Source organism: Pseudomonas sp. GM50, assembly GCF_000282375.1.
GTDB lineage: Bacteria > Pseudomonadota > Gammaproteobacteria > Pseudomonadales > Pseudomonadaceae > Aquipseudomonas.
Genome location: NZ_AKJK01000041.1, coordinates 1 through 55,866 on the forward strand (window position 1 = coordinate 1; position 55,866 = coordinate 55,866).

Annotated in this window: 53 protein-coding genes (1 of these 53 only partly in view); 29 read left to right on the plus strand and 24 right to left on the minus strand. The window is 60.2% G+C overall.

What is annotated here, in order from left to right:
- On the plus strand, window positions 1-894 hold an 894-nt coding region (locus tag PMI30_RS22810), incomplete at its 5' end, for an alpha/beta hydrolase (RefSeq protein ID WP_008007313.1).
- Between the two features lie 120 nt (window positions 895-1,014).
- Here PMI30_RS22810 and PMI30_RS22805 read toward each other — a convergent pair.
- Window positions 1,015-1,767, minus strand: a complete 753-nt coding sequence (locus PMI30_RS22805; protein WP_008007315.1) for a DUF2059 domain-containing protein — start codon at window positions 1,765-1,767, stop codon at window positions 1,015-1,017.
- Window positions 1,768-1,900: 133 nt separating this feature from the next.
- On the opposite strand from PMI30_RS22805, the gene PMI30_RS22800 reads away from it, so the two are divergent.
- The gene (locus tag PMI30_RS22800) at window positions 1,901-2,533 is read left to right on the plus strand and encodes a 2OG-Fe(II) oxygenase (protein ID WP_008007317.1); all 633 of its coding nucleotides are present in this window, start codon (window positions 1,901-1,903) and stop codon (window positions 2,531-2,533) included.
- 2 nt (window positions 2,534-2,535) lie between these two features.
- Window positions 2,536-3,021 carry a DUF523 domain-containing protein gene (locus tag PMI30_RS22795; RefSeq protein ID WP_008007318.1) on the plus strand — a complete coding sequence of 162 codons (486 nt, stop codon included), beginning with the start codon at window positions 2,536-2,538 and terminating at the stop codon, window positions 3,019-3,021.
- A gap of 123 nt (window positions 3,022-3,144) precedes the next feature.
- Here PMI30_RS22795 and PMI30_RS22790 read toward each other — a convergent pair whose 3' ends face one another.
- Entirely contained in the window at window positions 3,145-3,732 is a 588-nt protein-coding gene (locus PMI30_RS22790) for a transporter substrate-binding domain-containing protein (protein ID WP_008007321.1), read from the minus strand.
- A 135-nt stretch (window positions 3,733-3,867) separates the two neighbouring features.
- Here PMI30_RS22790 and PMI30_RS22785 point away from each other — a divergent pair, with 135 nt between their 5' ends.
- Complete coding sequence (locus tag PMI30_RS22785) at window positions 3,868-4,293, plus strand: DUF4399 domain-containing protein (protein ID WP_008007323.1); 426 nt, start codon at window positions 3,868-3,870, stop codon at window positions 4,291-4,293.
- Window positions 4,294-4,370: 77 nt separating this feature from the next.
- On the opposite strand, the gene serA is transcribed toward PMI30_RS22785, so the two are convergent.
- A complete protein-coding gene (gene serA / locus PMI30_RS22780) occupies window positions 4,371-5,600 on the minus strand; it encodes a phosphoglycerate dehydrogenase (RefSeq protein WP_008007325.1) in 1,230 nt (409 codons plus the stop codon).
- Window positions 5,601-5,804: 204 nt separating this feature from the next.
- On the opposite strand from serA, the gene PMI30_RS22775 reads away from it, so the two are divergent.
- The 4 genes from PMI30_RS22775 to PMI30_RS22760 all read left to right on the plus strand — a co-directional run bounded on the left by PMI30_RS22775 (window position 5,805) and on the right by PMI30_RS22760 (window position 10,101).
- Window positions 5,805-7,199, plus strand: a complete 1,395-nt coding sequence (locus tag PMI30_RS22775; protein ID WP_032835036.1) for an FAD-binding oxidoreductase — start codon at window positions 5,805-5,807, stop codon at window positions 7,197-7,199.
- A gap of 37 nt (window positions 7,200-7,236) precedes the next feature.
- Window positions 7,237-7,902 carry a fumarylacetoacetate hydrolase family protein gene (locus PMI30_RS22770; protein WP_008007329.1) on the plus strand — a complete coding sequence of 222 codons (666 nt, stop codon included), beginning with the start codon at window positions 7,237-7,239 and terminating at the stop codon, window positions 7,900-7,902.
- A 255-nt stretch (window positions 7,903-8,157) separates the two neighbouring features.
- Window positions 8,158-9,087, plus strand: a complete 930-nt coding sequence (locus PMI30_RS22765) for an SdiA-regulated domain-containing protein (RefSeq protein ID WP_008007331.1) — start codon at window positions 8,158-8,160, stop codon at window positions 9,085-9,087.
- A gap of 96 nt (window positions 9,088-9,183) precedes the next feature.
- Complete coding sequence (locus tag PMI30_RS22760; RefSeq protein WP_008007333.1) at window positions 9,184-10,101, plus strand: SdiA-regulated domain-containing protein; 918 nt, start codon at window positions 9,184-9,186, stop codon at window positions 10,099-10,101.
- Between the two features lie 128 nt (window positions 10,102-10,229).
- Here PMI30_RS22760 and rpiA read toward each other — a convergent pair whose 3' ends face one another.
- Complete coding sequence (gene rpiA / locus PMI30_RS22755) at window positions 10,230-10,904, minus strand: ribose-5-phosphate isomerase RpiA (protein WP_008007335.1); 675 nt, start codon at window positions 10,902-10,904, stop codon at window positions 10,230-10,232.
- A 260-nt stretch (window positions 10,905-11,164) separates the two neighbouring features.
- Here rpiA and ilvA point away from each other — a divergent pair, with 260 nt between their 5' ends.
- Both ilvA and PMI30_RS22745 read left to right on the plus strand, forming a co-directional pair.
- Complete coding sequence (gene ilvA, locus PMI30_RS22750) at window positions 11,165-12,679, plus strand: threonine ammonia-lyase, biosynthetic (protein WP_008007337.1); 1,515 nt, start codon at window positions 11,165-11,167, stop codon at window positions 12,677-12,679.
- 39 nt (window positions 12,680-12,718) lie between these two features.
- Window positions 12,719-13,147, plus strand: coding sequence for a DUF2269 domain-containing protein (locus PMI30_RS22745; protein ID WP_008007339.1), 429 nt, complete (start codon window positions 12,719-12,721; stop codon window positions 13,145-13,147).
- A gap of 99 nt (window positions 13,148-13,246) precedes the next feature.
- Here PMI30_RS22745 and PMI30_RS22740 read toward each other — a convergent pair whose 3' ends face one another.
- The gene (locus PMI30_RS22740) at window positions 13,247-13,903 is read right to left on the minus strand and encodes an HAD family hydrolase (protein ID WP_008007341.1); all 657 of its coding nucleotides are present in this window, start codon (window positions 13,901-13,903) and stop codon (window positions 13,247-13,249) included.
- A 143-nt stretch (window positions 13,904-14,046) separates the two neighbouring features.
- Here PMI30_RS22740 and PMI30_RS22735 point away from each other — a divergent pair, with 143 nt between their 5' ends.
- A complete protein-coding gene (locus PMI30_RS22735; protein ID WP_007897732.1) occupies window positions 14,047-14,526 on the plus strand; it encodes an RNA pyrophosphohydrolase in 480 nt (159 codons plus the stop codon).
- Window positions 14,527-14,548: 22 nt separating this feature from the next.
- Window positions 14,549-16,828 (plus strand): phosphoenolpyruvate--protein phosphotransferase, encoded by a 2,280-nt coding sequence (ptsP, locus tag PMI30_RS22730; RefSeq protein WP_007897733.1) that lies wholly within the window; start codon window positions 14,549-14,551, stop codon window positions 16,826-16,828.
- 130 nt (window positions 16,829-16,958) lie between these two features.
- Here ptsP and PMI30_RS22725 read toward each other — a convergent pair whose 3' ends face one another.
- Complete coding sequence (locus PMI30_RS22725; RefSeq protein ID WP_008007343.1) at window positions 16,959-17,705, minus strand: NRDE family protein; 747 nt, start codon at window positions 17,703-17,705, stop codon at window positions 16,959-16,961.
- A 134-nt stretch (window positions 17,706-17,839) separates the two neighbouring features.
- Between PMI30_RS22725 and PMI30_RS22720 the strand changes: the two genes are divergently transcribed.
- From PMI30_RS22720 to PMI30_RS22710, 3 genes are all read left to right on the plus strand, one after another.
- Window positions 17,840-18,622 carry a sulfite exporter TauE/SafE family protein gene (locus PMI30_RS22720; protein WP_007897738.1) on the plus strand — a complete coding sequence of 261 codons (783 nt, stop codon included), beginning with the start codon at window positions 17,840-17,842 and terminating at the stop codon, window positions 18,620-18,622.
- An 82-nt stretch (window positions 18,623-18,704) separates the two neighbouring features.
- Window positions 18,705-19,511, plus strand: coding sequence for a prolipoprotein diacylglyceryl transferase (lgt, locus tag PMI30_RS22715; RefSeq protein ID WP_008007345.1), 807 nt, complete (start codon window positions 18,705-18,707; stop codon window positions 19,509-19,511).
- A gap of 64 nt (window positions 19,512-19,575) precedes the next feature.
- Window positions 19,576-20,547, plus strand: a complete 972-nt coding sequence (locus PMI30_RS22710; RefSeq protein ID WP_008007347.1) for a thymidylate synthase — start codon at window positions 19,576-19,578, stop codon at window positions 20,545-20,547.
- A 97-nt stretch (window positions 20,548-20,644) separates the two neighbouring features.
- Here the strand turns inward: PMI30_RS22710 and cadR are convergent, their stop codons facing one another.
- Window positions 20,645-21,124 carry a Cd(II)/Pb(II)-responsive transcriptional regulator gene (gene cadR, locus PMI30_RS22705; RefSeq protein WP_008007349.1) on the minus strand — a complete coding sequence of 160 codons (480 nt, stop codon included), beginning with the start codon at window positions 21,122-21,124 and terminating at the stop codon, window positions 20,645-20,647.
- An 84-nt stretch (window positions 21,125-21,208) separates the two neighbouring features.
- Between cadR and PMI30_RS22700 the strand changes: the two genes are divergently transcribed.
- The 7 genes from PMI30_RS22700 to PMI30_RS22670 all read left to right on the plus strand — a co-directional run bounded on the left by PMI30_RS22700 (window position 21,209) and on the right by PMI30_RS22670 (window position 30,262).
- On the plus strand, window positions 21,209-23,497 hold the full coding sequence (locus PMI30_RS22700) for a heavy metal translocating P-type ATPase (RefSeq protein WP_008007351.1): 2,289 nt from the start codon (window positions 21,209-21,211) through the stop codon (window positions 23,495-23,497).
- Between the two features lie 16 nt (window positions 23,498-23,513).
- Complete coding sequence (locus tag PMI30_RS22695) at window positions 23,514-24,377, plus strand: LysR family transcriptional regulator (protein WP_007897791.1); 864 nt, start codon at window positions 23,514-23,516, stop codon at window positions 24,375-24,377.
- Window positions 24,378-24,562: 185 nt separating this feature from the next.
- Entirely contained in the window at window positions 24,563-25,639 is a 1,077-nt protein-coding gene (locus PMI30_RS22690; RefSeq protein ID WP_008007352.1) for a putative 2-aminoethylphosphonate ABC transporter ATP-binding protein, read from the plus strand.
- Window positions 25,639-27,363 (plus strand): putative 2-aminoethylphosphonate ABC transporter permease subunit, encoded by a 1,725-nt coding sequence (locus PMI30_RS22685; RefSeq protein ID WP_008007354.1) that lies wholly within the window; start codon window positions 25,639-25,641, stop codon window positions 27,361-27,363. Before PMI30_RS22690 ends, PMI30_RS22685 begins: the two co-directional genes overlap by 1 nt.
- A 37-nt stretch (window positions 27,364-27,400) precedes the next feature.
- Window positions 27,401-28,426, plus strand: a complete 1,026-nt coding sequence (locus tag PMI30_RS22680; protein WP_008007356.1) for a putative 2-aminoethylphosphonate ABC transporter substrate-binding protein — start codon at window positions 27,401-27,403, stop codon at window positions 28,424-28,426.
- 145 nt (window positions 28,427-28,571) lie between these two features.
- Window positions 28,572-29,705, plus strand: a complete 1,134-nt coding sequence (locus PMI30_RS22675) for a TIGR03364 family FAD-dependent oxidoreductase (protein WP_008007357.1) — start codon at window positions 28,572-28,574, stop codon at window positions 29,703-29,705.
- Window positions 29,705-30,262 carry a phosphonate degradation HD-domain oxygenase gene (locus PMI30_RS22670; RefSeq protein ID WP_008007358.1) on the plus strand — a complete coding sequence of 186 codons (558 nt, stop codon included), beginning with the start codon at window positions 29,705-29,707 and terminating at the stop codon, window positions 30,260-30,262. Before PMI30_RS22675 ends, PMI30_RS22670 begins: the two co-directional genes overlap by 1 nt.
- 130 nt (window positions 30,263-30,392) lie before the next feature.
- On the opposite strand, the gene PMI30_RS22665 is transcribed toward PMI30_RS22670, so the two are convergent.
- Window positions 30,393-31,769 carry a GTPase/DUF3482 domain-containing protein gene (locus PMI30_RS22665; protein WP_008007359.1) on the minus strand — a complete coding sequence of 459 codons (1,377 nt, stop codon included), beginning with the start codon at window positions 31,767-31,769 and terminating at the stop codon, window positions 30,393-30,395.
- Entirely contained in the window at window positions 31,762-33,141 is a 1,380-nt protein-coding gene (locus PMI30_RS22660) for a DUF2868 domain-containing protein (RefSeq protein WP_008007360.1), read from the minus strand. Before PMI30_RS22660 ends, PMI30_RS22665 begins: the two co-directional genes overlap by 8 nt.
- A gap of 85 nt (window positions 33,142-33,226) precedes the next feature.
- Here PMI30_RS22660 and PMI30_RS22655 point away from each other — a divergent pair, with 85 nt between their 5' ends.
- Entirely contained in the window at window positions 33,227-33,739 is a 513-nt protein-coding gene (locus PMI30_RS22655; protein WP_008007361.1) for a dihydrofolate reductase, read from the plus strand.
- Between the two features lie 122 nt (window positions 33,740-33,861).
- Here the strand turns inward: PMI30_RS22655 and PMI30_RS22650 are convergent, their stop codons facing one another.
- Window positions 33,862-35,253: an L-cystine transporter gene (locus tag PMI30_RS22650; RefSeq protein WP_008007362.1), complete on the minus strand. Its 1,392-nt coding sequence runs from the start codon at window positions 35,251-35,253 to the stop codon at window positions 33,862-33,864.
- A gap of 238 nt (window positions 35,254-35,491) precedes the next feature.
- Between PMI30_RS22650 and PMI30_RS22645 the strand changes: the two genes are divergently transcribed.
- Entirely contained in the window at window positions 35,492-36,553 is a 1,062-nt protein-coding gene (locus tag PMI30_RS22645) for a phosphorylcholine phosphatase (protein ID WP_008007363.1), read from the plus strand.
- A 186-nt stretch (window positions 36,554-36,739) separates the two neighbouring features.
- Here the strand turns inward: PMI30_RS22645 and ilvD are convergent, their stop codons facing one another.
- From ilvD to PMI30_RS22620, 5 genes are all read right to left on the minus strand, one after another.
- Entirely contained in the window at window positions 36,740-38,581 is a 1,842-nt protein-coding gene (gene ilvD / locus PMI30_RS22640) for a dihydroxy-acid dehydratase (protein ID WP_008007364.1), read from the minus strand.
- Window positions 38,582-38,838: 257 nt separating this feature from the next.
- Window positions 38,839-40,059, minus strand: a complete 1,221-nt coding sequence (locus PMI30_RS22635; protein ID WP_008007365.1) for an MFS transporter — start codon at window positions 40,057-40,059, stop codon at window positions 38,839-38,841.
- A complete protein-coding gene (locus PMI30_RS22630) occupies window positions 40,052-41,029 on the minus strand; it encodes a diiron oxygenase (RefSeq protein WP_008007367.1) in 978 nt (325 codons plus the stop codon). The genes PMI30_RS22635 and PMI30_RS22630 overlap by 8 nt, the downstream gene beginning before the upstream one ends.
- Window positions 41,026-42,105: a SagB family peptide dehydrogenase gene (locus tag PMI30_RS22625; RefSeq protein ID WP_008007370.1), complete on the minus strand. Its 1,080-nt coding sequence runs from the start codon at window positions 42,103-42,105 to the stop codon at window positions 41,026-41,028. Before PMI30_RS22625 ends, PMI30_RS22630 begins: the two co-directional genes overlap by 4 nt.
- Before the next feature lie 438 nt (window positions 42,106-42,543).
- Complete coding sequence (locus tag PMI30_RS22620; RefSeq protein WP_008007372.1) at window positions 42,544-43,740, minus strand: class I SAM-dependent rRNA methyltransferase; 1,197 nt, start codon at window positions 43,738-43,740, stop codon at window positions 42,544-42,546.
- 342 nt (window positions 43,741-44,082) lie between these two features.
- Here PMI30_RS22620 and PMI30_RS22615 point away from each other — a divergent pair, with 342 nt between their 5' ends.
- From PMI30_RS22615 to PMI30_RS22605, 3 genes are read left to right on the plus strand one after another with little or no spacing between them, the layout of a single operon-like run.
- Window positions 44,083-44,895 (plus strand): HDOD domain-containing protein, encoded by an 813-nt coding sequence (locus PMI30_RS22615; protein ID WP_162130601.1) that lies wholly within the window; start codon window positions 44,083-44,085, stop codon window positions 44,893-44,895.
- A 30-nt stretch (window positions 44,896-44,925) separates the two neighbouring features.
- Window positions 44,926-45,738 carry a bifunctional DNA-formamidopyrimidine glycosylase/DNA-(apurinic or apyrimidinic site) lyase gene (gene mutM / locus PMI30_RS22610; RefSeq protein ID WP_008007376.1) on the plus strand — a complete coding sequence of 271 codons (813 nt, stop codon included), beginning with the start codon at window positions 44,926-44,928 and terminating at the stop codon, window positions 45,736-45,738.
- Between the two features lie 54 nt (window positions 45,739-45,792).
- Complete coding sequence (locus tag PMI30_RS22605) at window positions 45,793-46,116, plus strand: multidrug transporter (RefSeq protein WP_008007378.1); 324 nt, start codon at window positions 45,793-45,795, stop codon at window positions 46,114-46,116.
- A 126-nt stretch (window positions 46,117-46,242) separates the two neighbouring features.
- Here PMI30_RS22605 and PMI30_RS22600 read toward each other — a convergent pair whose 3' ends face one another.
- The 5 genes from PMI30_RS22600 to PMI30_RS22580 all read right to left on the minus strand — a co-directional run bounded on the left by PMI30_RS22600 (window position 46,243) and on the right by PMI30_RS22580 (window position 50,994).
- Window positions 46,243-46,494 (minus strand): YfhL family 4Fe-4S dicluster ferredoxin, encoded by a 252-nt coding sequence (locus PMI30_RS22600; protein ID WP_003195146.1) that lies wholly within the window; start codon window positions 46,492-46,494, stop codon window positions 46,243-46,245.
- Between the two features lie 148 nt (window positions 46,495-46,642).
- The gene (gene coaD / locus PMI30_RS22595) at window positions 46,643-47,122 is read right to left on the minus strand and encodes a pantetheine-phosphate adenylyltransferase (protein ID WP_007897855.1); all 480 of its coding nucleotides are present in this window, start codon (window positions 47,120-47,122) and stop codon (window positions 46,643-46,645) included.
- Window positions 47,123-47,237: 115 nt separating this feature from the next.
- Window positions 47,238-48,833 (minus strand): GMC family oxidoreductase, encoded by a 1,596-nt coding sequence (locus PMI30_RS22590; protein ID WP_008007379.1) that lies wholly within the window; start codon window positions 48,831-48,833, stop codon window positions 47,238-47,240.
- A gap of 156 nt (window positions 48,834-48,989) precedes the next feature.
- A complete protein-coding gene (locus tag PMI30_RS22585) occupies window positions 48,990-49,535 on the minus strand; it encodes a hypothetical protein (protein WP_008007382.1) in 546 nt (181 codons plus the stop codon).
- A 28-nt stretch (window positions 49,536-49,563) separates the two neighbouring features.
- Window positions 49,564-50,994, minus strand: coding sequence for a coniferyl aldehyde dehydrogenase (locus PMI30_RS22580; RefSeq protein ID WP_008007384.1), 1,431 nt, complete (start codon window positions 50,992-50,994; stop codon window positions 49,564-49,566).
- Window positions 50,995-51,140: 146 nt separating this feature from the next.
- Between PMI30_RS22580 and PMI30_RS22575 the strand changes: the two genes are divergently transcribed.
- Window positions 51,141-51,812, plus strand: coding sequence for a TetR/AcrR family transcriptional regulator (locus PMI30_RS22575; protein WP_008007386.1), 672 nt, complete (start codon window positions 51,141-51,143; stop codon window positions 51,810-51,812).
- 57 nt (window positions 51,813-51,869) lie between these two features.
- Window positions 51,870-52,724, plus strand: coding sequence for a sulfurtransferase (locus PMI30_RS22570; protein WP_008007387.1), 855 nt, complete (start codon window positions 51,870-51,872; stop codon window positions 52,722-52,724).
- 201 nt (window positions 52,725-52,925) lie between these two features.
- Here PMI30_RS22570 and PMI30_RS22565 read toward each other — a convergent pair whose 3' ends face one another.
- The 4 genes from PMI30_RS22565 to PMI30_RS22550 form a co-directional block, all read right to left on the minus strand.
- Entirely contained in the window at window positions 52,926-53,756 is an 831-nt protein-coding gene (locus PMI30_RS22565; RefSeq protein ID WP_008007389.1) for an AraC family transcriptional regulator, read from the minus strand.
- Between the two features lie 3 nt (window positions 53,757-53,759).
- Window positions 53,760-54,758: a hydrolase gene (locus PMI30_RS22560; RefSeq protein ID WP_008007391.1), complete on the minus strand. Its 999-nt coding sequence runs from the start codon at window positions 54,756-54,758 to the stop codon at window positions 53,760-53,762.
- A gap of 73 nt (window positions 54,759-54,831) precedes the next feature.
- Entirely contained in the window at window positions 54,832-55,449 is a 618-nt protein-coding gene (gene rsmD / locus PMI30_RS22555; RefSeq protein ID WP_008007393.1) for a 16S rRNA (guanine(966)-N(2))-methyltransferase RsmD, read from the minus strand.
- Window positions 55,449-55,866: the 3' end of a M16 family metallopeptidase gene (locus PMI30_RS22550; protein ID WP_008007396.1), read on the minus strand. Its footprint extends 1,073 nt past the window's final position; 418 of the gene's 1,491 nt are visible here — the last part of the coding sequence; its start codon lies beyond the right edge, outside the window; it ends in the stop codon at window positions 55,449-55,451. The genes rsmD and PMI30_RS22550 overlap by 1 nt, the downstream gene beginning before the upstream one ends.

Genomic DNA, 55,866 nt, shown 5'->3' on the forward strand with positions numbered 1-55,866 from the left:
GAGTGCCAGCCGCTGTCGACGGAAGCCATGGCCTATCAGCATTTTTATGGACTGGATTTCCCCCAGCGAACCTTGCGCAGTGGCCTGGGGCGTTTCGAGGTCGATGGCTATGAAGTGGTCAGCCAGCTCTGGTGGCCCGAGCGGGCGAAGGCGACGCTGTTTTTGTTTCACGGTTTCTACGATCACACCGGGCTCTATCGGCATGTGATCGAGTGGGCGCTGGAACAGGGTTTTGCGGTGATCGCCTGTGACCTGCCGGGGCATGGCTTGTCCAGTGGCGAACGGGCGAGCATCAAGGACTTCGCCGAGTATCAGAGCGCGCTGCAAGGGCTGTTGGCCGAGGCGCAATCGCTGGGCTTGCCGCAGCCCTGGCACCTGTGCGGGCAAAGCACCGGCGGGGCGATCGTGATCGATCATGTGCTCAATCAGGGCGCGAGCAGTCCGGCCCAGGGGCATGTGATTCTGCTGTCGCCACTGGTGCGGCCGCGAGCCTGGGGCTGGTCGCAGCTCAGTTATTACCTGCTCAAACCGTTCGTAAAAGGCATCGCCCGGCGTTTCAGCGAGAACTCCAACGACCCCGACTTCCTGGCGTTCCTGCAAGCCGATCCGCTGCAGCCGCTGCGTCTGCCGACGGCTTGGGTCGGTGCGCTGGGGCGCTGGATCAAACGTATCGAAGCGGCACCGAGCAGCCCACGGCGGCCGCTGATTGTGCAGGGGCAGGCGGACATGACGGTGGATTGGAAGCACAACCTTGACGTATTGCGGGGCAAATTCGATCGGCCTCAGGTGCTGATGCTGCCTGAGGCGCGGCATCATCTGGCGAATGAGACGCCGGGGTTGCGGCAGGAGTATTTCGGGTTTTTGAGCAAGCGGATGAAGGGCCGGAATCTTTAGCGGCCATTGCGACCCCATCGCGAGCAGGCTCGCTCCCACATTAGACCGTGTCTGCCTGGGCAACCCGGTCAACTGTGGGAGCGAGCCTGCTCGCGATAGCGATCTACCAGTCGCGGCAGATTATTGGGTAAGACTTGAGGTGCTCTGCCCCACCGCCAACCCCGCCCGAATCGCCGCCAAGGCCGCTTGATAGTAAGCCTTGCCTTCACTGGACTCGGCAAACGTGGCGAACTCTTCCAGCTCGTCATCCGACAGGTCGCGATAGACATACAGCAGCGTATTGTTCAGGTCAGCGCCGATCTGCTCCATCAGGCGCTGGCGCTGACCGTTCAGCATACCTTGAGCCTGGCCACCGCCGAGCAGGCCGGGGATCATCGAGCTCAGGCTGTCGGCCGCCACGCCCGCAATCGCCAGACTGACTTCAGCGCCGGCCTCGCGAGCGGGCAGGGCCTGGGCGAGGTGGCCGATGATCAGCTGACGGGTATCGCTGGCCTGCATTTTCGGCAAGCCCTTGGCGTTTTTCGCCAATTGATCGCGACGGGTCGCCAGCAGTTCGGCGGCGACGATTTTCTTGCCCAGGGGCGATTGGAAGAAGTTCAACGCAGGTTTCGGATCGGCAAGCTTTTTGCGCAGCTGCGCTTCGGCACGCTGGTCCATGGCCTTGGGGGCGAAACGCTGATTACTGTTGTTGACCAGAGCCTGAAATACCGCCGGCGGCAGGCTATTCTGGTAACGCTGTTGAGCGGCGGAGAGAGCATCGTTGAAATGCGCGCGTTGTTCTGGCCAACCGGCGACCTTGTACAACTGGTCGTGGCCGTCCGCCCAGGCGGGCAAAACACAGAACATCAGCAGTGAAAAAAGCAAACGGCGCATAGGGACTCCTGTCAGCAGGCGACTATTCTCCGTGCGGCATTCGTACTTGTCGAGAATTCGTATCAGGTTGCGTACCTTATCCGACCAATACTCCGCTGCGCGGCTCTGTCGGATTTGCGGGCACAGGAATACTATGCGCGCCATGCAAATATCCTCTGATCATCCGCTGCTGTTACGTATCGTCGACGACTTGGCTGAGCGCGGCTGGTCGCAGCAGAATATTTTCCTGCCTCTGGATCTGACCCAGGCGCTGGCGGCCGAGTGCCGCAAACGTGCCGCCGAGGGTGAGCTCGCCCCGGCCGCCGTCGGGCGCGGGCCGTTTTCGGAGATCCGCGAGGGCATTCGTGGCGACCATATCCAGTGGCTCGAACCCGGTCAGGTCGAGGCCTGCGACAGTTATCTGGGGGTGATGAACAGCCTGCGTGAGGCGATGAATCGCAGTTTGTTTCTGGGCCTGGAGGATTTCGAAAGCCATTTCGCCCTGTACCCCCCGGGTGCTTTTTACCTCAAGCATGTCGACCGTTTCCGCGATGACGACCGGCGCATGGTCTCGGCGGTGATCTACCTCAATGACAGCTGGCTGCCCGAGCATGGCGGTCAGTTGCGTATGTATCTGGACGAAGGCGTCGAACACGATGTGGTCCCCACCGGCGGATGCCTGGTGGTTTTCCTGTCGGGCGAAGTCCCCCACGAAGTCCTGCCCGCGACCCGAGATCGCCTGTCGTTGACGGGCTGGTTCCGCCGTCGTGGCAACGAGCCGTTCTGATCATGCAAAAGATTCTGGTAAGCCGCTGTTTGCTCGGTCACCGCGTCCGTTACGACGGCGGCGCCAGTGGACCGTTCAATCTGCTGGAGCAGTGGATTGCCGAAGGCCGGGTGGTGCCGTTGTGCCCGGAAGTCGCCGGTGGTTTGCCAACGCCAAGAGCCGCGGCGGAGATTCCGGGCGGGCAGGGCGCTGAAGTGCTTGATGGCCTTGCATCGGTCATCACCACTGAGGGCGAGGACGTCAGTGCCGAGTTTCTTTCGGGGGCTTATCAGGCGCTGGAGCTGGTGCAACAGCACGGTATCCGCATTGCCGTGCTCAAGGCCAACAGCCCGTCTTGCGGGAATCTGTTGACCTATGACGGGACGTTCAGTGGCGTGAAAGTCAGTGGCGAGGGTGTTACCGCGGCCTTGCTCAAGCGCAATGGCGTGCAGGTATTCAGCGAGCTGGAGTTGGTTGAAGCGGCGCAGGCTCTGGCAACCCTCGACTAACGACAAACCCAAATCCACTGTGGGAGCGAGCCTGCTCGCGATAGCGGTCTTACATTCAACATCAATATTGACTGTTATGACCCCATCGCGAGCAGGCTCGCTCCCACAGGTTTCTCCGCGATTTCAGGGTTTCGGCGCCACATTCGCATCCGCCCCGAACCATTTCTGTTCCAGCGTCTCCAGCCGGCCATCAGCCTTGATCCGCTGCAAGGCGTTCTCCAGGCTGGCGTGAAACGCCGGGTTACCCTTCTGAAACGGAATCGCCAGGCTCACAGCCGGGGCGGCTTTCGGCTTTTCCTCCGTCAGCGACTGCACCAACAGGATTGATCGCGGTTGCTCTTCTTTCTGCGCGATCAATTGCGCATTGGCGTGAATGTAAGGTTCGCTGAAGTCAAAACGATCCTTCAGGTCCGGAGTCGGTGCTACGTGATTGATGGCCACGTCGTATTTGCCGCTTTCGACGCCGGTCAACAGATCGTCGGAATCGGTGACGACGAAGTCGGCCCGCACATCCAGCTCATCGGCCAGCAGTTGACCCAACTCGACTTCGAAGCCGGTCAGTTTGTCGTCATCCTTGAAATTGAAGGGCGGTGTATTAGCCTCAAGGGCAATGCGCAATTCGCCGCGGTCGTTTACATCGTCAATCAGTTCGGCATGAGCCAAAGGGCTCAAAAGGGGTAGCAGGCAGATCAGGCCAGGCAAAAAACGCATGGTCACTCCTTTGAATTCATTTATCGCGACGCGCTGTTCAGGCTCGCTTTGCTATGGTTGTCGTGTGCCTTCGACAACGAATGGCCGTGAAGTTGTCACGGTCGAGCGAATTTTACGGAAAAACTGGAGAAGAGAATGAAAAGCTTTATGTCACGTGCAGCGTTGGCTGGCCTGTTGCTGGGTGCATCGATGCTGGCAACGGCTGCCACACCTGCTCCCAAAGGCGCACAAGCGTCCATCGTTTCTCCTGCGGACGGAGCCACGGTTCCGCAAACTGTCGTCGTCAAGTTCGCTGTCGAGAACATTGCGCTGGCGCCGGCGGGCGATGTCACCAAGAACACCGGCCATCACCATTTGCTGATCGATGTCGATAAGCTGCCAGCCGCTGGCGCCCCGATTCCGAATGATGCCAACCATTTGCACTTTGGCAAGGCGCAGACCCAGGCTGAAGTCAAATTGACACCGGGCAAGCACACCTTGCAGCTTGAGCTGGGCGACAGCGGTCACATGCCGTTCGATCCGCCAATCGTTTCGAAGAAAATCACCGTGACTGTGAAATGACTTTTCCACAGCCATGAAAAAGCAGCCGTAAAAAAAGGAGCTCCGAGGAGCTCCTTTTTTTGTCGCTCAAGTCGCGATCAGAACAACACGCGGCAACGAATGGTGCCGTTGATGTGCTGCAGCTTCTCTTGCGCCATTTCCGAGTATTCGGCATCGACGTCGATCACGACGTAGCCGACTTTCTCGTTGGTCTGCAGGAACTGACCGGAAATGTTGATGCCGTTTTCGGCGAAGACCTTGTTGATCTCGCTCATCACACCCGGAATGTTCTCGTGGATGTGCAGCAGACGGTGCTTGCCAGGGTGAGCTGGCAGGGCCACTTCCGGGAAGTTCACGGACGATACCGACGTACCGTTGTCGCTGTACTTGACCAGTTTTTCCGCCACTTCCAGACCGATGTTGGCTTGCGCCTCAGCGGTGGAACCACCGATGTGCGGGGTCAGGATCACGTTGTCCAGGCCACGCAGCGGGCTTTCGAACTCTTCTTCGTTGGAGCGCGGCTCCACCGGGAATACGTCGATGGCCGCGCCGATCAGGTGCTTGTCCTTGATCGCGTCCGCCAGGGCGTCCAGTTCGACCACGGTGCCGCGAGCAGCGTTGATCAGAATGCCGCCCTTCTTGATGGCGCGGATTTCCTTCTCGCCGATCATCCACTGGGTGGCTGCGGTTTCCGGAACGTGCAGGGTGACGATGTCGGACATGCCCAGCAGCTCGTGCAGGTTGCCGACCTGGGTGGCGTTACCCAGTGGCAGCTTGGTCACGGTGTCGTAGAAGTACACCTGCATCCCCAAGCCTTCAGCCAGAACCGACAGCTGAGTACCGATCGAGCCGTAACCGACGATACCCAGCTTCTTGCCGCGGATTTCGAAGGAGTTGGCTGCGCTCTTGATCCAGCCGCCACGGTGGCAGGAAGCGTTCTTCTCAGGAATGCCGCGCAGCAACAGGATCGCTTCGGCCAATACCAGCTCGGCTACGGAGCGAGTGTTGGAGTACGGCGCGTTGAATACCGCGATGCCGCGTTCGCGAGCCGCATTGAGGTCGACCTGGTTGGTGCCGATGCAGAAACAGCCGACAGCCACCAGTTTCTTCGCGTGATCGAAGATATCTTCGGTCAGTTGAGTGCGGGAGCGAATGCCGATGAAGTGAGCATCAGCGATCTTTTCCTTCAGCTGGGCTTCCGGCAGAGAACCTGTGAGGTACTCGATGCTGGTGTAGCCCGCCGCCTTGAGGACGTCGACAGCCGATTGGTGGACGCCTTCGAGAAGAAGGAACTTGATCTTGCTCTTATCGAGAGAAGTCTTGCTCATCTGCGTAAACCTGTATCCCGGAGAAAATTGGCAGGAAATGGTCAACAGATGCTGACCCGGACGGCAAGAAAGCCGTCGCCGCAGGACAGCCGTTGGGCACTATGCTGCGGGGTCGATATGCTAGCATATGCACCCCGCTAAACACTCATTCCTGCGACGTGAAGCGTTCTCAGGATGACCATGAATTGTTCGAGAGTTCTATCGATGACCAATCCTGCGCTGATTGATGAGCTGAAGACCCTGGTTGAGCCTGGCAAGGTGCTGACCGATGCCGACTCCCTGAATGCTTACGGTAAGGATTGGACCAAGCATTTCGCCCCGGCCCCGACCGCCATCGTGTTTCCCAAGACCACCGAGCAGGTCCAGGCCATTGTTCGTTGGGCCAATGAACACAAGGTGGCGCTGGTGCCGTCCGGCGGGCGTACCGGGCTTTCGGCTGCGGCCGTGGCAGCCAATGGCGAAGTGGTCGTGTCCTTCGACTACATGAACCAGATCCTCGACGTGAACCTGACTGACCGCACAGCCGTTTGTCAGCCAGGCGTGGTTACCGAGCAATTGCAGAACAAGGCTGAAGAGCACGGTCTGTACTACCCGGTGGACTTCGCGTCGGCAGGTTCCAGCCAGATTGGCGGCAATATCGGCACCAATGCCGGCGGGATCAAGGTCATTCGCTACGGCATGACCCGTAATTGGGTGGCCGGCATGAAAGTCGTCACCGGCAAGGGCGATTTGCTGGAACTGAACAAAGACCTGATCAAGAACGCCACCGGCTACGACCTGCGTCAGCTGTTCATCGGCGCCGAAGGCACGCTGGGTTTTGTGGTCGAGGCCACCATGCGTCTGGACCGTGCGCCGAAAAACCTCACCGCAATGGTCCTCGGCACCGCCGATTTCGATTCGATCATGCCGGTGCTGCACGCATTCCAGAGCAAACTTGACCTGACTGCCTTCGAATTCTTCTCCGATAAAGCTCTAGCCAAGGTTATGGCTCGTGGCGATGTGCCGGCACCGTTCGAATCCGATTGCCCGTTCTACGCGCTGCTGGAATTCGAAGCGACCACTGAAGAAGTGGCCAACCACGCCCTGGAAACCTTCGAGCACTGCGTGGAGCAGGGCTGGGTGCTGGACGGCGTGATGAGCCAGAGCGAAACCCAGTTGCAGAACCTGTGGAAATTGCGCGAGTACATCTCCGAAACCATTTCCCATTGGACACCCTACAAAAACGACATTTCGGTCACTGTGTCGAAAGTCCCGGGGTTCCTGAAAGAAATCGATGCGATCGTCGGCGAACACTACCCGGATTTCGAAATCGTCTGGTTCGGCCACATCGGCGACGGCAACCTGCACTTGAACATCCTCAAGCCGGACAACCTGAGCAAGGACGAGTTCTTCGCCAAGTGCGCGACCGTCAACAAGTGGGTGTTCGAAACCGTCGAGAAGTACAACGGTTCGATTTCCGCCGAACACGGCGTTGGCATGACCAAGCGTGACTACTTGACCTACAGTCGCTCGCCGGTTGAGATCGAGTACATGAAAGCCGTCAAAGCAGTGTTCGACCCGAACGGCATCATGAACCCGGGCAAGATTTTCGCTGTTTGACTTTTAAATTTAAGAGCTACGAAACAGGAGTCGGTCAATGAGCTATCAGCATCAGTATGTCGACGGTACGCGTATTCATTTCCCGCTGGGGAAAGTAGTGTGCATCGGCCGTAACTACGCCGAACACGCCAAGGAACTGGACAATCCGGTGCCTACCGAACCACTGCTGTTCATCAAGCCGGGCAGTTGCGTGGTGCCGCTGGAAGGTGGTTTCAGCATTCCGACTGAGCGTGGCTCGGTGCATTACGAGGCGGAAATCGCCGTGTTGATCGGCAAGCCACTGTCGACCAAGCCGAGCCGTGAAGAAGTGCTGGATGCCATCTCCGGCATCGCCCCCGCCCTGGACCTGACCCTGCGCGACAAACAGGCCGAGTTGAAAGCCAAGGGCCTGCCGTGGGAAATCGCCAAATCCTTCGACGGAGCGGCGGTCATTGCGCCGTTCGTGGCGGGCAGTACCTTTGCCGACCTGACCGACATCGGTATCCGCCTGACCATCAATGGCGAAGTCCGCCAGGATGGCAACAGCAAGGACATGCTGAATCCGATCGTACCGATGATCCAGTACATGGCCGGCTGCTTCTCGCTGCAGGCCGGTGACGTGATTCTGACTGGCACGCCGGTGGGCGTTGGCCCGCTGAATGTCGGTGACGAACTGGTGCTCGAATTGCCGGGCGCCAGCCGCTTCACCAGCAGCGTGCGCTAGCACAAACACCGCAAAACCTGTGGGAGCGAGCCTGCTCGCGATGAGTCCATAACATCTAACATCTATGTTGGCTGTTACACCGCCATCGCGAGCAGGCTCGCTCCCACATTGATTTTCGTGATCGCCCACGCAGGGCAATCCCGCCATTTCCCGTTTTTTTCACATTTTGTCCGGATAATTCCTGGGCTTCTGGCGTCTGAGCCAGTCCCAATTGTGCTATTACCCATAGCCTGAATTTCTGGAACGTATCCCTGCATGACCACCCAACCGCTGCCCAAGCTGAAAACTGCCCGCCGCTCGCGCTTTGTCATGCGTTGGTATTCCTGGCTTTTGCTGGTGGCTGCTGCTGCGTATGGCCTCATGTTTGCGATGCACTGGGACGATCGCGGCGTGCTCTGGGTGATGGAGCGTTTCGAAAGCCCGGCCGAGCGAAAAGAGAGTATCTGGCTGCCGGATTACCGGGCGGTGATCGACGCCAAGTTGCTGCCGGGCATGGAGAAGGACGAAGCGTCAGACGTGTCTTATGACCCGCAGACCAAAACCCTGTTTGCGGTGATGGGCAAGAACCCGTTCCTGGTCGAGCTGACGTTGCAGGGCGATGTGTTGCGCAAAATGCCGCTGGTGGGTTGGAGCAACCCGGAAGGGGTGACGGTCATGGGCAATGGTTTGCTGGCGATCACCGATGAACGCGCGCACCTGCTTTCCATCGTCAAGGTCGACGCCGATACCCGGGAACTGAATATCGCCAGTTTCCCGAAATACGACCTGGGCCCGTCGAAAAACCAGAATAAGGCCTTTGAGGCGATCGTTTGGGATGCGCGCACCCAGCAACTGCTGCTGGGTGAAGAGCGTCCACCGGCGCTGTTCAGCTGGAAAAGCGACGGCAGCCAAATCCTCAAGGGCGACAAGCAAAAGCTGTCCAGCGACGAATTGGATATCCGCAACCTGTCGGCCCTGGCCATCGATCCGCGCACCGGCCATACCTTGGTGTTGTCTGCCGATTCGCACTTGCTGCTGGAATTGGACGAGAAAGGCGAGCAGGTCAGCTTCATGACTCTGCTGGGTGGTTTCAATGGTCTGAAGAAAACCATTCCCCGTGCCGAAGGCGTGACCATGGACGAGGCGGGCACGCTTTACATTGTGAGTGAGCCGAACCTGTTCTATCGCTTCGAAAAACAACCGTAGGGGTCGGCAATTGTCGTCAAAGGCCATTGGCCATTAAGCTTGAATTCATGCTGCCGTGGTATTTCATCCGCCCGTCTTGTTTCCGAGCTCGCCTGAATGCGCCGACTTGCCCGTCCCAAACCCCTGATGCTGATCTTGTCGGTAATTGCGCTGATCGTGCTGATTGCCGTCGGTCAGTACCTGCGTCTGTTCGAGCGTACCTGGTTCAATGTGCAGGCGTTATGGCAGCCGATGAATGCCCAGTCCATTGGCCTGGATCAGTATCAGGTAGCGATCGAGGCGCAAGTCATTGATGGTCTGGACGACGATGTTTCGGCGCTGACCTTCGATCCCGTGCGTAAAAGCCTGTTCACCGTCACCAACAAAAACGCCGAACTGATCGAGTTGTCCCTGGAAGGCAAAATCCTGCGGCGTGTGGCGCTGGTCGGGTTTGGCGATCCGGAGGCGGTGGAGTTCATCAGCGCTGACACTTACGTGGTCACCGACGAGCGCCAGCAACGGCTGATCAAGATTCATCTGGAGAAGGACACGACGTTCCTCGATGCCGCGGACGCCGAACAGATGACCCTCGGCGTGCACATGAGTGGTAACAAGGGGTTTGAAGGGTTGGCCTATGACTCGGTGGGCAAGCGCTTGTTTGTCGCCAAGGAGCGCGATCCGATGCTGATTTACGAAGTGCAGGGCTTTCCGCATTACAATCCGGAGAAGTCCTACGCGGTGCACGTGGTGAACAACCCCAAACGTGATGCCGGGATGTTCGTGCGAGACCTGTCGAGCCTGCAATACGACGAGCGCAGCGGCCATTTGCTGGCGCTGTCCGATGAGTCGCGACTGATTCTGGAGCTGGATGTCGACGGGCGACCGCTGACCACCCTGTCACTGAGCAAGGGGCGTCAGGGGTTGCAGAAAACTGTACCGCAAGCGGAAGGCATCGCCATGGACGACGACGGCACACTGTACCTCGTCAGCGAGCCGAACCTTTTCTACGTCTTCAAAAAACCACCGCAACCCTGATGGGCACCCAACAACCAATGTGGGAGCGAGCCTGCTCGCGATAGCGGTCTGTCATTCAGCATTGATGTTGAATGATATGACCTCATCGCGAGCAGGCTCGCTCCTACAGGTTTTGCTTTGTGTATTCCTTACTCGGCGCGCAGGGTTTTCACGCCTTCACTCGTGCCCAGCAGCAGCAAATCAGCCGGGCGGGCTGCGAACAAACCGTTGGTGACCACGCCGACGATGGCATTGATCTGTGTTTCCAGCTCCACCGGGTTGGTGATCTGCATGTTGAACACGTCGAGGATGATGTTGCCGTTGTCGGTCAGTACGCCTTCACGGTAAACCGGGTCGCCGCCGAGCTTTACCAGTTGACGGGCCACGTGGCTGCGGGCCATCGGGATCACTTCCACCGGCAGCGGGAACGCACCGAGCACCGGCACCAGTTTGCTGGCGTCGGCGATGCAGATGAAGGTCTTGGCCACGGCTGCCACGATCTTCTCGCGGGTCAGGGCCGCGCCGCCGCCCTTGATCAGGTTCAGGTGCTCGTCGCTTTCGTCGGCGCCATCGACGTAGAACTCCAGGTCGCTGACGGTATTGAGCTCATACACCGGAATGCCGTGGCCTTTGAGGCGGGCGGCGGTGGCTTCGGAACTGGCGACCGCGCCATCGAACGCGCCTTTGTGCTTGGCCAAGGCATCGATGAAGCAGTTGGCGGTGGAGCCGGTGCCGACCCCGACGATGCTCTTGTCGTCGAGTTTTGGAAGGATGAAGTCGACGGCGGCCTGGGCTACGGCCTGTTTGAGTTGATCCTGGGTCATGCGGGCTCCGAGGTGCCGAAAGGGGAACGAAAGGCCGGCATTATAGGCCTCGCGATGGGGAAGGTCATTGCCCGATTGGCAGGCCGTGATCGTTACCTGTAGGAGCGAGGCTTGCCCGCGAAGAGGTCGTCACATCCAGCATAAATATTGGCAGTAAGATCGCTTTCGCGGGCAAGCCTCGCTCCTACAAGTGTGGTCGCCCGCCCAAAAGCCGGGTTAGACTCCTTGGCCCTGCCCAACCCGCTCAGTGATGCTTTCCGATGCTCGAACAGTACGTCAAAAAGATCCTCACCTCGCGCGTTTATGACGTTGCCGTGGAAACCCCATTGCAGACTGCCCGCCAGCTCTCCGAGCGGCTGGGCAACGATATCTGGCTCAAGCGTGAAGACTTGCAGCCGGTGTTCTCGTTCAAGATTCGCGGCGCCTACAACAAGTTGACGCAATTGAGCGATGAAGAGCGTGCTCGCGGCGTGGTCACCGCGTCGGCGGGCAACCATGCGCAAGGCCTGGCCCTGGCGGCCAAGGTACTGGGCGTGAAAGCGACCATCGTGATGCCCAAGACCACCCCGGAAATCAAAGTCGAAGGCGTGCGCTCGCGTGGCGGTAAAGTGGTGCTGCACGGGGATTCGTTCCCGGAAGCCCTGGCCTACTCACTGAAACTGGTCGACGAAAAAGGCTACGTCTACATCCACCCTTACGACGATCCCCACACCATTGCCGGGCAGGGCACGGTGGCCATGGAGATTTTGCGCCAGCACCCTGGCCGTCTGGACGCGATATTCGTCCCGGTGGGCGGTGGCGGATTGATCGCCGGGATCGCGGCGTACGTGAAGTACCTGCGTCCTGAAATCAAAATCATCGGCGTCGAGCCGGACGACTCCAACTGCCTGCAAGCCGCTATGGCGGCCGGCGAGCGCGTGGTGCTGCCGACCGTGGGCCTCTTTGCCGACGGCGTGGCGGTGGCGCAGATCGGCCAGCACACTTTCGACATCTGCAAAGACTACGTAGACGAAGTCATCACTGTCAGCACTGATGAGATCTGTGCGGCAATCAAGGATATCTACGACGATACCCGCTCGATCACGGAACCTGCTGGTGCCTTGGGCGTGGCCGGGATCAAGAAGTACGTCGAGCAACGCGGCGTCACGGGGCATACCTTCGTCGCCATCGACTCGGGTGCCAACGTCAACTTTGACCGCTTGCGCCACGTGGCCGAGCGCGCCGAACTGGGCGAGGGTCGCGAAGCCATCATCGCTGTGACCATCCCCGAGAAACCGGGCAGTTTCAAGGCGTTCTGCGAAGCCATTGGCAAGCGCCAGATCACCGAATTCAACTACCGCTACAACACCGGCAGCGAAGCGCACATCTTTGTCGGCGTGCAGACGCATCCGGAAAACGACCCGCGCAGTGCGCTGCTCGCCAGTCTCACCGAGCAGGGTTTCCCGGTGCTCGACCTGACCGACAACGAACTGGCCAAGTTACACATCCGCCACATGGTCGGCGGGCGTGCTGTCCACGTGGTCGATGAAGTGGTGCTGCGCTTCGAGTTTCCGGAGCGTCCGGGTGCGTTGTTCAACTTCCTCAACAAGCTCGGCGGGCGCTGGAACATCTCGATGTTCCATTACCGCAACCACGGCGCGGCCGATGGCCGTGTGGTCGCGGGCCTGCAAGTGCCGCACGACGAGCGTCATCTGGTACCGGCCGCGCTGGAAGAAATCGGTTACCCGTATTGGGACGAAAGCGACAACCCGGCCTATCAGCTGTTTCTCGGCTGAGCGGCTACGCTGATCGGCAGGCCATAAGGAAATCGAACAATGGAAACGTTAACCGCCCTGAAAGTGGCGCACATGGTTGCAACGGTGGTGTTGCTGGTGTGCGCGCCGGGTTTGGCGATATGGGTCTGGCGCACACGCCGTAACGGCGACGCGACGGCTCATACTCGTACCTTGCAACGACCGCAGGTGTTCATCTGGCTATTGATGGGCCTGGCACTGCTGAGCATGCCGTTCACCGGTTGGTGGATGGTGCATCTGGTGGGCTGGCCGTTGGGGCAGACCTGGTTGCTGGCGTCCAGTGTGCTCTACACCGTGGCGGCGCTGGGCTGGTTCTGGCTGGTGGTGCGGCTGAATCGGCTGCGCAAGGCGCCCGCGGGGGGGAATGCGAAGTTTACGTTTGCGTTGGCGTTGTTCAGCTTTGTCTGCTTTATCGCCATTGCGGGGTTGATGGGGGCCAAGCCGGTTTAGGGCTTCAGACCGAGTCGGCCCCTTCGCGGGCAAGCCTCGCTCCTACAGTACAGTGCTCAGTCGCTTTTGTAGGAGCGAGGCTTGCCCGCGAAGGCGATCTTAATCGCGCAACGAAATTACCGGCCAGCCACGCTTCTCGGCCTCGGCCCGCAAATTAGGATCCGGATCGACAGCGATCGGATTCGCCACCTGTTCCAGCAACGACAAGTCATTCATCGAATCACTGTAGAAATAGCTGTCTTCCAGATTATGGCCGGTTTCTTCCAGCCAACGATTCAACCGGGTCACCTTGCCTTCACGGAAGCACGGGACATCAGTGCTGCGCCCGGTGTAACGGCCGTCGATCATTTCGCATTCGGTGGCGATCAGGGTTTCAACGCCCAGACGTGCTGCAATCGGCCCGGTCACAAAGCGGTTGGTGGCGGTGATGATCACCAGTTTGTCGCCGGCCTCGCGGTGCTTGGCCAGCAGTTCGATGCCTTTGGGCAGCACGATCGGTTCGATGCAGTCGCGCATGTAGTCCTGGTGCCATTGATCCAGCGTGGCCATTTCGGTGCGGCCGAGAACTTCGAGGCAGAAGTTCAGGTACGCGTCGTTATCCAGCTTGCCGGCCAGGTAATCCTGATAGAACTCGTCGTTGCGTGCCTTGTAGGCGACGGCGTCGAGGAAGCCGCGTTCGCACAGATAGTCGCCCCAGGCGTGGTCACTGTCACCGCCCAGAAGCGTGTTGTCCAAGTCGAATAAAGCCAGCCGCATTGCAGTTACTCGCTGAAAAGTCTGTAGAAAGGCGTCCAGAATACGGACTTTTCACAAGAGTGCACATAAGGTAGGTCGGCTCGTTGCTGCTTTCACAACCTTTGTGGAACAATGCGGCGACATGCGTTTGCGAGGTTGTTGCCGTGATCGACCCCGATGGTTTCCGCCCCAATGTCGGGATCATTCTGACGAATGATGCCGGCCAGGTGCTATGGGCTCGCCGTATCAATCAAGATGCCTGGCAGTTTCCACAGGGCGGGATCAACCCCCAGGAGACGCCGGAAGACGCCTTGTACCGCGAGTTGAACGAAGAAGTGGGCCTGGAGCGCGAAGATGTTGAAATACTCGCCTGCACCCGGGGCTGGTTGCGCTATCGTTTGCCGCAACGTCTGGTCAGGACGCACAGCCAACCGCTGTGCATCGGCCAGAAGCAGAAATGGTTTCTCCTGCGCCTGATCTCCAACGAGCAGCGGGTGCGGATGGATTTGACCGGTAAACCGGAATTCGATGGCTGGCGCTGGGTCAGTTATTGGTATCCGTTGGGCCAGGTGGTGACATTCAAGCGCGAGGTTTATCGCCGCGCTCTCAAAGAGCTTGCCCCGCGCCTTTTAGCGCGCGACTGACGACGGAGTTCGACCCCGAGCCATGCTCAATACGCTGCGCAAGATCGTCCAGGAAGTTAACTCCGCCAAGGATCTCAAGGCGGCGTTGGGGATTATTGTGTTGCGCGTCAAAGAGGCCATGGGCAGCCAGGTCTGCTCGGTCTACCTGCTTGACCCAGAGACCAACCGCTTCGTGTTGATGGCCACCGAGGGCTTGAACAAGCGCTCGATCGGCAAAGTCAGCATGGCACCCAACGAAGGTCTGGTCGGCCTGGTCGGCACGCGTGAAGAACCCCTGAACCTCGAAAACGCCGCGGATCACCCGCGCTACCGTTACTTCGCCGAGACCGGTGAAGAGCGCTACGCCTCGTTCCTCGGGGCGCCGATCATTCACCACCGTCGCGTTGTCGGCGTGTTGGTCATTCAGCAAAAAGAACGCCGCCAGTTCGATGAAGGTGAAGAAGCCTTCCTCGTGACCATGAGCGCGCAACTTGCCGGCGTTATCGCCCACGCCGAGGCCACCGGTTCGATCCGTGGCCTGGGCCGTCAGGGCAAAGGTATCCAGGAAGCAAAGTTCGTCGGTGTACCGGGTTCGCCGGGCGCGGCGGTCGGAACCGCGGTCGTCATGCTGCCGCCGGCCGATCTGGACGTGGTGCCGGACAAGACCATCACCGACATCAACGCGGAACTTGGCCTGTTCAAGACCGCCATCGAAGGCGTACGCGCCGACATGCGTGCCTTGTCCGCCAAGCTGGCCACCCAGCTGCGGCCTGAAGAACGGGCGTTGTTCGACGTTTACCTGATGATGCTCGACGATGCCTCGCTCGGCAGCGAAATCACCACGGTGATCAAGACCGGTCAGTGGGCTCAGGGCGCGTTGCGTCAAGTGGTCACCGAACACGTCAACCGATTCGAATTGATGGACGACGCCTACCTGCGTGAGCGCGCCTCGGACGTCAAAGACCTCGGTCGGCGCTTGCTGGCTTACCTGCAGGAAGAGCGGCAGCAGACGCTGGTCTACCCCGACAACACCATTCTGGTCAGCGAAGAACTGACGCCGGCGATGCTCGGCGAGGTGCCGGAAGGCAAGCTGGTGGGTCTGGTGTCGGTACTCGGTTCCGGCAACTCACACGTGGCGATCCTGGCGCGCGCCATGGGTATTCCGACGGTGATGGGCCTGGTCGACTTGCCGTATTCCAAGGTCGACGGCATCCAGATGATCGTCGACGGCTACCACGGTGAGGTCTATACCAACCCGAGTGACGTGCTGCGCAAGCAGTTCGCCGAGGTGGTCGAGGAAGAGAAACAACTGGCCCTCGGTCTGGATGCATTGCGGGACCTGCCGTGCATAACGGTCGACGGTCACCGCATGCCGCTGTGGGTCAACACCGGCCTGCTGGCGGACGTGGCACGGGCGCAGAAGCGCGGTGCCGAAGGCGTGGGTCTGTACCGCACCGAAGTGCCGTTCATGATCAACCAGCGCTTCCCGAGCGAAAAGGAGCAGCTGGCGATTTATCGCGAGCAACTCGCTGCGTTCCATCCGCAACCGGTGACCATGCGCAGCCTGGACATCGGCGGCGACAAGGCGCTGTCGTACTTCCCGATCAAGGAAGACAACCCGTTCCTCGGCTGGCGCGGCATTCGCGTGACCCTCGACCACCCGGAAATCTTCCTGGTGCAGACTCGAGCCATGCTCAAGGCCAGCGAAGGCCTGAACAACCTGCGCATTCTGCTGCCGATGATTTCCGGCACCCATGAGCTGGAAGAAGCCCTGCACCTGATTCACCGGGCCTGGGGCGAAGTCCGCGACGAAGGCACCGACGTGCCGATGCCGCCGATTGGCGTAATGATCGAGATTCCGGCGGCGGTGTACCAGACCAAGGAACTGGCGCGACAAGTGGATTTCCTGTCGGTCGGCTCCAACGACCTGACCCAGTACCTGCTGGCCGTGGACCGCAACAACCCGCGGGTGGCCGATCTCTACGACTACCTGCACCCGGCAGTATTGCAAGCCTTGCAGAACGTGGTGCGCGACGCCCATGCCGAAGGCAAGCCCGTGAGTATCTGCGGCGAAATGGCCGGTGACCCGGCGGCGGCGGTGTTGTTGATGGCGATGGGCTTCGACAGTCTGTCGATGAACGCCACCAACTTGCCGAAAGTGAAGTGGATGCTGCGTCAGATCAACCTGAGCAAGGCCAAGGAATTGCTGGCTGAGCTGATGACCATCGACAACCCGCAAGTTATCCACAGCTCGCTGCAACTGGCGCTGAAGAACCTTGGGTTGGCGCGGATGATCAATCCGGCTTCGGTCAAAACCCTCTAAAAGGCTGACGGACTCTTCGCGGGCAAGCCTCGCTCCTACAGATTATGTGTCGTGTCCATTTCCGGCGACCAACACAAATCCTGTAGGAGCGAGGCTTGCCCGCGAAGGCGTCCGCAAACACACCACATCTTCAAATCCTGACTTCCACTTCCCCCAAATGCCCCCCATACGGCCCGAAACTCCGTTCGACCATATGCCGCCCCCCATCCGCCTGAACGATCAACGCCGTGCTCGCCCGTGTCCCGTAAGTCGGGCTCTTGATAAACACGCTCGACAACAACGTCTCGGTGGCCTGTCCCACGCCAGTGTTCGGCAGTTCGGCAAGCGGCGCGGTCTGCGGGTCGCTCAGCAAGGCTAACAGCGCCTGCGGCTGCGGATCGCCCAATACCTCGCTCAATGCTGCCTTGGCCTTGAGCACTTTTGGCCACGGCGTATCCAGTCCCGCGTTCGATAACCCATAAATGCCCGGTTGGAGCATGACCGCCTCCGTCTCCCGGGCATTGAAGTACCATAGCTCGTTGGCATTGCCAATCAACAGATTAAACCCGGCATATTCAGGCGAACGTCCGACAACGTCCTTTAAATAGTCGTCAATCGACATGTCCCCGCTGAGAAACTGCGCCACCAGTTCGCCTCGCGACTTGCGCGCCGGCGGCTGAAGGGGATCACGGATGTTGGTCAGCGCGGCGAAGCGCCCGTTGGCGCCGACACCGAGCCATGTGCCGCCAGCCTCAAGGTCGCGACCGGCGTACACGTGCGGGGCTTGCGGCCATTGCGCCAGGGGCAGGCTGGGCCGGGCATAGAATTCGTCGCGGTTGGCCGCCACGATCAGCGGTTGGGCATGACCCGGTCGCCAGGCAAAAACAATCAGGCACATAAGGTGGTCCTTGTGTGTTTTTTGCTCACTCTACGTAGACATCGCTCATCGATCCATCGCCATCCACAGTGGAGCCCGAGGCCATGCTTCCGTTACCATGCCGCTCCTGATTCGGGATGCTTGGGGATGCGGCCATGGAATTTCTGCTCTATCTGGCGCTGGGCGCCTGTGCGGGCGTGCTGGCCGGGCTGTTCGGGGTAGGCGGCGGGATCATCATTGTCCCGGTGCTGGTGTTCAGTTTCACCTTGCAGGGATTTGATGCGTCGATCCTGACGCATCTGGCAGTCGGCACCTCGCTGGCGACGATCATCTTTACGTCGGTCAATGCGGTTCGCGAGCACCATCGCCGCGGCGCCGTGCGTTGGCCGATTTTTGCCTGGATGACGCTAGGTATTCTGATCGGTGCCGGTTTCGGCGCGCTGACTGCCGAAGCGATTTCCGGACCGAATTTACAGAAGATCATTGGTGTATTTGCGCTGATCATCGCCGTTCAACTCGCCTTGGACTTCAAACCCAAGGCCAGCCGGACGGTGCCGGGCAAAGTCGGTCTGACCGTGGCCGGCAGTGTGATTGGCTGGGCCTCGGCGATTTTCGGGATTGGCGGCGGCTCGTTGACCGTGCCGTTCCTGACCTGGCGCAGCGTACCAATGCAGCAGGCGGTGGCCACTTCGTCGGCCTGTGGCCTGCCAATCGCCTTGGCCAGTGCATTAAGTTTCATGATTTTGGGGTGGCACGATCCACTGCTGCCGGCCCATAGTCTCGGTTTTGTTTATTTGCCGGCGCTGCTGGGGATTGCCCTGACCAGCATGGTATTCGCCCGCCTCGGTGCGCGACTGGCCCACAGGCTATCGCCGCGCTTGCTGAAAAGACTGTTTGCCGCTTTGCTGTTTTGCGTCGGCTTGAGCTTCTTGCTCTGACGCGTAGCGCAATCCTGGCTTAATCCTGGCGTGACAGCGTCGCCCGGGAATTTGAAGGTTTCAACTCTAACGAGGAGTCGCAATGCTGCCTTACCCGCAGATCGACCCGGTGGCCCTGGCCATCGGTCCGCTGAAAATCCACTGGTACGGCCTGATGTACCTGATCGGCATCGGCGGCGCGTGGTGGCTGGCATCACGCCGGCTGAACCGCTTCGACCCGACCTGGACCAAGGAGAAACTCTCCGACATGGTGTTCTGGATGTCGATGGGTGTCATCGTCGGTGGCCGCCTGGGTTATGTGCTGTTTTACGATCTGAACGCCTACCTGGCCAACCCGACCCTGATCTTCGAAGTGTGGAAGGGCGGCATGTCGTTCCACGGCGGGTTCATCGGCGTGATGTTGGCCGCGTTGTGGTTCGGTAAAAAGAACGACAAGTCGTTCTTCCAGCTGATGGACTTCGTCGCGCCGATGGTCCCGATCGGCCTGGGTGCCGGGCGCATCGGTAACTTCATCAACGCCGAGTTGTGGGGCAAGGCGACCGACGTGCCGTGGGCGATGGTCTTCCCGACTGATCCGGCGCAACTGGCGCGTCATCCGTCGCAGCTGTACCAGTTCGCGCTGGAAGGCGTGGCGCTGTTCGCGATCCTGTGGCTGTTCTCGCGCAAGCCGCGGCCGACCATGGCGGTGTCCGGGATGTTCGCGCTGTTCTATGGCATCTTCCGCTTCATCGTCGAATTCGTTCGCGTGCCGGACGCGCAACTGGGTTATCTGGCCTGGAACTGGCTGACCATGGGCCAGGTGCTGTGCGTACCGATGATTGTCGGCGGACTGTTCCTGATCTGGCTGGCTTATCGACGCGCTCCGGCGGCCCCCGCAGCTGCGGTATAAGAAGCAGGCGCTATAAATTCGAACCCCGGGGCGACAGTTCCGGGTTCAAGGACACAGGTAATTCATGAAGCAATATCTCGAACTGGTTGCCCACGTCATCAAGAACGGCACCAAACAGGCCAACCGCACCGGCGTGAACACCATCAGCTTTCCGGGCGCGATGCTGCGCTTCGATCTGCAGGAAGGTTTCCCGGCGATCACCACCCGCAAGATGGCCTTCAAATCCGCCATCGGCGAGATGTGCGGTTTTCTGCGCGGGGTGAACAACGCCGCCGAATTCCGGGCGCTGGGCTGCAAGGTCTGGGACCAGAACGCCAATGAAAACGCGCAGTGGCTGGCCAACCCGTTCCGTCAGGGCGAAGACGACCTCGGCGAAATCTACGGCGTGCAATGGCGCAAATGGCCGGCGTACAAGCAGATCCCGGTCAGCAATCAGGCCGCCATCGAGCAGACCCTGAGCCAGGGTTATCGTCAGATCGCCGAAGGCGAAGAAGACGGCCAGGCTTATGTGGTGCTGTACAAGGCGATCGACCAGATCCGCCAGTGCGTCGACACCATCATCAAGGACCCGGGCAGCCGTCGCATTCTGTTCCACGGCTGGAATGTCGCCCAGCTCGACGAAATGGCCTTGCCGCCGTGCCACTTGCTGTACCAGTTCCACCCGAATGTCGAGACCAGGGAAATCTCCCTGACCCTCTACATCCGCTCCAACGACCTAGGGTTGGGCACGCCGTTCAACCTCACCGAAGGCGCCGCGCTGCTGAGCCTGATCGGTCGCCTGACCGGTTACACACCGCGCTGGTTCACCTATTTCATCGGCGACGCCCACGTCTACGAAAACCATTTGGACATGCTCAACGAACAGCTCAAGCGCGAGCCGTTCGCCATGCCGAAGCTGAAGATATCCGACCGCGTGCCGGAATTCGCCAAGACCGGTGTTTATCAGCCGGAATGGCTGGAGTTGATCGAACCGAGCGATTTCTCACTGGAAGGCTATGAGCACCACGCGCCGATGACCGCGCCGATGGCGGTCTGACAATTTGCACGCAATACCCCTGTGGGAGCTAGCCTGCTAGCGATAGCGCCGGCACATCCAATAATGATGTGACTGAAAAACCGCTATCGCTAGCAGGCTAGCTCCCACATTGGGTTTTGTGGTGGGCTGAATGGCCGTGGCTGCGGCCCACGTGGGAATGCTCAACCTCCGTCGCCACAACCCCGCCGCTCACTTCCAGCCGCTGCAAAATCCCGCACTGATCGATATCCGGCCCTTCGCTGCAGCGTTGGCGCAGGTCGAGCAGTTGTGTCTGCAAGGCCAGCAAGCCGTCGATCCGAGCCTTCACATGGTGGATGTGTTCGTCGATCAACGCGTTGACGTTTTCGCATTGATCCTGCGGGCTGTCGCGCAGGGCCAGCAGGCTGCGGATTTCCTCGAGGGTCATGTCCAGGGTTCGGCAATTGCGGATGAAGGTCAGGCGCTCGGCGTGGGCCTGGGTGTAGACGCGGTAATTGCCGTCGCTGCGGGCCGGCTCCGGCAGCAGGTTTTCGCGCTCGTAGTAGCGGATGGTTTCCACTGCGCAGTCGGTGAGTTTCGCCAGTTCTCCGATTTTCATCGCGACAATCTCCAAAAGGATGCTTGACCCTATAGTGGCTACAGGGTCTTTACTTGGCAACAGGCACCTTCATGGACGCGACCAATGAGCGATTCTCTTCACACCCACAAACCCGAGGCCGGGCACGATCACAGCCCCAAGCTGCAGCCTGTGCACAAGCATGACCACGGAAGCCATGACCATGGCGGCCACGGGGATTCCTGCTGCTCCTCCAAAGCAGAAGCGCCGTCGCTGATCAAGTTGAGCGAAACGCCGACCGCCGGTGCGCGGCTGAGCAGTTTCCGTATCGAGGCCATGGACTGCCCGACCGAGCAGACGCTGATCCAGAACAAACTCGGGAAGCTTTCGGGTGTGCAGCAACTGGAATTCAACCTGATCAATCGGGTACTGGGCGTGACCCACGACCTGCCAGGTACCGCGCCGATCATCGATGCGATCAAGTCGCTCGGCATGCACGCCGAGCCGTTGGAGCCGGGCGTCGAAGCGCCAACCCCGGCGCCTGAGAAAAAAACCTGGTGGCCATTGGCATTGTCCGGCGTTGGCGCGCTGGCAGCTGAAGTTATCCATTTCACCAACGCGGCGCCGAATTGGGTGGTGGCGGTTATCGCGCTGATCTCGATCCTCAGCGGTGGCCTCAGCACTTACAAAAAGGGCTGGATCGCCCTGAAAAACCTCAACCTGAACATCAACGCGCTGATGAGCATCGCAGTGACCGGTGCGATTCTGATCGGCCAATGGCCGGAAGCGGCGATGGTGATGTTCCTGTTCACTGTGGCCGAGTTGATCGAAGCCAGGTCTCTGGACCGGGCGCGTAACGCCATCGGCGGGCTGATGCAGATGACCCCCGAGCAAGCCACGGTGCAGCAGGCCGATGGCAGTTGGGTCGCACAACCGGTTAAAAACATCGAACTGGGTGCGCGGGTGCGGGTGCGTCCGGGCGAGCGGATCGGTCTGGACGGCGAAGTGCTGTCCGGCAGCTCGACCATCGATCAGGCGCCGATCACCGGTGAAAGTCTCCCGGTGGAAAAAACCATCGGCGACAAAGTGTTCGCCGGCACCATCAACCAGTCCGGTTCGCTGGAATACACGGTAACCGCCGCGGCGAACCATTCGACCCTGGCGCGGATTATCCACGCTGTGGAACAGGCTCAGGGTGCACGCGCTCCGACCCAGCGTTTCGTCGACAGTTTCTCGAAAATCTACACCCCGGCGGTGTTCATCCTGGCCTTGGCCGTGGCGGTGATCCCACCGCTGTTTATGGATGCGCTGTGGTTCGACTGGATCTACCGGGCGCTGGTGTTATTGGTGGTCGCCTGCCCGTGCGCATTGGTGATTTCCACCCCGGTGACTATCGTCAGCGGCCTCGCGGCAGCAGCGCGCAAAGGGATTCTGGTCAAGGGCGGCGTTTATCTGGAACACGGCCACAAACTCGATTACCTGGCCCTCGACAAGACCGGCACCCTCACTCACGGCAAACCGGTGCAGACCGACTATTTGTCCCTCGACCCCATCGCGGATGAAATAGCTCCGGCCATTGCGGCGGCACTGGCCGGTCGTTCGGATCACCCGGTGTCGCTGGCCATCGCCAATGCGGCTGCGGATGCCGTTGTGGATAACCAACGCGCACCGCTGATTGTGGATAACTTCGAAGCCCTGGCGGGTCGTGGTGTGCGCGGCGAGATCAACGGTGAGCTCTACCACTTGGGCAACCACCGTCTGGTGGAAGAGTTGGGCCTGTGTTCGCCAGCGCTGGAAGAGAAACTGTTTGCTCTGGAGAAACAGGGCAAGTCGGTGGTGCTGTTGCTCGATAAATCCGGTCCGCTGGCATTGTTTGCCGTGGCAGACACCGTGAAAGCGTCCAGTCGCGAAGCGATCCAGCAGTTGCACGAGTTGGGCATCAAAACCCTGATGCTGACCGGCGACAACGTTCATACCGCTCAGGCCATCGCCGCCCAAGTGGGCATCGATCAGGCGCAGGGCGATCTGTTGCCGACCGATAAGCTGCAAGCCATTGAAAGGCTGTATGCCCAAGGTCATCGGGTCGGGATGGTCGGCGACGGCATCAACGACGCACCGGCACTGGCGCGGGCCGAGATCGGTTTCGCCATGGCGGCCGCCGGCACCGACACCGCCATCGAAACTGCTGATGTCGCCCTGATGGACGACGATCTGCGCAAGATTCCGGCTTTCATCCGCCTGTCGCGGCAGACTTCGAATATCCTCAAACAGAACATTGCCCTGGCATTGGTCATCAAGGCGATCTTTCTTGGGGTAACCTTCGCCGGGATCGCCACCATGTGGATGGCGGTGTTCGCTGACATGGGCGTGAGCCTGTTGGTGGTGTTCAACGGTTTGCGCCTGTTGCGCAAATAGACGACGAGGGAAGGGTGTGCTGAGTGCCGAGCTGAAGGCGTTTTACATGGTTGCCCGGTTGGGCAGCATTACCCTGGCGGCGAAAAAGCTCGGCCTGAGCCAACCGACGGTGACGACCCAGATTCGCCATCTGGAAAGCCAGTACTCGGTTGAGCTGTTCTACCGTGGTGGCCGCCGTCTCAGCGTCAGCGACGAAGGCGCGCGGTTGTTGCCGATGGTCAAGGCGCTGTTGCAGCAGGAAGCCGACATCGAGTTCTTCCTGCGTAACAGCGGTCAGGTCCAGGGCACGTTGCGCATCGCCGCTACCGCGCCGTATTACATCCTCGACCTGGTGAAGACCTTTCGCGAGCGCTTGCCGCAGGTGGAGGTGTCGGTGGAAATCGGCAACTCCCAACAGGTGCTCGAGGCGCTGGAGGATTACCGGGTCGATGTCGCGGCGTCCTCGCAGTTGCTGGACGATGCGCGGCTGATCCGCCGCGTGCTCGGCAGCGATCCACTGGTGCTGGCGGTGCATCGTAATCATCCGCTGGCGGTGCATGATCATGTGCCGCTCAGTGCGTTGGCGGGGCATACGTTGTTGATGCGCGAATCGGGCTCGACGACTCGGCGCTTGACCGAAGAGTTGCTGGCCGGCGCCGGGGTGAGTTTTGGACCGTTGCTGGAGATTGGCAGCCGGGAGTCGATCCGAGAGGCGGTGCTGCGCAACATTGGTATCAGCATCATTGCCCGGCAGGAAGTGCCTCACGATCCGCAATTGCGGGTGCTGACCATCGAGAATGCGCCGCAGATTCCCGAGTATTTGTACTGCCTCAAAGAACGAAAAGGTGCGCGGCTGCCGGCGGCGTTTCTCGGATTGGCGCAGGAAATGGCCCCGGCCTGAGGCGTGTGGCGATGCTTATGGCCTCTTCGCGGGCAAGCCTCGCTCCTACAGGTTGATCGCATGCCTACGCCGCCGCATCCAACCCAAATCCCCGAATACCACTATCGGCCGTTTTTGCCTCATTGCCATATGACGGACGCATTGCAAACCTAGGATGGCCCTCATCTGCTTGATGAGGCCTGTCCATGAACCACTCGAACGCAACTGCCCTGACCAACCCCGGCGCGCCGATGAAAGTGCGCGGCGTGCAGAAACGCTTCGGCGCGTTCACTGCGTTGGATAACGTCTCCCTCGACGTGGCGGCCGGTGAGCTGGTGTGCCTCTTGGGGCCCTCGGGCTGTGGCAAAACCACCTTGCTGCGCTGCATCGCCGGCCTTGAGAAACAAGACAGCGGCGAGTTGTACCTCGGCGATCGCGACGTTTCCCACCTGGCACCTCAAGCCCGGGACTACGGCATTCTCTTCCAGTCCTACGCACTGTTCCCCAATCTCAGCGTCGAGGCGAATATCGCCTACGGCCTCACCGGCAGCAGTCGGGATGAAGTGCACCAGCGTGTCGGTCAGATGCTGGAACTGGTCGGCCTGATCGGCAGTGAGAAAAAGTACCCCGGCCAATTGTCCGGCGGTCAGCAGCAGCGAGTCGCACTGGCTCGGGCCCTGGCGCCGGCCCCTTCATTGTTGCTGCTGGACGAACCGATGTCGGCGCTCGATGCCCGAGTCCGCGAGCATCTGTGCACCGAACTGCGCCAATTGCAGCGCAACCTCGGCGTCACCACTCTGATGGTTACCCACAATCAGGATGAAGCCATGCTGATGGCCGACCGCATCGCCGTGATGAACAACGGCAAGGTCGAGCAGTACGCCACGCCGCAGGAAATCTACGACCGCCCGGCCACACCGTTTGTGGCGGAGTTCGTCGGTCAGGGCAACTGGTTGCCGTTCCACCGCAGCAGCGACAGTCATGCCCAGGTCGGCGGGATGAACATGCGCCTGGCTGAAGGCAGCGCTAAAACTGCCTCGGGTCGTTTGTTCTGCCGCCCCGAGGCCATTAACGTCAACCCGCCGGTGCATGAAGAAAACCTGTTCCCGGCCAAGGTTCGCGAGATCACTTTTCTCGGCAACCGCTGCCGCATGAGCTTTGAACTCGATCAACTGCCGGGCCATGCGCTACTGGCGGAACTGGCGCCGGAAGCCATGCCGCGTCTTGGCGCGCAACAGATCATGGTCGCCTTGCCGCCGCGCAGCCTGCAGGTGTTTGCCTGATGAGCGCGAACGTCGCGCTGCCGATACCGCACAAGCAGGTCCGGCAGACCTCCCGTGCCGAAATCGGCGACCGGTTGTTTGTGGTCGGCGGCAAGGTCGTGCTGCTGGTATTGCTCGGCGTTGCGGTGTTGATGCCATTGCTGGCGATCTTCTGGCGCGGTTTCAGCTCTGAAGCCGAGCAGGGCGGTGGACTGATCGCCGCTCGCGAACTGCTGACCAGCGCCAATTTCCACTGGCTACTGGGCAACAGCCTGAAAGTATCTGTCAGCGTCGCGGCCATCGTCGTACCGATGGCTTATCTGTTTGCCTACGCACTGCAACGTACATTGATTCCCGGTAAAGGCATCTGGCGCGGCATGTCGCTGCTGCCGCTGATGGCGCCGTCGATGCTGCCGGGGATTGCGCTGGTGTATCTGTTCGGCAATCAGGGCATGTTGCGCGGCCTGCTCTCGGACAATATCTACGGCTTCTGGGGCATTGTTCTGGGCGAGGTCATCTACACCTTCCCACACGCCTTGATGATTTTGCTGTCAGCGTTGTCCCTGGCGGACGCGCGACTGTTCGATGCCGCCTCCAGCATGGGCGCCAGTCCGGCGAAAGCCTTTCGCAGCATCACCTGGCCGGCGACCCGTCAGGCGGTGTTCGCAGCGTTCTGCCTCGTCTTCACCCTGACCATCACCGACTTCGGCGTGCCCGTGGTGGTCGGGGGCGACTATCAAGTGCTGGCACTGGAAGCCTACAAAGCCGTGGTCGGCCAGCAACAATTCGGTCGCGGCGCGCTGATCGGCATGGTCCTGCTGCTGCCGGCGCTGTTCAGTTTCGGCGTCGACGCCTGGCTGCGTCGGCGTCATGGCGATTCCATGAGCGGCCGCGCGCAAGTCTTTCAACCGACGCCATCGAAGCTGCGCGACGGTTGTTATCTGGCCATTGTGTTGTTGATCTGCGCGGTATTGCTGCTGGTGTTCGGCATGGCAGTGTTCTCATCGCTGGTGAAGTTCTGGCCGTACAACCTGTCGCTGTCGCTCAACCATTACCAGTTCAACGACACGGCGGGCGGCGGTTGGCTGGCCTACGGCAACAGCGTGAAGATGGCGTTGTGTACGGCGTTGATCGGCAGTGTGCTGATCTTCACCGGTGCGTACCTGATGGAAAAAACCCGTGGGCAGCGCGGACTGAATCTGACACTGCGCATGCTCAGTTTCGTACCGATGGCGGTACCGGGTCTGGTGCTGGGCCTGGGTTACGTTTTCTTCTTCAACCTCACTGGCAACCCGCTGCATGTGCTCTACGGGACCATGACCCTGCTGGTGGTCTGCACCATTGCTCACTATTTGACCACTGCGCAAATGACCGCCACCACCGCGCTGCGCCAACTCGATGCCGAGTTCGAAGCCGCCGCGTTGTCGCTCAAGGCGCCGTTGTATCGGCACTACCTGCGGGTCACCGTGCCGATCTGCCTGCCGGCGCTGCTGGATATCGTGCGCTACCTGTTTGTCTCGGCCATGACCACCGTCTCGGCGGCGATCTTCCTCTACAGCCCCGACACCATCCTCGCGGCGGTGGCGGTGCTGAACATGGACGACGCCGGCAACGTCGGCGGCGCGGCGGCGATGTCGACCCTGATTCTGTTCACCTCGGCGGGCGTGTCCCTGCTGCTGGCCTGGGTCTCGCGCGGTTTGTTGCGCCGCTCCCAGGCTTGGCGGCAGACCGCGCCCGGTCACTGATTTGCCCCCCGCACCTCAACTCAAACAGGAAAAGATCATGTTCAAGCTCCTGGCCCTGGCCGCTGCTGTCCTCACCGCTTTCAGCCTGAACGCCTTCGCGGCGAAAACCGAGTTGACGGTGTACACCGCCCTCGAAGCCGAACAACTGAAGACCTACAAAGAGGCCTTCGAAAAGGCCAACCCGGACGTCGAGATCAAGTGGGTGCGCGATTCCACCGGCATCATCACCGCCAAACTTTTAGCCGAAAAAGCCCGCCCACAGGCTGACGCGGTCTGGGGGCTGGCGGCATCGAGCCTGGCGATCCTCGATCAGCAAGGGATGCTGCAAAGCTACGCACCGAAGGATCTGGGCAAGATCGGTGGTAACTACCGCGACGCGGCCAACCCGCCAGCCTGGGTCGGCATGGACGTGTGGGCGGCGACCATTTGCTTCAACACCGTCGAAGCCGAAAAGCAGGGCTTGAGCAAACCCGTGAGCTGGCAGGACCTGACCAAGCCTGAGTACAAAGGCAAGATCGTCATGCCCAACCCGGCCTCGTCCGGCACCGGTTTCCTCGACGTCAGCGCCTGGCTGCAAACCTTCGGTGAGAAGCAGGGCTGGCAGTACATGGACGACCTGCACCAGAACATTGGCCAGTACGTTCACTCCGGTTCCAAGCCGTGCAAACTCGCCGCCGCCGGTGAGTTCCCGATCGGCATTTCCTTTGAATACCCGGCCGTTCAGCTGAAACGCCAGGGTGCGCCGCTGGACATCATCCTGCCGAAAGAAGGCCTGGGCTGGGAGATCGAAGCGACTGCCGTGATCAAAGGCACACCGCACGAAGACGCGGCGAAGAAGCTGGCTGACTTCTCTGCAAGCCCGGCGGCGATGGAGCTTTATAAAGAGAACTTCGCGGTGCTCGCGCAACCGGGTATCGCCAAGCCGCAGACCGAACTGCCGGCGGATTATGAGCAGCGCTTGATCAAGAACGACTTTGACTGGGCCTCGAAGAATCGCGACCAGATCCTCACCGAATGGCGCAAGCGTTATGACGGCAAGTCCGAGAAAGTGGCTGCCAAGTAAGTTCTTTATTGGCTGACAGGGCCCCATCGCGAGCAGGCTCGCTCCCACATTGGATTTCCAGTGGATGGAAATTTGGGGTTGTCCCCAATCAACTGTGGGAGCGAGCCTGCTCGCGATAGCGGTCGTGAATTCAGGACAAAACCCCATGACCCAACACAGCAACATGCTAATCGTAGGCGCCGGCATTCTCGGCCTGTCCCACGCCTATGCCGCCGCCAGACGCGGTCTGAAAGTCACCGTTTTCGAACGCAGCGAAACGCCGCTCGGCGCTTCGCTGCGCAACTTCGGCCAGGCCCTGGTCACCGGCCAGCCACCCGGCCCAATGCTTGAATTGGCCAAGGCCAGCCGCGACATCTGGGGCCAATGGGCACAACTCGCCGGCCTGCAACTCAAGCGCAACGGCTCGTACCTGTTCGCCCGCACCGAAGCGGAAGAGCACCTGCTGGAAGCCTTCTGCGCCGGTCGCGCCATGCAGCACGGTTACCGCGTCGACCTGCTGCGCGGTGCGGCATTGCGTGATTTGTACGGCGGCCAGTTCAGCCATCACCGCGCTGCGTTGCACGGCATGGACGACCAGCAGTTGTATTCCCGCGAAGCGATTCCGGCGTTGATCGACTACCTGCGCCGCGAACTGGGCGTCGAGTTTCACTTCGCAACCCTGGTGCGTGACATCGAGCCCGGCCGCTTGCACAGCACCGCCGGATCCTTCAGCGCCGAGCAGATCATTGTCTGCTCCGGTCACGATTATCAAACGCTGCTGGCCGAGCCGATTGCCGAACTGAATCCGCAAATCTGCCGCCTGCAAATGCTCCGCGCCCGACCGCAGATAAACCTCAACCTGCAACACGCGCTGCTCACCGGCCTGAGTTGTGTGCATTACGGCGCCTTCGCCGATTTGCCGGAAGCCGCCGCGGTGCAGGCACAGATTCTGCGCGAGGCACCCCATCTGCATGAAAACGGCATTCACCTGCTGATCAGTCCGACGCCTTACGGTGAGTTGATCATCGGCGACTCTCATCATTACGGCAGCGATCCATCGCCGTTCAATGCCGAGCAGGTGGATGACTGGATGATTGAACTGGCCGAGCAGACGTTGGGCTGCAAGGTGCAAGTGGTCGAACGCTGGCAGGGCGTCTATGGTTCACGCGGACCGGGGCCGTTCTCCTTTCTGCGGCCGATGCCGGGTGTGAGCGTGGCGCTGATGCACACCGGTGTCGGCATGAGCGTCGGGCCGGCGCTGGCCGAACGTAACGTCACGACTTTATTGGGAGACAGTTGATGGACCGCCATGAGCAAGTGATCGCCGAGGTGTTCGGTCTGTACGAGCGTTTTGGCGACAACGATTACATCGGCGAACCGGTGTCGCAAATCGAGCACATGTCTCAGGCGGCGGGACTGGCGATGGCCGAGGGGTTCGATGATGAAGTGGTGCTGGCGGCGTTCTTCCATGACATCGGGCATCTCTGCGCCGAGGGTGCCGAGAACATGGGTGGCTTTGGTGTGGTCAGCCATGAGCGTTTGGGCGCTGAATATTTGCGTCGGGCCGGCTTCAGCGAACGCCTGGCGCGGCTGGTGGAATATCACGTTCAGGCCAAGCGTTATCTCACGCTCAAAGAGCCCGGGTACTACGAGCGCTTGAGCGAAGCCAGTCGGCGGACGCTTGAGTATCAGGGCGGGGTGATGACGGCTGCCGAAGCAGAGGCGTTCGAGCAGGATCCGTTGTGTACAGTCAGTTTGCGGATGCGTCAGTGGGATGAGTTGGCCAAGGAAATGTGGGTGCCGGTGATGGATCTGGGCACCTTGAAGGAAAAGGCGTTGCGGCTGCTGGCCGCGTAAGGCCTCGGAACCGAGTGGCTGCCATCGCGAGCAGGCTCGCTCCCACATTGGATCTGTGAGCGACGCAAATCCCCTGTGGGAGCGAGCCTGCTCGCGATGGGGGCAATCCAAACCACAATTACCCCGGTTTCTACAACTGCTGCGCCAACACCTCAACCTGCTCTTGGCGCTCCCCCTGACTCAACTTCGAATGAGGATTGAGCGACGACCACTGCGGATGCGCCCGCGCCTTGTTCAGTGCTTCGGGCAGTTTGCCTTCGCGCCAGGTTTTGTCTTGTGGCGTGGCGACCTGAATGCTGTCCATCGCCGCGTGGCCACGGGAATTCAGCGCTTGCAGCAATTGCCGCTGGCGCAAGGCCAACAGCCGTAGCACGCCGTCGTCGACGGTCAGTTCTCGCTGTCCTTTGATCTTGCCCAGCAGACGGCTGCCGTAACTGCGGGCAGTTTGCAGGGCGCCGCCGGCAATCGCGCCGGCCAGTGCCGCGGCGCCGAGGGTCAGACCGCCCACCAGCAGATCGACCCCGGCCCCGGCCGCCGCGCCAGCCGCGATACCGCCGCCGACCCGCACACCGAGCTGCTTCAGGGTTTCCGGGTTGAACAGATCATCGCCCCAGCGGCCATCGAGCAACGGTAAGTCACTGGCCGCCGCATCTTGCGGGCGGAAGGCATAGAGCTTGAGCAAGGCCTCGACACAGCGTTGTTCGCGCTGACGCACTGCTTTGCGCAGTTCGCTGATCGCTTGCTGTTCCTGCTCCACCTCGCTGACCACACTGCGGCGGCAGGCGGCGCAATCGATCAATAAATCGGCAATCAGCCGCGCTGCACTCTGCTGACGGGCCAGGCGTTGGGCCTGCTGGTCGGCGATCAAGCGCTCCAGTTGTTCGCGGGAATTTTCCAGCAGCAGCGCGAGGCTTTCATAGAGTCGACGCTCGCCATCTTCCGGCGGTGCAACGCTGTCGAAACGCACCAAGGCATGTAAGCCGAGACGCGCCAGGGCTTCGCGCCAATCGGGCTCGCGATGCTGGGCGCTGCTGACAAAATTCAGCACCGGCAGCAGTGGTTTGCCGCAACTGGCCAACACTTCCAGTTCGTCGCGGTACTTGGCCAGCACCGGCTCCCGGGCGTCGATCACATAGAGGCCGGCGTCCGAGGCGAGCAGTTGCCGCAGCACTTTGGCTTCCTGTTCGAAGCGCTGCCGGGCTTCGCTGCCCTCGAGGAATCGTGCCAGCCGTGCCGGGCCGTCGAGGCGTTCGCCGGGGCGTTCCAGGCGCTCGAGGTAGTCGAGCAGGGCGATGGCGTCTTCCAGGCCCGGCGTGTCGAACAGATCGAGCAACGGCTCGCCGTCTACCGACAATCGCGCGCCTTCGACGTGGCGGGTGGTGCTGGGACGATGGGACACTTCGCCGAAGCCGACATCTCGCGTCAGCGTTCGCAGCAACGAGGTCTTGCCGACATTGGTGTGGCCGACCACCGCGAGCTTCAATGGCTTATTCCAGGCATCAGTCATGACCCGTCTCCAGCCAGTTCAACGGAGCGCAATCGGCGAATGGCAGGTCCAGTTGTTGTAGCGCGACATGCCAGTCACCCAGGCGTTCGGCATCCAGCGCTTCGCCCGGCGGCGCTTGCAACAACCACACACGGGTGGCGGTAGCGCTGCGGGCCAGTTCGGCGATAAGCGCCAGGCTGCCACGGTCCGGCGAACGCCGTGGGTCACAGGCGATGGCCAGACGGGCCGGGGGAAAACGACTCAGCTGTTCGAGCAGTTTGTGCCGGGATTCACGGCTATCGAGGACGCCGGCGTTGTTGACGTTTTTCGGCAGCTGCGGCGGCCAGGGGCGTTGGTCGTCCAGTTCGATGGCCACTAACAGCGCGCCATCGCTTTGCAGGTCGCTGGCAGTTTTTTCAACCCGATGAAGTTGTTCTGGCGCGGCGTCGCTGATGCCCAGGCGTTCACTGGTAGGCATCAGCCGTTCGCGCAGTTGGGCGTAACCGGGCAGGTTCAAATCCAGATGCAGGGCTGCTTGACCGGTTTTCCAGCGCCACAGGCAGAACAATGCGAGCAATAGGCGCGGCAAAACACCGTACACCAGCAGCACCCCAACCAGCCACGCCGCCCAGGCCTGGCGGGCGCTTTCGATGTTCAGTGCGGCATCGCCGCTGGCGCGGATCATCTCCACGCTGGGCACACTGAAACCGAGCAAGGCCGGCAGGGCGCCGAGGGCTTGGGTCATGGCGACGAAGGTGTCGCCGCCGAGAATGGTGGTCTCCCAGACGAAGCCATAGCGCCGGGTCGCCATCAGCGTCAGCACCATCACCAAAGCGCTGAACATCGCCAGTAACCACAACCCGTTGACCAGCACGCCCAGCGCCCAACGATTGAGTTTCTGTCGTTGCAGCAACAGCAGCAGGGCCGGCGCCAGTTGCGCGGCGTTGGCATCGCGGGCGAGTTTTTCACTGAGCCACAGCCACAAGCGTCCGAGGGCGGCGCCCTGTTCACCGGCGAACACCAGGCCCAGGGCCCAACTCAGCAATAGAATCAGGTTTAGCCCGAGCAGACTGCCCAGCGCCCAGAACACATTGACCGGGGGCTGGCCGTCGCCCAGTGCGGCAAACGCCAGACCGGCGCCGCTGATCACGGCCAGAACGGCCAGCACGATCAGCGCCAGTCGCGCGCCTTGCAGCCAATGTTTGAGGGCGTGGGTCTGTCCGTCGCGCTCGGCCAGCCACCGGGCTCGGCGTTGAATGCGCGTCGGCAGGTCGCCGCCGGCGCTACGGGCGATTCGATTGGCTTCCAGATCGTCCAGCGGGCCTGCGTGTTCTTCACGCAGACGTATGGTTTCACTCAGCCAGAGGTTTTGCAGGGGCGTCAGTTCAGTCACGCGGCATCCCGTCGCTTAATTGAGCGGTGAGCATAACCGCTGTGACGCTTATCGGGGTAAGGGAGGCTCTGGTATCCTCGCCGGCATGACTAAATCACTCCCCCTCAGCCTGATCGCAGCCCTCGGTGAAAACCGTGTGATCGGCGTCGACAACAGCATGCCCTGGCACTTGCCGGGGGACTTCAAATACTTCAAGGCCACCACCCTCGGCAAACCGATCATCATGGGTCGCAAGACCTGGGATTCCCTCGGTCGTCCGCTGCCGGGCCGGTTGAACATCGTGGTCAGCCGTCAGGCGGATCTGCAGCTGGAAGGCGCGGAGGTTTATCCGTCGCTGGAGGCTGCCGTCGTTCGGGCGCAGCAATGGGCGCACGAGCAGGGCGTCGATGAGGTGATGTTGATTGGCGGCGCGCAGTTGTATGCGCAAGGGTTGGCACAGGCTGATCGGCTGTACCTGACGCGCGTGGCGCTGAGCCCGGAAGGGGATGCGTGGTTTCCGGAGTTTGATTTGAACCAGTGGAAGCTGGTGTCGAATGTTCCGAATCCAGCGGAAGGCGATAAGCCAGCGTACAACTTTGAGGTGTGGGAGAAGGCCTAAAAGCATCGCCAGCAGGCTGGCTCCCACAGTGGGTTTGAGGTGAAACACGGATTGTGTGAACACGCAAAATCCCTGTGGGAGCCAGCCTGCTGGCGATGAGGCCAGATCAGACGCTAAAAAATTTAAGCGTGAGCCAACTCCGCATGCTCATCCGCATCCAGCAGTTCTTTATCCGTCTGCTGCATGATCTGGCTGGTGATCGCCCCGGCGGTGATCGAACCACTCACGTTCAACGCCGTACGCCCCATATCAATCAGCGGCTCAACCGAAATCAGCAACGCCACCAGTGACACCGGCAAACCCATGGCCGGGAGCACGATCAACGCGGCGAAGGTCGCGCCGCCACCGACCCCGGCCACGCCAGCCGAACTCAGCGTCACAATCGCCACCAACGTCGCGATCCACAGTGGGTCCAACGGGTTAACGCCTACGGTCGGCGCGACCATCACCGCCAACATCGCCGGGTACAGACCGGCGCAGCCGTTCTGGCCAATGGTTGCGCCGAACGAGGCGGCGAAACTGGCAATGGACTGTGGAATACCCAAACGGCTGGTCTGGGCTTCGATGCTCAGCGGAATGGTGGCGGCGCTGGAGCGGCTGGTGAAGGCAAACGTCAGCACCGGCCAGATCTTGCGGAAGAAGCGTAGCGGGTTGATCCCTGCCGCCGACACCAGCACGCCGTGCACCACAAACATCAGCCCCAGGCCGATATAGGACACCACTACAAAACTGCCGAGCTTGATGATGTCTTGCAGGTTGGAGCCGGCGACCACTTTGGTCATCAGCGCCAATACGCCGTACGGGGTCAGCTTCATCACCAGGCGCACCAAGCGCATCACCCAGGCTTGCAGGGTGTCGATGGCGTTGATCACTTTCTGACCTTTTTCGATATCATCCTTGAGCAGCTGCAGTGCGGCGACCCCAAGGAATGCCGCGAAGATCACCACGCTGATGATCGATGTCGGTTTGGCGCGCGCCAGGTCGGCGAACGGGTTCTGCGGGATGAACGACAGCAGTAGCTGCGGCACATTCAGGTCGGCAACCTTGCCCGCGTAGTCGTTCTGGATGGTTTGCAGGCGAGCCATTTCCTGGGTGCCGGCGACCAGGCCTTCGGCGGTGAGGCCGAACAGGTTGGTCAGGCCGATGCCGATCAGCGCCGCGATGGCGGTGGTGAACAGCAGCGTGCCGATGGTCAGGAAGCTGATTTTGCCCAGCGACGAAGCGTTGTGCAGGCGCGCCACGGCACTGAGGATCGAGGCGAACACCAGCGGGATCACGATCATTTGCAGCAACTGCACGTAACCGTTGCCCACCAGATCGAACCAACTGATCGAGGCTTTCAGTACCGGGTTGCCGGCACCATAGATCGTGTGCAGAGCAACGCCAAACACCACGCCCAATACCAACGCGAGCAGGACTTTTTTCGCCAGACTCCACGTGGTGTGACGGGTTTGTGCCAGACCGAAGAGCAGGGCGAGGAACACCAGCAGATTGAGGATCAGCGGCAGATTCATAGAAGCTCCATAGACTTGTGCCAGCCACCTTCGTGTGTGACTGCGAACCGGCAAGCCTAACAGCTTGATATGTAATGATTTAATATCAAAAACAGTGGTTGACTGTCGTTTTTGGAATAAGCCGATGCCGCTGTGAGGAATGCAGTTGGCGGAATCAGGATGCAAGCGGTCGCGGGCAGGCGGGGACTGTCATACGGATTTGTTAGCGTCGATATCTTTGAATCAGGGAGAAACGCAGATGAAGCTCGCACCGAAATTTCTGGCTGCCGCACTGAGTTTGGGACTGGGCCTTGCCGGCCAGGTCTTCGCCACAGATTTGAAGCATTGGCCAGCCGATCAGGCCAAGGCGCTGGACGCGATGATCGCGGCCAATGCCAACAAAGGTAACTTTGCGGTGTTCGACATGGACAACACCAGTTACCGCTACGACCTTGAAGAATCGTTGCTTCCGTTCATGGAAAACAAGGGCCTGATCACCCGCGAGAGCCTTGATCCCTCCCTGAAACTGATGCCGTTCAAGGACACCGCCGACCACAAGGAAAGTCTGTTCAGCTACTACTATCGCCTCTGTGAAATTGACGACATGGTTTGCTATCCATGGGTCGCCCAAGTGTTTTCCGGCTTCACCCTTCAGGAACTCAAGGGCAACGTCGATGAGCTGATGGCGTCTGGCAAACCGGTGCCGAGCACCTATTACGATGGTGACGTGGTCAAGACCATCGACGTTAACCCGCCGAAAATCTTTACCGGTCAGAAAGAGCTCTACAACAAGCTGATGGAGAACGGCATCGAGGTCTATGTGATGACCGCCGCCTCTGAAGAACTGGTGCGCATGGTCGCCTCCGATCCGAAGTATGGCTACAACGTCAAACCGCAGAACGTGATCGGCGTGAGCCTGATGCTCAAGGACCGCAAGACCGGCGAGTTGACCACCGCACGCAAGCAGGTCACCGCGGGCAAGTATGACGAGAAGGCTAACCTGGGCCTCGAACTGACCCCGTACCTGTGGACCCCGGCAACCTGGATGGCCGGCAAGCAGGCGGCGATCCTGACCTACATCGATGAATGGAAGAAACCGGTCCTCGTGGGCGGCGATACCCCGACCAGCGACGGCTACATGTTGTTCCACAGCGTCGACGTGTCCAAGGGCGGCATCCATTTGTGGGTCAACCGCAAAGACAAGTACATGACCCAGATTAACGGCATGATGGCCAAAAATGCAGCAGCCCAGGCGAAAGAAGGGTTGGCGGTGACGGCAGACAAGAACTGGGTGATCGTCAAGCCGGAAGAGATTCAGTAGGACCGAGGATCTAAATGTGGGAGCGAGCCTGCTCGCGAAGGCGGTGTGTCATTCAGCATTGGTGTTGACTGACCCGGCGCTTTCGCGAGCAGGCTCGCTCCCACAGTTGATCTCCAGTGTTTGGGGGATTTTGGTCAAAAAAATGCCCCGCACTTGGCGGGGCATTTTTGATTTTGCGGCTGAAGCTTACAACCCGTCGAGCATCGCCTTGTTACGTACCGCACCCTTGTCGGCACTGGTGGCCAACAGGGCATAGGCTTTGAGCGCCGTGGTCACTTTACGTGGACGCACTTCCACCGGTTTCCAGCCTTTCCTGTCCTGCTCGACACGGCGCGCAGCCATTTCTTCATCGCTGATCAACAGGTTGATCGAGCGGTTCGGAATGTCGATCAATACCTTGTCGCCATCCTGCACCAGACCGATCGCGCCACCGGCAGCGGCTTCTGGTGAAGCGTGGCCGATGGACAGGCCCGAAGTGCCGCCAGAGAAGCGGCCGTCGGTGAGCAGGGCGCAGGCTTTGCCCAGGCCTTTGGATTTCAGGTAAGACGTCGGGTACAGCATTTCCTGCATGCCCGGGCCGCCTTTCGGGCCTTCGTAACGAATGATCACGATGTCGCCGGCCTTCACTTCATCGGCGAGGATGCCGCGCACGGCGCTGTCCTGGCTTTCGAAAATCTTCGCGTTGCCTTCGAAGACGTGGATCGACTCGTCGACGCCAGCGGTTTTCACCACGCAGCCGTCCAGAGCGATGTTGCCGTACAGAACGGCCAGGCCGCCTTCTTTCGAGTAAGCGTGTTCGACACTGCGGATGCAGCCGTTTTCACGGTCGTCATCCAGGGTTTCCCAACGGGTCGACTGGCTGAACGCGGTTTGCGTCGGGATGCCCGCCGGGCCGGCCTTGAAGAAGTGATGCACGGCTTCGTCGGTGGTCTGGGTGATGTCCCACTTGGCGATGCCTTCAGCCAAGGACTTGCTGTGTACGGTCGGCAGGTCGGTGTGCAACAGACCGCCACGGGCCAGGGAACCGAGGATGCTGAAGATCCCGCCGGCACGGTGCACGTCTTCCATGTGGTACTTCTGGATGTTCGGCGCGACCTTGCACAGTTGCGGTACGTGACGGGAGAGACGGTCGATGTCGCGCAGGTCGAAATCGATCTCGGCTTCCTGGGCCGCGGCCAGCAAGTGCAGGATGGTGTTGGTGGAACCGCCCATGGCGATGTCCAGGGTCATGGCGTTTTCGAACGCCTTGAAGTTGGCGATGTTGCGCGGCAACACCGACTCATCGTTCTCGCCGTAGTAACGCTTGCACAGCTCGACGATGGTGCGGCCGGCCTGCAGGAACAGCTGTTCGCGGTCGCTGTGGGTGGCCAGGGTCGAACCGTTGCCCGGCAATGCCAGGCCCAGGGCTTCAACCAGGCAGTTCATCGAGTTGGCGGTGAACATGCCGGAGCACGAGCCGCACGTCGGGCAGGCGCTACGCTCATACTCGGCAACCTTCTCGTCGGAGGCGCTGGAGTCGGCGGCGATCACCATGGCATCGACCAGGTCGAGACCGTGGCTGGCCAGTTTGGTCTTGCCGGCTTCCATCGGGCCGCCGGACACAAAGATCACCGGGATGTTCAGGCGCAGGGAGGCCATCAGCATGCCTGGGGTGATCTTGTCGCAGTTGGAGATGCAGACAATGGCGTCGGCGCAGTGGGCGTTGACCATGTATTCGACGGAGTCGGCGATGATCTCGCGGCTCGGCAGCGAATAGAGCATGCCGTCGTGGCCCATGGCGATGCCGTCATCCACGGCGATGGTGTTGAATTCTTTGGCGACGCCGCCGGCCCGTTCGATTTCGCGAGCGACCAGTTGCCCCAGATCCTTGAGGTGCACATGGCCCGGTACGAACTGGGTAAAGGAGTTGGCAATGGCGATGATCGGCTTCTTGAAGTCGTCATCTTTCATCCCCGTGGCGCGCCACAGTGCGCGAGCACCGGCCATGTTGCGGCCGTGGGTGGATGTTTTCGAGCGGTAATCAGGCATGAAGCACTCCGGGCGGCTAATCAGGTATCAAAAGGGAAGTGAGCTTCTATTGACGTCTGGAACACTCAGAAATGGCCGTGTGTCCGGAAGTTGCCGATAACTTTGCGGGATCGCCGCGCGCTTCAGCTTGAGCTCATAAACCCGCCGGGGGATGACTGGCGATGAATCTCGCGATTCTACACCGCTGGCGTCAGGAGGGAATGCCGGAAAGTGTTGAACCAGCGCTGACGGAGCGTGTGGGATGACGATCGGCAGGATTATTCGACGTTTGGGCTGGCTCTTGGGCTTTTTGCTCGGCTATTGATACGACTGTTGAGCGCCAGTGCCACGCTGCTCAAGATGATGAAGCTGTATCCAAGGGTGGATTGCAGGTTGGTCGGGCTCAAGCTGATGAGCGCACTGATCAACCCGCCGCAGATGAAAGTCACCGTGCTGCCTGCCGACGCCGAGGTTCCCGCATTTTCAGGGAACAGGCTCATGGCTTTGGAACTGGCGGCCGGCCGGGCGATGGTGGTGCCGGCGGTACAGATAAGCATCGGTACCAGGACGGTGATAGGGGACAGCGCAAAGTGGCTTGCGAGGAAAAGCATGATGAGGCCGGACAGCAGGATCAAGCTCAACCCGCTGATGATTTGATGACCGGGGCTGATGCGTTTACCCAAGAGAGTCGCCGCCATGCCGCCGACAATGTAGGCGCCACCGTATATCAACAGAATCAGTGAGAAGTCATAGGCCGATAGCTGGAGCTGATCCATGAAAATCAGCGGCGAAATGACGATGAACGAAAAATGACAGGCGAAAGCAAAGGCTGAGATCAACCAGTAGGGCAGGAAGTCGGCATCACGCAGGACCCGACCATAAGACTGGAGGATATTCGGTCGGGCTCCGGTTGCCGCCGGCCGGGTGTTTTCGAGGAACAGACAGGCGTTGAGCAATACCACGCCAGCCAGTGCGATAAACACCCAGAAGCTGCCCTGCCAGCCCAGCGTGGCTTGCAGGAACGTACCGGCCAATGGCGAGACCGAGATGAAAATGCCGCTGGCGGTGACCATCAGGATCCGCAATCGGGTACGTTCCTCACCCTCGAACAGATCCTGAACCAACGCTTGTGACAGCACGAAACACCCGCAGCCCAAGGCTTGAATGACACGGAACAGCAGGAAGTAGAGATAGTCCGTGGTCAATATGCAGCCCATTGCACCGAGCATCGAAACGGTTATTCCGGCGAGCAACAGTCCTTTGCGCCCGATCACATCCGACAGCGGCCCGATCAGCAGTTGAGAGGCCGCAATGCCGACGGCAAACAGACTGACCGACAGCGCGATATCGGCGCGCGTGTTGCGAAAGTGTTCAGCGAGCGCAGGGAACGAGGGAAGCAGGACATCCAGCGGGAATACGCCAAGCAGCACCATTGCCAACAACAGGCTGATCGCCCCCCGACGCTGTCTGACGGTTGCCGCAGAGTGTCCTTCATCCATCGATAAGTCCTGCCTTGATGAACAGTTGCCGGTTGTAAGGCAGATCGAAAAAACCGGCCTTTTTCAAAGCCTGAAGCGTCGCCCCGGCGCCGGATCGCGCACGCTGAAGGGCGGCTTGGGGGCTGGTCAGTTCACCGAGCACTTGCGTGACGGCGGTCTCGCCGATACCCGCGCTGTGCAGGCTTTCCCGCAGCCATCGCTCATCGGCCTCGAAGAAAATCCGGATGCTGTCCAGCAACAGCCTGGCGGCGAATATGCGTTGACGGCTGTTCAGCGTTAGCCACAGGTAATGGAACACTTCAGAGAAATAGCGGCTGTGAAGCGCCTCGTCCGAGAGATGATCCCTGAGCATGGCCTGGACGCTGGACACCAGGTCGTCACGGCAGATGTCGAGCAGTTCCCTGGCAATGATCGTCTCCGACACAAACCCGACGAGAAACCAGGCCAGCGCCCGGTGTTGCTCAGGTGCGCGGTCGAGCAGGGTGTTCAATCGCGTGATGCGCTGCGGCATGACCGGGCGCAGGTTGATCCCGTAGACCCCGGCAATCTGCTCGGCAAGGCTATTGGAGAACAGGGCGTGATAACCCTCGTCGGTATAAAGCTGAAGCGCAGCGGTCTTCATCCGTGGGGGAATGTTGACCTTCAATTCACCGTGGATGATGGTCTCCACGGAACGGTTGACGATGCGGTGTTCGAGCACGGTGGTGTAGTCGAGGAAGTACACCAGATGATTGGCCGACAGCCGATGGATGACGGTTGGACCTAGCGCTTTGATAGCCGGGTGATTCAGGTAATCCAGGAAACCTGGGGGAAACCAGTGACGTGTTTCCAGTTGCTGTTCCAGGTCTGGCGGTAATAGATAATCATGCTCGCTGGTTCGCACCGACGCGCGGGTATTCCAGTCGCCGAGGGTGAAACGCAGCGCCCAGGAAAGGGGGCGGTCTACCGGCGCAATGATGGGGGCGGTCATTGTTGCGGCTCCCGACTGCTCAGCAGATCCTTCAATTCCTTGCACATCACTTGTCCGTCGCTGTGGCCACAGCCAACAAAAAACAAGGGTTGTTCTGCGTTGTTCTCGAGCCCCAGCAATGTTTCGACCTGATCATCCGTCAGTGCTCCGGTCAGCCATGTGTTCAGCCCCAGTGCAGTGGCCACCAGTTGAAAGGTCTGGGAAATATGCCCCGCTTCCACGAAGGCCATTCGGTAGGCTCGTGAGTGTTCATATTTCCACCACAACTTGTCGAAGCGAGCGGTAATGAACAGACCCACCGGCAGGTTATTGATGAAGTGTTGGCCACACAGCAACTGCCCCAGGGGTGAGTCAGGTGCCGGGTTGATGAAACTCAGGGCATGGTCGGTGGGATGGTAGGCGTAGAGCCCGGGTTTCAGGCCGCTGACGTTTTGTACATGAAGAAAGCCTTCGCAGGCATTCAGCCCGCCACCGGACGGGCTGCTGCGTCGGGCACCGAGACCTTCGACAATGGTTTCGTCGACGTCATTTTCGCGCTCATGCAAGTAGCCCAGGGAGAGGTAAAGCAGTGTGCCGACAGCTTCCAGCGAAACCGCTTCATCCGTGAAGGTACGGCAGGTTTTTCGGCCGATCAGGACGTTGGCAAGGGAGCCCTCCGGCAGGCAGGAAGGTTTTGGCAGGGCGATCAGCTCGCGTGCCTGGTGTTCGGTGAGCCTGGCGTCCGGCGCGGGTGCCCCCAGTACTTCGGTGCAATGATCCAGATAGCGTCTCGACCATTCATGGATATTCTGAGGAACATGCTCGCAGGGAATGTTCTTGGTGCCGATATGGAATATTTTCGACAGTTCATCCCAGCCCCATACAATAGTGTCTTGTATTGAGGTGGTCAGTATTCCGGAGTTCAGAAGTTGAGTGTCTATTCTGTTGTTGTCGTTATACAGTTCGGGATTGTGGATGAGTTGTGTAAGCCGGGTTGAATATTCCAGGTTAAGTTCAAATTGTTTGTGGTTTTTGTAATCCCAGACTATTTGGCCGGGCGTACGGGGAAGTATGAACAGGTATGGATTTATCTGCATGATGGACGGTTCGCTCTGGACGTAGCTATAGAAAACGCTGGGTAGCCGGCACTCGCCAGCGTTTCATTTACTTAGCGGGTTTTTGGCGCAACCAGAAAAGCCAGGTTAGCGATTTTGTTTGTTTCCAGAGTAATTGCTTTCATGTTTTTTGACTCCTTGTCATTGATAGTGAGTGTCACTTCGCGGTGACAACTCAATCATAGGCTGTAATGAGCCCTTATCAAGGGGATATTAAGTAGGAATATTCTAGTAATTTTGTCGGAGCGATCTGGCGGTAGGCGCAAGTTTGTAAGTTATATTCTTTTAAATAAAAGATGCAGGGAAACGTCCTGCAAGTCAGTAGGACCGCAAGAGTAAGAAGCAGAGGCTGAAGAGTGGATGGTGTGGCGTTGAAACGGCTGACGGAGAGCCTGTCGGCTCCCCGTCAAACCAGCGTACTCAGCTGTTTGGCAGCAGACGGCAGGTGATGCTCTTGATGTAGCGAGTCTCGGCAATCGCTGGGTGTACCGGGTGATCCGGGCCCTGACCACCGCGCTCCAGCATCTGGATGTTGCGGTCCAGGTGACGGGCACTGGTCAGCAGAATGTTCTGCAGGTCGTCTTCCGGCAGGTGCATCGAGCACGAAGCGCTGACCAGGATGCCGTCCTTGCTGAGCAGGCGCATGGCTTGCTCGTTCAGGCGACGGTAGGCGCCTTCACCGTTTTTCATGTCTTTCTTGCGTTTGATGAAGGCAGGAGGGTCGGCCACGATGACGTCGAAACGCTCTTCGCTGGCCTTCAGTTCCTTCAGGGCTTCGAACACGTCGCCTTCGATGCAGGTCATTTTTTCGGCGACGCCGTTCAGTGCGGCATTGCGCTCGACGCCGTCGAGGGCGAAGGTCGAAGCATCGACGCAGAACACTTCACTGGCGCCGAAGGCAGCCGCTTGAACGCCCCAGCCGCCGATGTAGCTGTACAAGTCCAGTACGCGTTTGCCTTTGGCATAAGGTGCCAGGCGCGCGCGGTTCATGCGGTGATCGTAGAACCAGCCGGTTTTCTGCCCCTGGATGACTGGCGCTTCGAATTTCACGCCGTTCTCTTCCAGCGCGACCCATTCCGGCACCAGGCCGAATACGGTTTCGACGTAGCGGTTGAGGCCTTCGGCATCACGGGCAGCGGAGTCGTTCTTGAACAGAATGCCGCTTGGCTTGAGCACTTGGGTCAATGCCGCGATCACGTCATCTTTGTGAGCTTCCATGGTCGCCGAGGCGATCTGGACGACCAGGATGTCGCCGAAACGGTCGACCACCAGGCCTGGCAGCAGGTCGGAGTCGCCGTAGACCAGGCGATAGAAGGGCTTGTCGAACAGGCGATCGCGCAGGGACAGGGCAACGTTCAGGCGATGCACCAGCAGCGACTTGTCCAGCGGCAACTTGATGTCGCGCGACAGCAGACGGGCGCAGATCAGGTTGTTCGGGCTCATGGCAACGATGCCCAGCGGCTTGCCGCTGGCGGCTTCGAGGATCGCCTGGTCGCCGGCCTTGAAACCGTGCAAAGGCGTAGCGGCTACATCGATTTCGTTGCTGTAGACCCACAAGTGGCCGTTTCGCAGGCGACGGTCGGCGTTGGCTTTGAGGCGCAGGCTAGGCAGGGACATGACGTCGCTCCGGAAAAAAGAGCGGGAGTATAGCGTGTTGCGCAAGGGCTCGGCTTGGCGGATAGACCTGTGGCGAGGGGGTTTGCCCCCGTTCGGCTGCGAAGCAGTCGTAGATTCGCCAAACGCGGTATGTCTGTTGAGCCTTCCAGGGCCGCTTCGCGCCCCAACGGGGGTAAACCCCCTCGCCACAAGGGAGCGCACCTGTGAAATTTCGATGACATACCGGCGGGTGTGTCGGATCCATCTTCTTAAAGGTTAGAATCCCCGCCTGACCCGGAGTGTGTACTTATGTCCCAAGAGTTGACGACCGCACAGATTCAACAGTCCCTGCAAGGCATCAGCGTGCCGGCCCAGCCGCAGATCATGGTGGATCTGCAGATGGAGCAATACATGCCCGACCCGGACCTGGAGGTGATCGCGAAGCTGATCTCCCAGGACCCAGGCCTGTCCGGCGCCTTGCTGAAAATCGTCAACTCGCCGTACTACGGCTTGAGTAACAAGATCACCGCGATCCAGCGGGCAGTGAACCTGTTGGGCAGCCGTTCGATCATCAACCTGATCAACGCGCAGTCGATCAAGGGCGAACTGAACGACGAGGCGATCGTCACCCTCAACCGCTTCTGGGACACGGCGCAGGACGTGGCGATGACGTGCCTTACTTTGGCCAAGCGCGTCGGTGTCCAGGCCGGTGATGAAGCCTATGCGCTGGGCCTGTTCCACGATTGCGGCATCCCGTTGATGCTCAAGAAATTCCCCGACTACATGAAAGTGCTGGAACAGGCCTATGGCAATGCCAGCGCCGAATGCCGCGTGGTGGATACCGAGAACAAAAAATACAACACCAACCACGCCGTGGTCGGGTATTACACCGCCAAGTCCTGGCGCCTGCCGGAACATGTCACCCAGGCCATTGCCAACCATCACAACGCCCTGGCCATTTTCAGCGATGAATCGGCTCGCAATACGCCGCTGAAAAATCTGCTGGCGCTGCTGAAGATGGCCGAGCACATTTGCGCTTCCTTCCGGGTACTGGGCAACCAGTCCGAAGACCATGAATGGAACAGTGTCGGGCCCCTTGTGCTCGATTACATTGGTCTGTCGGAATACGATTTCGAAACCCAGAAACAAGAAATTCGCGACCTCGCCACTCGTTGAGTGTCGAACCTCGCCTGATTCGAGAGCCCCATGCCAGAACTGCCGGAAGTCGAAACCACCCGCCGCGGGATTGCCCCGCACCTGGAAGGCCAGCGCGTCAGCCGGGTGATCGTGCGTGAGCGCCGTCTGCGCTGGCCGATCCCCGAAGACCTGGATGTGCGGCTGTCCGGTCAGCGCATCGTGCTGGTGGAACGGCGCGCCAAGTACCTGCTGATCAACGCCGAAGTCGGCACGCTGATCAGTCATTTGGGGATGTCGGGGAATCTGCGGCTGGTGGAAGTCGGCATGCCGGCGGCCAAGCATGAGCATGTGGACATTGAACTGGAATCGGGCCTGGCCCTGCGCTACACCGACCCGCGACGGTTTGGCGCGATGCTCTGGAGCCTCGACCCGCTCAATCACGAACTACTGATTCGCCTCGGGCCGGAGCCGTTGACCGATCTGTTTGACGGCGAGCGGCTGTTTCAGCAATCGCGCGGGCGTTCCATGGCGGTCAAGCCGTTCATCATGGACAACGCGGTCGTGGTCGGCGTCGGCAATATCTACGCGACCGAAGCGTTGTTTGCCGCCGGCATCGACCCTCGGCGCGAAGCCAAGAGCATTTCCCGGGCACGCTATTTGAAGTTGGCGATCGAGATCAAGCGCATCCTTGCCCTCGCCATCGAGCGCGGAGGCACCACGTTGCGGGACTTTATCGGCGGCGACGGTCAACCGGGTTACTTCCAGCAGGAGTTGTTCGTGTACGGCCGTGGCGGTGAACACTGCAAGGTCTGTGGCACAGGGCTGCGGGAAGTCAAGCTTGGGCAGCGTGCCAGCGTCTTTTGTCCGCGCTGCCAGAGCTGATATCGGCTACGGTCTATAGTCAGTGTTCTCACTGCCTAGCCGAAGGACCGTGCCATGAATCTGTTTCGAACCCTTGTCGTTGCGTTGTTGCTGAGCGTCGGTGCGCCCGCGCTGGCGGCTGAGAACGGCAGCGGCGATCCTCGTTACACCATCCAGAACCCGCCGGCCTACGCCATGCTTGGCGATTTACTGATTGCCCGACCGTTATTGGTGGTGGCGACGGTAATCGGTGCCGGGGCGTTTGTGGTGTCGTTGCCGTTTACCGCGCTGGGCGGCGGTATTGGCGATGCGGGGCAGGCGTTGGTGGTCGATCCGGCGAAAGCCGCATTTGTGCGGTGCCTGGGGTGTATCGGGGAGGGGTTTGAGCAGCGGGAGTGAAGCTCTAAAAGCTTCGCGGGCAAGCCTCGCTCCTACAGAACTCCGTCATTCACGGATGTCGGTTACGACTCGAACCTGTAGGAGCGAGGCTTGCCCGCGAAGGCGCCCTGACAGGCGCCAAATGACTCAAGCCTTACCAGTAATCTTGCGATACTTCTCCATCAACTGTTCTTCAGTCTCCGGATGAGCCTCGTCCAGCGGGATGCAATCCACCGGGCAGACCTGCTGGCACTGCGGTTCGTCGTAGTGGCCGACACATTGTGTGCACAGGTTCGGGTCGATCACGTAGATCTCTTCGCCCTGGGAGATGGCGGCGTTCGGGCACTCGGGTTCGCAGACGTCGCAGTTGATGCAATCGTCGGTGATGATCAGGGACATGCTAACTCCAGCCGGGGCGGCAGGCCCGGGCGCAATAAATCAATGCGCACAATTGTGCCGCATTGGCGCCCGCAGTGCACGCGGGCGCGATCAAGTGCAGCGATCGAAGCTTGCGGTAGCCGTAAAAGATCGCAGCCTTCGGCAGCTCCTACTTTTTAAAGCGCAGGGTGAGGGCGTCGGCCACCGCCGGGTGGACGAACTTGGTGATATCGCCACCCAGGGCCGCGATTTCACGCACCAGCGTCGAAGAAATGAACGAATAACGCTCGGACGGGGTAAGAAACAGGCTTTCCACATCCGGCGCCAGTTGGCGGTTCATGTTGGCCAGCTGGAATTCGTATTCGAAGTCCGATACCGCGCGCAAACCACGCAGGAATACGTTGGCGTTCTTCTCTTTGGCAAAATGCGCGAGCAACGTCGAAAAACCGACGACTTCAACGTTCGGCAGATGTTTAGTGACCTCGCGGGCCAGCTCCACACGTTGTTCCAGGGGAAACAGCGGGTTTTTTTTCGGGCTGGCGGCGACGGCGATGATCACATGATCGAACAGGCGCGAGGCGCGTTCGACCAGATCGCCATGGCCCTTGGTAATAGGGTCGAAGGTACCTGGGTACAACACTCGGTTCATCGCGTCGTCCTGGCGGGAGTCCGTTGGGGAGTCGGATGGTATCGCAGCCTTCCCGGTCGGCCAAGTCGCCTGTTGGGTAAGAAAGCACTATAGACGATGGGAATATTCCGCGTTTTCATGGGTTTTTCAAACGTTCGGCCAATGAAGTCGCCAATTGCGCCGTCAGTCCGTAAACCGACAATTGTGGGTTTGCCCCAATGCTGGTGGGGAAAAGCGAGCCGTCGTGAATCGACAGATTGTTGAGTTGATGATGTCGGCCGAGGCTGTCGGTCACGGCGTTTTTCGGGGCTTCACCCATGGCACAACCGCCCATCACATGAGCACTGCCCAGGCGCGTGCGATACAACTCAAGGCTCAGGTCATCAATCAGCGTGCGTGCTTCGGCCAGGGTTTTCACGTAACGAGCGTCGGCGTGCATCGGCATCACGGCGTTGGCGCCACCGGCGAACTGGATCTCGGCCATGCTGTGGAAAGCCCGGCGCAACCCGTCCCACGCGTAGGGTGAAACCTGATAGTCGAGCACCGGAGTGCCGTCACCGCGCAATTCAACGCTGCCGCCGGGGCTGTCCGGGTGAAAACCATCCCGCAGCAATGCCAGCATGGCGTGGGTGTGCGGCAGGTTTTCCATATGCCGGGCGCTTTGCGTGCCAAAACCACCGAGTAACGTGCTGGCGAGCGCCGGATGCAGCGGCGGAACTTCAAGTTTGTAGGACATCTTGCCAGTGGTGCCATCCTGCCACTGGAAATGGTCGGAATAGATCGACTGCGGCGCGCCGTAGAACGGGTTGATCACCTCATCAAACAGCCCGGCGGACATGTTTACCAGGTGTAGGAAAGTCCGTTTGCCCAGCCGCTCGTGAGGATCCGGCGCCTCGGAGCGCAACAGCAGCGCCGGGCTGTTGATCCCGCCGCCGGCCAGCACGTAATGCCGCGCCTTGACCGTAATCGTGCGTCCGGTGGGCGCAACGCAACGCTCATCCATCGCCACGCATTGCAGCCCCGTAACCCTGCCGCCCTTGATCGACAGCTTTTCGGCGCGGGCCAGATAGAGCAGCTCGCCACCTTTTTCCAGGGTCGCCGGGATGGTCGTGACCAGCATTGATTGCTTGGCGTTGGTCGGGCAACCCATGCCGCAGTAGCCGATGTTCCAGCAGCCGCGCACGTTGCGCGGAATCACATGCCAGGCGTAGCCGAGTTTTTCGCAGCCTTTGCGGATGACGTCATTGTTGGCGTTGGGCGGCACCATCCAAGGGGCGACACCCAGGCGTTGTTCCATTTTCTCGAACCAGGGCGCCATCTCGGCCGGCGTATGGCCTGTGACGTCGTGCTCTTTGGCCCAGTGTTCCAGAGTCGGGTCCGGGGTGCGAAAGCTTGAGGTCCAGTTGATCAGCGTGGTGCCGCCCACCGCCCGTCCCTGGAGGATGGTGATCGCGCCGTCCTTGCTCATGCGCCCGATGCCTTCCTGATAGAGGCTGGTGTAGGCCTGGTCTTCGAGCATCTTGAAGTCGCTGCTGGTCTTGAGCGGACCTTCTTCGATCAGCAATACCTTGTAGCCGGCGGCGCTGAGGATTTCGGCGGTGGTCCCGCCGCCGGCACCGCTGCCGATGATCGCCACGTCCGCTTCGAGGGTCAGGTCCTCGATCAGGCGGGCGCCGTTGTAGGTTTTCCAGCCACGGGCCAGGCCTTCGCGGAACGGATCGGGTACGGGCATGTTTGGGGTTCTCTTATTATTTTGGGTTCTGTGGTGAGGCGGCTGACGTCTTCGCGGGCAAGCCTCGCTCCTACAGGGTTTGAGTCGTTCACAAAAGGGTGGTCCATCTCAAAACCTGTGGGAGCGTGGCTTGCCCGCGATAGGGTCGACTCGGTCTCAAACCGTAGGCGGCCCGGGATACCCGCAATGCGCCCACGACTCCGCCCGGCTGTACCACGCCATCATCACCATTTGCAGCAACGAGCTGTGGCCCATGCGCAGCAGGCTCAATGAGCTGTTTTCCCAACGGTCGAGAAAGTGCCGGATCTGTTCGCTGCTGGCGTTTTCCCAACTGCCCCAAATTCCCGTCAGTGGGCCGCGGGTAATGCTCATCCCCAACACGTCGAACAATTGCCGGGTCAGTTTGAGCATTTCCGGCGACAGGTGATTCAGGCCGTTATCCAGGCAGTGCAAGGTCTCGGCGACTGCGGCCGGCATTTTTTCGACGGTCACGGCGCCGTCGAGCATCACCGGAATCACTGCCCGCAGAAACAGCAGGTCGCCACTGCGCAGAATCGCGAAACCGCTGGCAGGGTTGCTCGACGAGCAGCCGCTGAGGCTCGCGCCTAATCCGGCCGTGGCCAGAAAAGCGCTGGCGCCGAGGCTGAATTTAAGCAGGCCGCGCCGTGACAGCGCGGGTGTGTCGGACAGGCTTGGGCTCATTATTGTTATTACCCGGCGGTGATGATTGTTAGCGGATAAACAGCTTCTGGATCAGTTTCTGAATGGCTTTACCGTACGGCGGATAGATCAGTTTTGCCGCATTGAAGCGCTGTTTGATCAGCACGCCTTTGGCCTTGCTGAAGGTCAGGAAGCCCTCGTGGCCGTGGTAGTGGCCCATGCCCGAGGCGCCGATGCCGCCGAACGGCATGTCGTCCTGAGCAACGTGCAGCAAGGTGTCATTGAGGCAAACACCGCCGGAATGGGTTTCGTGGAGGACGCGGTTTTGCTCGCGCTTGTCGTAGCCGAAGTAATACAGCGCCAGCGGGCGAGGGCGTTGGTTGATGTAGGCAAACGCTTCGTCGAGATCCTTGTATGGCACGATCGGCAGCAACGGGCCGAAGATTTCGTCCTGCATCACCGTCATGTCGTCGCTGACGTTGAGCAGCAGGCTATGACTCATGCGCCGGCCCTGGCCCTGATCGAACAGCGGAATCAGCAGCGCGCCCTTGCTGGTGGCGTCGCTGAGGTAGCCGTTGAGCCGTGCCAGCTGCCGGTCGTTGATGATGGCGGTGTAGTCCGGGTTGTCGGCCAGCGTCGGATAAAACCCGCGAACCGCCTGACGATAGGCTTCGACGAAAGAGCCGACGCGGTCTTCCGGCACTAGCACGTAGTCCGGGGCGACACAGGTTTGCCCGGCGTTGAGGGTCTTGCCGAAAGCGATGCGTTCGGCGGCGTCCTCGAGCGGCACATCGCGGGAAACGATGGCCGGGGACTTGCCACCCAGTTCGAGGGTCACCGGCGTCAGATTCTCGGCCGCCGCGCGCATCACGTGTTTGCCGATGCTGGTGGCGCCGGTGAACAACAAATGATCGAAACGCAGCCGCGAGAACGCCACACCGATATCGGCCTCACCCAGCACCACGCAGACCAGGTCCTGGGGGAAAACCCGGCCCAGCAATTCCTTGAGCAGCAAACCGGTGGCAGGGGTCGATTCGCTGAGTTTGAGCATCACCCGATTGCCTGCCGACAACGCGCCCACCAACGGCCCGATGGCCAGGTAAAGCGGGTAGTTCCACGGCACGATCACCCCGACCACGCCCAACGGCTGATAAACCACTTTGGCCGACGCTGGCTGAAAGGCGAGGCCGACTTTGCGTCGCGAGGCTTTCATCCAGCCTTTGAGGTGCCGGCTGGCGTAATGAATGCCGTGCAGGCTGGGCATCAGTTCGGCGAGCAGGGTTTCATCGGCGCTGCGGTGGCTGAAATCCTGGCTGATGGCGTCGATCAGGGCCTGGCGCTCATTGCTCAGCAAGTCCTTCAACGCCTTTAGCCATTGCTGGCGCTGAGCCGCGGGTGGCATCGGGTTGGCTGCATACGCCGTGCGTTGAGCATCGAACAGGGTTTGGAGTTCGTCCAGAGGCTGCTGCAGGTTCTTCAGGTAGGCAATGTCTGCAGGCATGGTCGGCTCCGGATTTATTGTAATGAGGGACCTTCTAGAGTCTATGCTCTAGAAAGTCAAATGGCACTCTGGCACAGCTTTGTTTTATCCATGCGCGGATAGGTCGTAAGATGCCCCTCATCGCACTCTGAATTAAAGCTCAAGCCATGGCCCCTCGGATCAAAACCAGCGAGCGCATCGTGCAGAACAGCCTGGAGCTGTTCAATCAACAGGGCGAGCGCAGTATCAGCACCAACCACATTGCTGCCCACATGGAGATTTCCCCGGGCAACCTGTACTACCACTTCCCCAACAAGCAGGCGATCATCGCCGTGTTGTTCAGTGAGTACGAAAACCTGGTGGACAGCTTCCTGCGCCCGCCCCAGGGGCGCGCCGCGACAGTCGAAGACAAGCGCTTCTACCTCAAGGAATTGCTCTCCGCCATGTGGCGCTACCGCTTCCTGCATCGCGACCTCGAGCATTTGCTCGACAGCGATCCCGAACTGGCCGCCCGTTACCGGCGCTTTTCCCAGCGCTGCCTGATCCAGGGCACGCACATCTACGCGGGTTTCGTCGAGGCCGGCATTCTGTGCATGGACAAGGTCCAGATCGAATCCCTGACCCTCAATGCCTGGATCATCCTCACATCGTGGGTGCGCTTTCTGTGCACCACGCGCGAAAACTCCAACCATTTGAGCGAACAGGCGATCAAACGGGGCGTGTATCAGGTGCTGGTGCTGGAGGCCGGGTTCGTCACGGATCAAGCTCACGATGCGGTGAATGCACTGTTCGAAGAGTTTTATGTGCCGCTGGCCCAGGCGCTGGAAGAAGTGGGATAGAGAAGTGGATTAAAGAGTGCAGTAGGATTGAAACCGACAAAATCACTGGAGCCCGTTATGCCCATTGCGCAACTGATCAGCCCGCAAGCGTTGGACTTGAAGAAGGAGACGCCGGGGCTGGTGATTCTGGATTGTCGTTTTGCCCTCGAAGACCCTGATTACGGTCAGCGCAGCTACGCCGAAGGGCATATTGCCGGATCGAGCTTTGCCGATCTGGAGCGTGATTTGAGTGGGACAGTGATCAAGGGGGTTACCGGGCGTCATCCATTGCCTGAACCCGCCGACTTGATCGAACGCTTTCAAGCCTGGGGCATCAACGCCGACAGCGAAGTGGTTTTGTACGATGACGGTCCCGGCGCCTACGCGGCACGGGCCTGGTGGTTGCTGGCGTGGCTGGGCAAGCGTGATGGCGTGTTCATTCTCGATGGCGGGCTGAAAGCCTGGCACGCCGCCGGATTGCCCCTGAGTCTTGATCCGCCGTCGGTTGCCCGTGGCACCTTCACCGGGACGCCGGATGCTTCGTTGGTGCTCAGCGCCCAACAGCTCCAGCAACGTCTCGGCCAGCCCGCGTTGACCTTGCTCGACGCCCGCGGCTTGCCGCGCTTCAAGGGCGAAGTGGAGCCGATCGATCCGATTGCCGGGCATATCCCCGGCGCACAATGTGCCGCGTTCACCGATAACCTGGGCAGCGACGGGCGGTTCTTGCCGGCCGAACAGCTCAAGCAGCGGTTTGCCGCGAAGCTCGGTGATCGTTCACCGACAGAGCTGGTCGCGTATTGCGGTTCCGGCGTGACCGCCTGCCACAACCTGTTCGCCCTGTGCCTGGCGGGTTATCCGTTGGGGTCGTTGTATGCCGGGTCGTGGAGCGAGTGGATCAACGATCCTGCGCGAGGCGTCGCCACCGGCGAATAATCCCCAATCCATTGTTGAGCGGGCTTTTGTGGCGAGGGGGCTCGCCCCCGTTCGGCTGCAAAGCAGTCGCAGATCGGGACGATACGGTCTAACTGAAAAGCCATATCCACTGGCTCCGGGAGCGCTCCGCACTCCAACGGGGGCAAGCCCCCTCGCCACAAAGGCTCGCTCCCACATGGTAAATAAGGTGCTCTTGAGATTTCACAGCTGCCGCGCGCTGCGATACGCCCCCGGTCCTACGCCGTAAACCTGTTTGAATTGCCGGCTCAGATGGCTCTGGTCGGCAAAACCCAGTTGCGTCGCGACTTCCAGCGGCAGGCAGCCGCGCTGTAACAACGCCCGTGCCCGAGCGATGCGCTGCTGCATCAACCAGGTGTGTGGCGGCATGCCGGTGGCTCTGCGGAACACCCGGGCGAAGTGGAAGGGCGACAGGTTCACCGTCGCCGCCAGTTCTTCCAGCGAGGGCGGCGCCGCCAAGCGTGATTGCAGCAGTTCCTTGGCCAGGGTCACCGCCCGGTGTTCCTTGCCAGGTTTGCTGGCGGTCGGGACGGCTGCATGGCGTTGCAACAGTGACAGCATCATTTCCCGCCAGGCCGTTTGCTGCTGCAGCGCCGTGGACGGACTCTCCAGCAAACAATGCAGTTGGCAGAACCCCTTCACCAGATCCGGATCGCGATACAACGTGGCGCCAAACGCCGGCAAGGTATCGGTCGGCAGTTCGAGCTCGTCCAGCAGTGAAAGAATCTGCCCGCTGTCGGGATAAAACGCCCGGTACAACCAACCGTCTTCGGTACCTTTGTGGCCGGTGTGCAGTTCATCCGGGTTGATCAGCACCAGCGTGCCGCTGCCCGCCAGATGCTCGGCGCCGCGATAGCGATAACGCTGGGCGCCGGCCATGATCATGCCGATCACATAGCCGTCATGCACATGAGGGGCGAAGCGGTGTTCGATGTAGCGTGCGGACAACAACTCGACCCCGGCCAACGGCGCCGTTTGCCAGAAGTGAATCGACTCGCCCTGATCCGAACCCATGGTTTACTTGCGCCCTGTGGTGGCGAGCCATTGGGGAATGCGCCTTTCCAGGTAGTAACCCGGTTGCCGGAACGAGCCCTCGACGAAGCCGACATGCCCACCCTTGGCCTGCAATTCGAATTGAGTGCTGGCGGACAATTCGTCGGCATGCGGCAGGCTATGAGGAAAGACAAACGGGTCATCGGCCGCCTGGATAATCAGGGTCGGTGTGCGAATCTCCCCAAGGAAATAACGACTCGAAGCGCGGCGATAGTAATCCGCGGCATCGGCGAAACCATTCAGCGGTGCGGTAACCCGGCCATCGAAATCCCAGAAGGTACGCATATTCTCCAGCGAGCCCAGAGCCGCCAATGCCGCCAAGCCATCCTGATGCCCTTCATGCTGGAACCTGCGCTGTTTGTTCTTGATGTAGGCGACCATCTCCCGCATGAAATGCGCTTGATAGAATTTGGAAAACCCCTGGCTGATACGGTCGGCGCAATGATCGAGCCGAAACGGCACCGACACCGCCACCGCGCCGAGTACGCCGCTGTTGTTGCCGGTTTCGCCCAGATGCTTGAGTAAAACGTTGCCACCCATGGAATAACCGACCGCATACAGCGGCGCGAGGGGGCGTTGGGAGCGCAGGTGTTTGATGGTTTCGGCCAGATCTTCACTGGCCCCGGAATGGTAACTGCGCGGCAACAGATTGGGTTCGCCGGAGCAGCCTCGCCAGTTCAACGCGACACTGGCCCAGCCCCGGGCGCCCAGCGCCTTCTGCATGCCGGCCACGTAAGGCGAATTCGACGATCCGGTCAGGCCGTGCAGCACCAACACCAGTGGCACATTCGCGCTGTGGGGGCCGTGCCAGTCCAGATCAAGGAAATCACCATCTTCGAGCCATAAGCGTTCGCGCTCGCGATCCAGGTGCGTGGTTTTGCGCCATAGCGGTCCCCACAAGGTTTGTAAGTGCGGATTGCCCAGGCCGTAGGCGGGGGTGAAGCGTTCTGGCAGATGGGACACGATTGCTCTCGATGCAGCGGTGCTTACCCGCAGCGTTAACTGACTGAGCTTCGCACCGTTTTTACAGGCCGGACTAGCCGGCGATCCCTGCCATACGTTGCCACAACGCGTAATACACTCGTCCGGATTTTTGCTCCCGATGCAGGCGCCAATTTTCTGGCAAACCCAATATCGACGGTGCCGTTTCGCTTTCAGTGTAGACCCACGCATCGTCACTCAGCCACTGACGCTCTTCGAGCAAAGTGCAAACGGCCGGCAATAGATTCTGATTAAACGGCGGGTCGAGAAACACCAGATCGAACGCCGTGGCCGCTTGGGTTTCGAGATAGCGCAAGGCGTCGGCAGTCTGTACCTGACCGGTCGTGCAGCGCAGGGTGCCCAGATGTTCCTTGATGCTCGCTACCGCAATGTTGCTGGCATCCAGTGCCTGGCCCATTGCTGCGCCACGGGACAAAGCTTCCAGAAACAGCGCACCGCTGCCGGCAAACGGATCAAGTACCTTGGCCCCGGCGACATAAGGCGCGAGCCAGTTGAACAGGGTTTCACGGACTCGGTCCGGCGTTGGACGCAAGCCTGGCGCATCGGGGAAGCTCAGCTTTCGGCTGCCCCATTCACCGCCGATGATGCGCAGTTGATTCACACCGTTGTGCACGTTGTGAACAGGTTTTTTAGGACGCGATGGATGGGCCATTAATGCTCCGGAACCCCGAGCGGTTGCTCGGCAGGTTTGTCAGTAGGGGCCGGCAACGGCTTTTGTGGCACGGTCGGGCCAGCGCTGACGATGACCAGTTTGTCCGTGCTCAGGTGTTTGTTCAATGCGGTTTTGACTTGCTCGACGGTCAGGCTCTGGGACTGTTGCATGAAGTCTTCCAGGTAGCTCAGCGGCAAGTTGTAGAAACCCATGGCGCCGAGCTGCCCGACGATATCGGCGTTGCTGGCGGTGGACAGCGGGAAGCTGCCGGCCAGTTCGCGCTTGGCATCGTCGAGTTCTTTCTCGGTGGGGCCGGTTTTAAGGTAGTCGGCGAGCACGTCCTGCACCAGTTTTAGCGTGCCTTCGCTCATTTCGGCGCGGGTTTGCAGGTTGATCATGAACGGGCCGCGAACCTGC

What these genes read in the sequence shown, in the direction of transcription:
- PMI30_RS22805 (WP_008007315.1), bottom strand. Translation starts at nt 1,767, where the DNA reads ATGCGCCGTTTGCTTTTTTCACTGCTGATGTTCTGTGTTTTGCCCGCC.
- PMI30_RS22800 (WP_008007317.1), top strand. Translation starts at nt 1,901, where the DNA reads ATGCGCGCCATGCAAATATCCTCTGATCATCCGCTGCTGTTACGTATC.
- PMI30_RS22795 (WP_008007318.1), top strand. Translation starts at nt 2,536, where the DNA reads ATGCAAAAGATTCTGGTAAGCCGCTGTTTGCTCGGTCACCGCGTCCGT.
- PMI30_RS22790 (WP_008007321.1), bottom strand. Translation starts at nt 3,732, where the DNA reads ATGCGTTTTTTGCCTGGCCTGATCTGCCTGCTACCCCTTTTGAGCCCT.
- PMI30_RS22785 (WP_008007323.1), top strand. Translation starts at nt 3,868, where the DNA reads ATGAAAAGCTTTATGTCACGTGCAGCGTTGGCTGGCCTGTTGCTGGGT.
- serA (WP_008007325.1), bottom strand. Translation starts at nt 5,600, where the DNA reads ATGAGCAAGACTTCTCTCGATAAGAGCAAGATCAAGTTCCTTCTTCTC.
- PMI30_RS22775 (WP_032835036.1), top strand. Translation starts at nt 5,805, where the DNA reads ATGACCAATCCTGCGCTGATTGATGAGCTGAAGACCCTGGTTGAGCCT.
- PMI30_RS22770 (WP_008007329.1), top strand. Translation starts at nt 7,237, where the DNA reads ATGAGCTATCAGCATCAGTATGTCGACGGTACGCGTATTCATTTCCCG.
- PMI30_RS22765 (WP_008007331.1), top strand. Translation starts at nt 8,158, where the DNA reads ATGACCACCCAACCGCTGCCCAAGCTGAAAACTGCCCGCCGCTCGCGC.
- PMI30_RS22760 (WP_008007333.1), top strand. Translation starts at nt 9,184, where the DNA reads ATGCGCCGACTTGCCCGTCCCAAACCCCTGATGCTGATCTTGTCGGTA.
- rpiA (WP_008007335.1), bottom strand. Translation starts at nt 10,904, where the DNA reads ATGACCCAGGATCAACTCAAACAGGCCGTAGCCCAGGCCGCCGTCGAC.
- ilvA (WP_008007337.1), top strand. Translation starts at nt 11,165, where the DNA reads ATGCTCGAACAGTACGTCAAAAAGATCCTCACCTCGCGCGTTTATGAC.
- PMI30_RS22745 (WP_008007339.1), top strand. Translation starts at nt 12,719, where the DNA reads ATGGAAACGTTAACCGCCCTGAAAGTGGCGCACATGGTTGCAACGGTG.
- PMI30_RS22740 (WP_008007341.1), bottom strand. Translation starts at nt 13,903, where the DNA reads ATGCGGCTGGCTTTATTCGACTTGGACAACACGCTTCTGGGCGGTGAC.
- ptsP (WP_007897733.1), top strand. Translation starts at nt 14,549, where the DNA reads ATGCTCAATACGCTGCGCAAGATCGTCCAGGAAGTTAACTCCGCCAAG.
- PMI30_RS22725 (WP_008007343.1), bottom strand. Translation starts at nt 17,705, where the DNA reads ATGTGCCTGATTGTTTTTGCCTGGCGACCGGGTCATGCCCAACCGCTG.
- PMI30_RS22720 (WP_007897738.1), top strand. Translation starts at nt 17,840, where the DNA reads ATGGAATTTCTGCTCTATCTGGCGCTGGGCGCCTGTGCGGGCGTGCTG.
- lgt (WP_008007345.1), top strand. Translation starts at nt 18,705, where the DNA reads ATGCTGCCTTACCCGCAGATCGACCCGGTGGCCCTGGCCATCGGTCCG.
- PMI30_RS22710 (WP_008007347.1), top strand. Translation starts at nt 19,576, where the DNA reads ATGAAGCAATATCTCGAACTGGTTGCCCACGTCATCAAGAACGGCACC.
- cadR (WP_008007349.1), bottom strand. Translation starts at nt 21,124, where the DNA reads ATGAAAATCGGAGAACTGGCGAAACTCACCGACTGCGCAGTGGAAACC.
- PMI30_RS22700 (WP_008007351.1), top strand. Translation starts at nt 21,209, where the DNA reads ATGAGCGATTCTCTTCACACCCACAAACCCGAGGCCGGGCACGATCAC.
- PMI30_RS22690 (WP_008007352.1), top strand. Translation starts at nt 24,563, where the DNA reads ATGAACCACTCGAACGCAACTGCCCTGACCAACCCCGGCGCGCCGATG.
- PMI30_RS22685 (WP_008007354.1), top strand. Translation starts at nt 25,639, where the DNA reads ATGAGCGCGAACGTCGCGCTGCCGATACCGCACAAGCAGGTCCGGCAG.
- PMI30_RS22680 (WP_008007356.1), top strand. Translation starts at nt 27,401, where the DNA reads ATGTTCAAGCTCCTGGCCCTGGCCGCTGCTGTCCTCACCGCTTTCAGC.
- PMI30_RS22675 (WP_008007357.1), top strand. Translation starts at nt 28,572, where the DNA reads ATGACCCAACACAGCAACATGCTAATCGTAGGCGCCGGCATTCTCGGC.
- PMI30_RS22670 (WP_008007358.1), top strand. Translation starts at nt 29,705, where the DNA reads ATGGACCGCCATGAGCAAGTGATCGCCGAGGTGTTCGGTCTGTACGAG.
- PMI30_RS22665 (WP_008007359.1), bottom strand. Translation starts at nt 31,769, where the DNA reads ATGACTGATGCCTGGAATAAGCCATTGAAGCTCGCGGTGGTCGGCCAC.
- PMI30_RS22655 (WP_008007361.1), top strand. Translation starts at nt 33,227, where the DNA reads ATGACTAAATCACTCCCCCTCAGCCTGATCGCAGCCCTCGGTGAAAAC.
- PMI30_RS22650 (WP_008007362.1), bottom strand. Translation starts at nt 35,253, where the DNA reads ATGAATCTGCCGCTGATCCTCAATCTGCTGGTGTTCCTCGCCCTGCTC.
- PMI30_RS22645 (WP_008007363.1), top strand. Translation starts at nt 35,492, where the DNA reads ATGAAGCTCGCACCGAAATTTCTGGCTGCCGCACTGAGTTTGGGACTG.
- ilvD (WP_008007364.1), bottom strand. Translation starts at nt 38,581, where the DNA reads ATGCCTGATTACCGCTCGAAAACATCCACCCACGGCCGCAACATGGCC.
- PMI30_RS22635 (WP_008007365.1), bottom strand. Translation starts at nt 40,059, where the DNA reads ATGGATGAAGGACACTCTGCGGCAACCGTCAGACAGCGTCGGGGGGCG.
- PMI30_RS22630 (WP_008007367.1), bottom strand. Translation starts at nt 41,029, where the DNA reads ATGACCGCCCCCATCATTGCGCCGGTAGACCGCCCCCTTTCCTGGGCG.
- PMI30_RS22625 (WP_008007370.1), bottom strand. Translation starts at nt 42,105, where the DNA reads ATGCAGATAAATCCATACCTGTTCATACTTCCCCGTACGCCCGGCCAA.
- PMI30_RS22620 (WP_008007372.1), bottom strand. Translation starts at nt 43,740, where the DNA reads ATGTCCCTGCCTAGCCTGCGCCTCAAAGCCAACGCCGACCGTCGCCTG.
- mutM (WP_008007376.1), top strand. Translation starts at nt 44,926, where the DNA reads ATGCCAGAACTGCCGGAAGTCGAAACCACCCGCCGCGGGATTGCCCCG.
- PMI30_RS22605 (WP_008007378.1), top strand. Translation starts at nt 45,793, where the DNA reads ATGAATCTGTTTCGAACCCTTGTCGTTGCGTTGTTGCTGAGCGTCGGT.
- PMI30_RS22600 (WP_003195146.1), bottom strand. Translation starts at nt 46,494, where the DNA reads ATGTCCCTGATCATCACCGACGATTGCATCAACTGCGACGTCTGCGAA.
- coaD (WP_007897855.1), bottom strand. Translation starts at nt 47,122, where the DNA reads ATGAACCGAGTGTTGTACCCAGGTACCTTCGACCCTATTACCAAGGGC.
- PMI30_RS22590 (WP_008007379.1), bottom strand. Translation starts at nt 48,833, where the DNA reads ATGCCCGTACCCGATCCGTTCCGCGAAGGCCTGGCCCGTGGCTGGAAA.
- PMI30_RS22585 (WP_008007382.1), bottom strand. Translation starts at nt 49,535, where the DNA reads ATGAGCCCAAGCCTGTCCGACACACCCGCGCTGTCACGGCGCGGCCTG.
- PMI30_RS22580 (WP_008007384.1), bottom strand. Translation starts at nt 50,994, where the DNA reads ATGCCTGCAGACATTGCCTACCTGAAGAACCTGCAGCAGCCTCTGGAC.
- PMI30_RS22575 (WP_008007386.1), top strand. Translation starts at nt 51,141, where the DNA reads ATGGCCCCTCGGATCAAAACCAGCGAGCGCATCGTGCAGAACAGCCTG.
- PMI30_RS22570 (WP_008007387.1), top strand. Translation starts at nt 51,870, where the DNA reads ATGCCCATTGCGCAACTGATCAGCCCGCAAGCGTTGGACTTGAAGAAG.
- PMI30_RS22565 (WP_008007389.1), bottom strand. Translation starts at nt 53,756, where the DNA reads ATGGGTTCGGATCAGGGCGAGTCGATTCACTTCTGGCAAACGGCGCCG.
- rsmD (WP_008007393.1), bottom strand. Translation starts at nt 55,449, where the DNA reads ATGGCCCATCCATCGCGTCCTAAAAAACCTGTTCACAACGTGCACAAC.